We start from the raw sequence: 52,118 nt of genomic DNA on the forward strand, positions 1-52,118 counted from the left end.
AAAGGGTTCATTAAGCCTATTTTACCTTTAGATGAACTCTCTCAAAATGTGTTTTTCGCTTTGAGTATAGTGGTATATTGATAGTGTCAAAGCCCAATTAAATTGAAATTATGAGTTTAGTAAATCAACAACAGTACCTGTGGGAAGGTGGTTTTGAGAAAGCCGAATCAAAAGAAATGAGCTTTCAAATTACACTTTACTACAATGATGAATCAGAAGAAACATTTTACGAGTCTTCCTCAACTGATCTTACTGAAGATGAAAAGTATCATGAAAAATTATTAGACTTTGAAGATGTGATTGATTTCTATATTGAATTAGAAGGAGTCATCGCTTAAAAAAATTATAACATTCAGACTAATGTAAATACTTAAATTTATTTTACTGAATGCTTTATAATCCAAAAACTATTTACTCTTGAAACATTTAGCCCTTTCTGTTATTAGAAAGGGCTATTTTATTATTTGATACAGAAAAACATTAATCAGCTAATGATAATGCTTCTCCATCTACTTCAGAAGAAATAATATATTGATTGGCCTTCCATTTATACTTACTGTAATAGGCTTCTGCCAGCATTATCATTCCATACAGCATTTCATCTTTAGGATAAGCTACAGAAACCATTTTCATTAATGTTTTATTTTCTGAACTATGAGAATATTGAAAAAGTACCCATAAACCTGCTTCATCCATCATTTTCATTGTATCTTTCATTCCATACTCATTCCACAATTTATCTTGAAAAAGCTGTCCTTTTACAGATACTAACTCACCTGCTTTTACTCTTCGTTTATACAACTCCTCCTCTCCCAAAGCATAAATGTAAGCCTGCATTAATACCGCATCATTATAGTCAACACCATTATCTTCAGAGGCAGAAACCATATTTCCTCTGAAAGGAATATATTTCTCTACCCATTCCAAATGCTCCCATTCTGTAAAAACTTCAGGTTTGGACTGGGTCAATGAATCTATCATTTCCATATAATGCAATACTCTTTTTCGCTCATTTGATATAGAAAAATACTCCAAAGGGTCTAAAGTGTCCTGTAAGACATTAAAATGGTCATCTATTAAAGTTTGATCATTAATTTCAACAGAAGACAGTAATACTGTATCTAGCTCATATTTTGTCAAAGCTTTACTTAAGTCGGCATGTAATGCATTTTTAGTATCTGAAATCCTGTTTGAAAAATAGTGATTGATTTCTTCTGATTTGTAGGCCTTGAAAAAAGGATTGTGAGATGTTCTATTGACATTCTTATAATATTCTCCTCTGAAGCCAAAATGCTGCTGAAAAAGGATATTTTCATTCTCATTATTTTGATGAAGTGTAAGCCAATACTTCATAGCTGATTCAGGGAACGGTACTGTAACATAGATATCAACGTTTGCATGCTGCTTATCTACCTTAGACATTCTGTAAGCTAATGAATTAGCTAGTTCAGGTAACACATTAGCATAAAGATTTTTCAATAAAGAAACCGAATCCAACAAGTTCTGCTTTCTGATGACTATAGACTGAGTATTATAAATCGACTCTAAATCAGTATCATCAAATCCAGGAACTTTAACTGGTTTAGGTTCATGAAAGGGCACTGCATCTAAAAACACAGGCATTGTACCTTGCTTAGCTACAATTTCTTTGATGATAAATGAATTGATATTTGAAATCCTGACACACCCACCTGAAAGTGCAAAACCTAATTGATCCACACGGTTAGATCCATGGATGTACAATTGTCTCTTTCCTGAATTACTATTATCAATATAGCAAACTTCCTCTGGTGATTTTCTCAAATAATCAGGAGCAGAAAGATCCACATATTCTGATCCAAAATTCTGTCCTATCAACCCAAATTGATTACTGCATATATAGGCTTTCTCAATTTTAGTGCTTTTTCTATAAATGTACATTGCCTCCCCATCATAGGTTTGACGATGCAGTTTGTAAAAAATATGTTTTGGATCAGTAGTAATCGTTTTTGATTGCCACCCTTTTTGATGATAATCTTTATACACTAAAAAATAACCCAAAGGAGTTTGTCCCGAGTCATTTTCAAAACCTACTCCTTTCCAAGCGGAAGAAATATCAATCTCCACCAATTCTCCATTAGCCATATTAATAATATATCCCTTTTGTCCTCCCACATTTTTCTTGGCGATATTTCCAACAAAAGCATACCCTGTTTGAATTCCTTTTGTATCTCTCAGGTATAAAAACGCTTTTTGTAGTTTATGATGTACTAGGGAAAAATACTTTGGGTCTGTCTTTTTTGACAAAACTCTCATACCACACTTTGCATCAGCATTGAGCATTTCCTTCTGATGCTCTGTTAGTTCTGGATATTGTTCTAATAATTGATTCAGGAAATGCTGTGTAAGCTCTGCCAAACTCTCCGGCATCAAAGCTTTTGCTTCTTCTAATTGCTGTATGGCAGGAATAGTATATACTTCTTCTTTGATATTTGCAGGTGCACTTCCTCTAGCATTGACATAAACAGCTTTTCCTGTCAGTGCTTGCCAATTAAAATCTTCAGATGAAAATACAGCCAACTCATCTTGTTTTTTGTAAGGTTGCTGGGTTACACATGAAAAGAACAGTGCCAGGCCAACTGCAATAGTCAATATATATTTTAATGATTTCATTTGGTAATTGGGTTTTAATAAAGAGAGAAGTGAGGTATAATTTCTATAAAAAATTCCAAGATGGAATCACTCTCCGCATCTTGGAATTTATCTTTTTTTTAATCTACCCAGTGTAATACATTTCGAATCACACTCCAGTGTTTATCTGTACTTGTTGGGTCTTCACCCAATATCCAATAATCGTAAAAACGCTGGATGGTGCCATCTTTCTTATTGACTTCAATCCAGTCAGAAACAAAATTGGCCATATTTTCATCATTATTTCCTACCGGGTAAGCAAGCGGAAGTGTAATACTGTAAGGCAACGGATTTGCAATTTGGAACTCCGGATGGAGAAGCGTTAAAGCTGCTCCTCTCTCTGCACTTGTCAGTAAGCCACTTAAAGGAATACTGTCTGGTTTAGTATCAAAAAACTCATCAACAGAATCCAGTCGCACAGCTTGAGCATTAGGGAAATATTTCAAAAATTTATCGGCAACATCGCGTCTTTCAAAATAGCCAATATTGAAAGAATCTAAAGCTGCTGTTTTTTCAAAAGTCTTAAATTGATCTGCCTGATCTCCTACCACCAATGCCATTGTAACATCGATATAAGGTTTAGAGAATACCAACTCTGCGGAATATTGACTCGACATAAATATATCCGACATTACAATATCAAAATTGTCATTTTTCAACTCTTCAGGCATGTTACCTACTGTAATTGGTACAAATTCGATTTCCACATCAAGCACTGAACCTAATTCATGAGCCATATCAATTCCAAACCCCACCAATTCTCCTTTTGCGTTAAAGTAGCTGAATGGAATTTCATTTTCATAAAAACCTACTCTGATAATCCCTCTTCTTTTAATCCTGTCCAAAATTCCTTCTCCTTCTATTAACGGAATTGGATTTGGAGATGCCTCGGGAAGTACTTTAAAGGGTACCAACTGATGAACCAACTGCATATTAGCAATTACTTTATCATTCTGATAAACATCTTTTAATGAATAAGCCAAGAAGTATCGTAATGGAATTAATGTTCCTATAAATAATCCAATCGAAACAGTAATCAACATGGAGATCTTACGCTTCTTAACCTTGAAAAATCCATGTGAAGTACCTAATGTTAAAATAGTGAGTGTAATCAAATGCATAGCTCCTAATACCACTCTTACTCTATCTGTAAATACTGTTGATACTACGAAAAGCTGGAACATATCTTTTGGAATTTTCAAGATATCCAGCATAAAGGGAATACCTGTCACTGGTGCCACGAAGCTACTCAACAACGTTGCCCCCACAAACATAGGGTAGTCTTTAAAGGTGATTTCATTCCCTACAAACCACGCTGCAAAGGGAACAAAAACAAATATCACTAAAGTACCAAGGTTAGGAAAAGGATAAGCTAACGGCATTAGAATGTCAGTTCCTGCATCATTTTCATCATTTCCTAAATTATACTCTTTGTATAACTCTTTTAAATCTTCGATCAATTGAGGAAGTACAACAATGATTTTTCCTGTTGCAAAAATTGTTATCAAAGTAGCTTTTGTATACTTAAAAATGTCTTTGTATTTAAAAGGTGTACAAGCCGAAATCAACATTGGCAATACCCAAAATACCATGATCATCACAGCCACAATATAGGTCAGCAAATACGCTTGCATCTTACCTAATTCATCCAGCGTCATTGTCCCTGCCGTACTTGCTGCAATGGCAAAAACCCCTGCTGGTGTCAACTTCACAACCAGTTTATTAACCTGATTCAGTGCTTTGTTAAACGCATCTAAACTATTTAGTAATAGATCCTTATCCTTCCCACTAATTTGCATTACTCCAATTCCTACTAGAATAGAAAATAATACCACTGCAGGTACTTTACTTTCTGCCAAAGAGAAAAACGGATTGGAAGGAATATATAACTTCAGAAAATCAATCTCTGGTGGAGGAGTGATAAAGCTAGTACTGAAAAAGTTTGCTGACTTCCATTCTGGAAAAGCAAAAGGCAGTATTAAAACCACACCTATTCCTAGCAATAATAAGAATGATAGACATCGAATGCCGTTTACAATAAGCTTGCGTCCTTCTTCTAAAGAAAGACGGCCAATGTTCACTATCAATGAAAAAACAATATAGGGTAGTACTGTCATTTGCAGTAACCCAATAAATGCATCACCGAAAATTCCTAGATGCTCGCAATATTCACCAAAAAATAAACCTATAGCAATTCCCAAAAATAGACCAATCAAAATCTTTGTTGATAAAGTCATGGGTTTCTTTTCTTTTGAAGTTTTGGATGGATTAGACATATAGTTTTTTGTAGTAAAAAAGTACGGTTTTGTTAAGCCTAATATAAATAAAGGTTACTCCTATTCCTAAAAATAAGAGTAACCTTCTGTTTATTTTAAGTCTTTCACTTCTGTTATATAAAATTGCAACTGAAGCTTAAACAACCTAACCTTTTTCAATTCTATCCATAATCACTGCACATGAAGCATCACCTGTGATATTCACTGCCGTTCTAAACATGTCGAAAATTCTGTCTACACCAAAGATCAATGGTAAAGCTTCCACTGGAATACCAACTGCCATTAATACCGCCACAGACAACAACGTTGGCCCTGGAACACCTGCTGTCCCAACAGCACCCAAAACGGAAGTAATAGCAATTGCTACATAATGCCCGAAATCTAGTTCCATTCCATACATCTGTGCAAAGAAAATAGCAACCATTGGGTTAAACACTGCATTCCCTGCCATGTTTACGGTAGCACCAAGAGGCAAAACAAATGAAGATACCGAACGACTTACTTTCATCTTATCACAAGCTTCATAATTTAATGGAAGTGTAGCTAAAGATGATGCAGAAGAAATTGCAAAAATCTGAGGAGTAATCATTTCTTTTATAAATTTCAATCCTGAAACTTTTCCAAAAAGATGAACAAGGCCTCCAAATACAGGGAAAGTAACAATTAATAAAGCCACCATATACAAGATAAACAGGTTGCCAATATTGAATAAAACATCATATCCAAAAGTACCTACAGCATCTGCCATTAAACTCAAAACACCAAATGGTGCCAGCCACATCACTTTGATGATCATCCAAGTTAAAACATCATTCACTCCTTCAATAAATTGACTTACAATGTTTCTTTTTTCATCTGATAATTTGCCAATACCTACCCCAAAAAACAATGAGAATAAAATGATTTGCAATACACTTCCTTCAGATAACGATAGGAAGGGGTTAGATGGTATTGCACCCAATATCGTATCCCAAAAACCGGCTACTTCCCCCTTCTCTTCAAGGCTTGCATCCATCATTCCATTTGCCAAAATGGATAAATCAAGGCCTTTGCCTGGTTCAAAAAGTACTGGTAAAAGAATACCGAAGAAAACGGCTATAAATGAAGTTATACCAAAATAGACGAAGGTTAATGTACCAATTGCACCTGCATTTTTTGATTTCCCCAATGCTTGAGCTCCCATGATAATAGAGAAGAAAACCAATGGTATCACAAGCATTGACAATAGCTTAATAAAGATTTTTCCGATAGGAGCAATAACAGATACCTCAGGTCCAAAAAGAACACCTAACAGTACCCCTAGAATCATGGAAATAAGAATAGCTATTCCAAGATCTATTTTAAAAAACTTCATGTTAATCGATTAGTATGATTTAAATAATTGTGTTTCCGAAAGTTAATAGATTGTACTTAAACTTACTTTATGATGAGTGTTATTGCATTTAAATGCATAAAAAAAACCCTATCACGTTGCCGTCATAGGGTCTAAATTTCAATAGGTCTTTCCTTACATTCGTAAACTATTGCTTAGAGAACGTGTAAGTAAACTTAGCTGGTGTTTCTTTAACTCTTGAAGTTGATTCTTCATAAACTAAAGTAACAGTACTAGTAGGATTAGCGAAATCTCCAGTTACATCAGTAAAACCTGCAACAAATGTAGCAATAGCTTGTGTACCATTCTTCATTGTTGTTGGCATTAAGCCTGTAGTTCCTTCAGGGATACCTGCAATAGTAACGTTAGTACCGCTTACTGTTGCTGTAATTCCATCCACTGACATCTCTACACCTGCATTATTTTCAAAGCCTGTTAAGTTGAAAACTACGTCAGTTGGTTCTTCTACTGGATCATCACTACTACCGCAGCTAGATACAAATGTCATTAAGCCAATTAGCGAAAGAAAAAGAATTGCATTTTTCCAAATGTTTTTCATTACAATAGATTTTTAAGTTTTAGAATGTAATAGAGACAATTGAAATAAGGAGACCGACAATAGCAAATATAATATAATATATTAATATTTATAATTTTCCATGAATATTTTATACTTACAGAATTCGTACTCATACGGTTGATTACTACATATTAAGGTGATTTTACCCTTACTACAAATAGGCAACCATTGCTGATACCACTCTATATTTTTATGATCCAAATTACTTGTAGGTTCATCTAGCATCAGTATAGAAGCTTCTGAGAAAAATGCTAAAGCAAGTTTCAACTTTTGTTTCATTCCTGAAGAAAATGCTTGAATCTGTTTGTTTCTAGCATTCTTAAAACCTAGAACCTCTATGATCTCTTCATTTGTCTTTGTGAGCGATTTTAATCTTCTATGGAAATTCAAATGTTCTTCCAAAGTATATTCCTCAACAAGTTCAGTGTAAGGCCCTGCTAATACTAATTCCTGCCAAATCTCATCTACAGGAATTTCCTTATCCTTCTTTTTGTAAGTTATCTTTCCTTTGGATGGATCATTAATACCAGACAGAATTTTCAATAAAGTGGATTTCCCACTGCCGTTGCCTCCAACAATGGCATAAGCCTGATCACTTTTCAATGTGTAATCAATCCCTTTAAAAATCCATTCTCTACTAAACTTCTTACTTAATTGCTCTACTATTATTTCCATTCTTTAATGTATTAATGCCGGCAAATATACATTAATTAAAAATAGCAATAACTATTCACCTCAACTCTGAGCCTGTATTACTCTATACTGCTCAATAATTAATAATGGCAAAATTCAAGATATTCTCCCCTACTTTAACCGTTATAAGTACCGTTTCAACCCCGTTAAAAATCAATTCTTCATGACATAATAAGTAAATAGCAACATGATAAAACAACTCATAGACATAAAAAATTGGGGATGAAAACTGTAATCGAACAAGAATTAGAAGAGCAGAATATAAAACTCTTTTTGGATGACAATTTTATTCTGGAAAATAAAACTGCCAAAATCCTATACCATGAATATGCGAAGGACATGCCTATTATTGATTACCATTGCCACATCTCTCCAAAAGATATTGCAGAGAATAGAAAGTTCAATACTATCACAGAAATATGGCTGGAAGGTGATCATTATAAATGGAGAGCAATGAGGACCAACGGTGTTGATGAAGCTTTTTGCACAGGTAATAAAACACCAGAAGAAAAATTCAAAAAATGGGCTGAAACTGTTCCTTATACTTTGAGAAATCCATTGTACCATTGGACGCACTTAGAACTGAAAAAGCCTTTTGGGATTAATAAAGTACTTTCTTCTGTTACTGCTTCGGAGATTTATCAAGAATGTAATGATAAGCTTGCACAAGAAGAATATACCGTTCAAGGTTTAATAAGAAAAGCAAATGTAGAAATCATTTGTACAACTGATGATCCTATCGATGATTTACGTTATCACCAACAGATCAAAGCATCTGGTTTTGAAGTAAAAGTTCTCCCGGCCTGGCGACCAGATAATGTAATGGCTGTAGAACAACCGAAAGAATATAATCTTTATTTAAATAAGTTAGAGGAGGTCTCTAATGTGACTATTAATTCTTATACCTCTCTTCTTACTGCTCTTCAAAAACGTCATAACTTCTTCCATCAGCACGGATGTCGCCTTTCTGATCATGGATTAAATTACATTTCATATTCTGAGTATTCAATCGAGGAGATTGAGGAAATTTTCACGCTATTAAGAGCAGGAAAAACGTTAACCCCTTTACAAGTTGAAAGCTTCAAATCAGCCATATTATATGACCTTGCATTAATGGACCATTCGAAAGGATGGGTACAGCAATATCATCTTGGGGCTTTAAGAAATAATTCTTCTAGAATGATGAGAGAACTTGGCCCAGATACAGGGTTCGATTCTATAGGTGATTTTTCACAGGCCGAAAACCTTTCCAAATTTTTAAATAAACTGGATAACACAAACAGTTTAGCCAAAACAATCATTTACAACCTCAACCCCTCAGACAATGAAGTATTCGGCACTATGATCGGTAACTTCCAAGACGGTTCAGTAGCGGGAAAACTACAATATGGATCAGGCTGGTGGTTTTTAGATCAAAAGGATGGAATGGAAAAACAAATTAATGCTCTATCTAACCTTGGGTTATTAAGCCGGTTTATTGGCATGCTGACAGATTCAAGGAGTTTTCTTTCCTATTCAAGACATGAGTATTTCAGGAGAATATTGTGCAACATGTTTGGTAAAGATATTGAAGCCGGATTACTTCCCAATGATATAGAACACGTGGGTAAGATTATACAAGATATTTGCTATAACAACGCAAAATCATATTTCAATTTCTAATAAAGGCAAACTCAAATTATACATCATGTCAGTTGTACAAACTCAACTTAAGGAAAATAAAGTCAAACCAGCAGGACGGTACAGATATTGGATATTAGCATTACTCTTCATGGCCACTACCATCAATTATATGGATAGAAGTATCATTGGCGTATTGGCTCCTACTTTAGAAAAAGTATTTGCTTGGTCAAAGTCTGATTATGCTTCCGTTAATGTTGCTTTTAAAATGGCCTATGCTGTAGGTATGATTTCAATGGGAACTATTATAGACCGATTTGGAACTCGAATAGGTTACACTATTGCTATTGGCATTTGGTCTGTTTTTGGAATGCTTCACGCTTTGTTACGCCCCAGTTTTGGATTGATTGGGTTTATGACAGCTCGTTTCGGATTGGGGTTTGGTGAGGCCGGTAATTTCCCTGCCGCCATCAAAACGGTTGCTGAATGGTTCCCTAAAAAAGACAGAGCATTTGCCACTGGAATTTTCAATGCAGGTTCCAATGTTGGTGCATTTCTAGCTCCCATTGCAGTAACGACTATACTTACTGTTGGAGGAACTCAGTCTTGGCCTTTCACTTTTCTAATCACAGGAATATTCAGTGCAATTTGGGTAGTATTATGGTTGAAAATCTATAAAAAACCAGAACAACACCCAAGTGTCAGTGAGGAAGAACTTCAATATATTCAGCAAGATGACCAAGAAAAGAACAAGAATGAGGAGGAGGTAAAAATTCCACTTAAAAAGGTTCTGTTCAAAAAACAAACTATTGCTTTTACCATTGGTAAACTAACAGACGGTGTTTGGTATTTCTTTATGTTTTGGTCGGGTATGTTTTTCACAGATAGATTTGGAATGAGTATAAAGGAATTAGGAATTGCTTATGCTGTCATGTATCTAATTGCTGATTTGGGAAGTATTGGTGGCGGGTATTTGTCCAAGTTTTTCATTAATAAAGGTTACAGTTTGAATGTATCAAGAAAACTATCATTATTGATTTGTGCATTGGCTGTATTTCCTGTTTTCATTGCTACACTGACCAACAATCCTTATATCGCCGCCTGTTTTATTGCTTTAGCCTCTGGAGGGCATCAAGCATGGTCTGCCAATATGTTTACGGTTTCTTCGGATTTACTCCCTAAAAGTGCTACAGCCTCAGTAGTAGGCTTGGGTGGCATGTTTGGAGCCTTATCAGGAATGCTTATTGATATCATTTTAGGTCAAAACCTAGATGCAACAGGACAGCAAGCTTATTTTTGGATGTTTCTTGTTGCAGGGTGTTCTTATATCAGTATTTTAATAATTATGCATTTGATTGTTCCAAAGTATAAACCTTTAGATCATCAGCTTAATGAAATTGAGTAACTGTTAGTCACATTCCTGAAATAGGTTCTCTAGCAAAACGATACAAATATAAAAAAGCCACTTTTTCATTTAAAAATGGAAAAGTGGCTTTTGATATAATATTAAGCTCAGATTAATACCCTTTGATAATTCCTCTTTCTGATTTCTTAAGGAATTCTAAAATGATATCACGTTCTTCAGATTGCTCGATTTCTTCTTCAATTTGACGGATCGCTTGTGTCATAGTAAAACCTCTAGTATAGATCATTCGATACATCTCATGTACCTCTTGTAAGGTATCTCCTTCAAATCCTCTTCTTCTCAATCCCACAGAGTTGATACCACAATAACTCAACGGCTCTCTTGCTGCTTTTACAAAAGGAGGAACATCTTTTCTTACCAAAGATCCACCACCTATAAAAGCATGCTGACCAATTTTCACAAACTGATGTACAGCCGCAGTACCAGCAATAATCACATGATCATCAATTTCTACGTGTCCTGCAATTTGAGTAGCATTAGATAAAATACAGTGATCACCCATGATCACATCATGTGCAATATGAACGTAAGCCATCAACATACAGTTACTGCCTACTACTGTTTTCATCTTATCTGTTGTTCCTCTACTTACAGTCACACACTCTCTCAATGTAGTGTTATCACCAATATAAGTAAGCGTTTCCTCGCCTTTAAACTTTAAATCTTGAGGTATACCTGAAATTACTGCACCAGGAAAAACTTTCACATTTTTTCCAATTCGAGCACCATCCATAATTACGGCATTTGGCCCAATCCATGTCCCTTCTCCAATCTCTACATTGCCTTGAATTGTTGCAAAAGGCTCCACCACTACACCATCCGCTATTTTAGCATCAGGGTGGATATTTGTCATTGGATATTTTTCAGTGTAAGGATTTTTAGTCATCTTCTATTTGTGGTAATAATATCAGCGTATTCTTACGAATATTACCTCGATTTTTTAACATTAAGACTTCTGACAAGAAAACTTTTTGTCATAGGATGCAAATATATTGAATAAAAAGATGAGTTGAAAGTAAGTGTACTCTCAACTCATTTTCTCAATATTTATGCATTATCTTTTTTCACCAAACTTGCAGTCATGATCGCTTCAGTCACTAACTTATCACCAACATAAGCTTGACCTTTCATCTTTGCAATTCCTCTACGGATTGGCATTAATAATTCACATTTGATGATTAATGTATCACCTGGCATTACCATTTTACGGAATTTACATTCTTCTACACCTACAAAATAAGTCCAGTAATTTGCTGGGTTATCCACAGTGTTAAGTACCAAAATACCTCCTGTCTGACCCATTGCTTCAATCTGTAATACACCTGGCATTACAGGGTTGCTTGGGAAGTGACCTTGGAAGAAAGGTTCATTGATTGTCACGTTCTTCACACCGATAACATAGTTGTCAGTGATCTCAGTGATTTTGTCTACCAATCTAAATGGATAACGGTGTGGCAACATCTCCTCAATTTGATTGATATCATAAATTGGAGGTACACCTGGATCATAAGTAGGAACGTTTTTACGTGCCGACTTCAACATCAAACTCTTTAATTTACGAGCGAATGCTACATTGGCCGCGTGACCAGGACGAGCTGCAAGAATTTGTCCTTTGATTGGTCTACCTACTAATGCTAAGTCACCTACCATGTCTAATAACTTATGACGTGCAGGCTCATTAGGGTGACGTAATTGAACGTTGTTCAAAATACCTTCTTCAGCTACTTCAACTGACGGCAGTTCAAATAACTCCGCTAATTCGTCTAATGTCTCTGGAGAAACCACTTGATCAACCACTACGATAGCGTTGTTGAAGTTACCTCCTTTGATAAGATTTGCTTTGCGTAAAGCTTCTACTTCGTGTAAAAAACAGAATGTTCTTGATGAAGCAATTTCAGAAGCAAAATCTTCAATATTATTAAGTGCAGCATGTTGGCTACCTAATACTGGAGAATTATAGTCTACCATTACAGTTAGTCTATAATCGTTCAAAGGTAACGCTGCGATTTCTACTTTACGATCGTCTTCTTTGTAAAATACTCCCTCAGGTACTTCAAAGAAGTTTCTCAACATAGATTGTTCCTCAACACCAACTTCCATTAATGCTTCAACAAACTTGATAGAACTCCCTTCCATGATTGGAGGTTCAGGACCATCAATTTCAATTAAAACATTATCGATCTGCAAACCTACCAATGCAGCCAATACGTGCTCAACAGTATTTACTCTTGCACCGTCTTGCTCAATCGTTGTTCCTCTTGAAACGTCTACTACGTTGTCAACGTCACAATCTACGATTGGTTTACCTTCGATATCTACTCTCTGGAATTTAAATCCATGATTTTCAGGAGCTGGATTGAAAACCATCTTACTGATTGCTCCCGTATGAATACCAACGCCTTCTACAGTCACCGGCGCTTTTATAGTATGCTGTTTTGTATACATCATAAAATAGAAGTGGCAATTAAGATTGCCTAACTACTTGGTTAATTTCTAATATAATAGCGGTTGTGCTTAAAACACAACTACAAACTTAATACTTTTTTCTCAAGATCTCTTACAATTCTTTGTAACTCAGGTAGCTTCCTGTATACAGCGAACGCTTTTAGATGATCCATTTGAGATATTGCAGGGGATCCCATGATCCTTGTCCCTGGATTTTTCACTGTTTGAGCCAATCCAGATTGTGCTGCGACCATTGTTCTGTCAGCCACTTGAATATGACCAGAAACACCTACTTGGCCACCAATCATACAATTTGCTCCAACTTCACTTGAGCCAGAAACACCCGTTTGCGAAGCAATCACAGTGTTTGAGCCAATCACAACGTTATGTGCAATTTGGATTAAGTTATCCAATTTCACGCCACTTTTCAATACTGTTGAGCCCATTGTTGCTCTATCCACAACAGTGTTCGCTCCAATATCTACGTTGTCTTCTAGAATCACATTTCCAATTTGAGGAATTGATTTATATGTTCCATCCTTTTGTGGAGCAAATCCAAATCCATCAGAACCAACAACAGCACCTGCTTGAAGAGTACAATTATTGCCTAGTTTTGTGCCGTGGCAAATCTTCACTCCAGCATAAATCACGCAATTATCACCGATTTCAACGCCCTCACCAATAAATACCTGAGGATGAATCTTCACATTTTTACCAATTTTTGCACCCTTAGAAATATAAGTAAATGCTCCAACATAAGCTGTTGCTTTATCCATTTCTACAGAGTCATCAATAAAAGCAGGCTGTTCAATTCCTACTTTTGCTAAGCTCAGCATTCTTTGGTATTCAGTAAGTAGGTCTGTAAAACCAGCATAAGCGTCTTCTACTACAATCATAGCACAAGGCACTTCTTTTTTGGGTTCAAAACCTTTACTTACGATTACAGCACTCACTTTAGTTGAATAGAGATAATCTTCATATTTCATATTGGCAAGAAATGAGATTGCATTAGCATCTCCTTCTTGAATCTTAGCAATTGCTGAAATTTTTGCATTAGGATCTCCTCCTACTACTTCGCCTTGTAGTAATGCTGCAATTTGTTGTACTGTAATCTCTAACTTCATAGTAAGGTTCCTATGTAAGTACTACAACATATAGGATAAATATTCAAAATGTTATTGGGGAACTTAATTATGTTAAAATTTCATCTGCAACTATAGATTTAACGCTCACGTTGACCTCTGCAATCCCAAAAACACATGCTTTAAAAACATCCGTTTTTTACTGTCTTAGTACTTATCTTTTTTAGATAATTTATTCATTTTTCTGTGCTAACAACGAATATTAGCCAAAAAATCACGCTAAGATACGATTTTGGGTTGGCATAGATAATATTTTGTGACAATTTTCGTCAAAACTTCAATATTAGGCAAGTCTGAAGCCTCTGAAATATCAATTAGATCACCGTTATTCATTTTTACCTTAATATTCTGTCTACCAGAAGTATACGCCGAATTACTCACTTCTCCAATAAAGGATAAATAAGTTAAATCTTCTTTAGAAAAACCTTTTGCTAATAATTGTTTCTCGACTGATTTTAACTTTTTTTGTGATATTTTTCCAGTTGACATCTCTAAATGAAACAATTTTCGATTAATCAATCCGTCAATGAGAAAGTCCAAGACCTTATCTCCTGAATTTTTCCACTGCTTTATCGCCGCCCAGATATTATAATCATCTAGTTGTAAAAAGTGTTCCAGCAATTGATCATCTTGTTTGAAATCCTTTTTTGTAAACTCGTTGGTTAGAAAAAACTTAAGGTCAGGATCACAGACCCTCACCTTCCCCTCTTGCACTAGCTTTTTGGCTCTCCTGACTATACTTTGAAGCATAATTTCAGCCGCTAAACCTGTCTTATGCAGATAAACTTGCCAATACATCATTCTTCTCGCATTCAAGAAGCGATCAATACTGTAGATTCCTTTTTCCAACACCACAATTTCATCATTGTGCACGTCCAACATTCTAATGATACGGTCTGCACCCACACTCCCTTCAACTACACCTGAAAAAAAGCAGTCCCTCTGAAGATAATCCAAGCGGTCCATATCCAATTGACTGGATACGAGCCTGTGGAAAAAGTTCCTTTTATAAGTACCTTCAAAAATAGAAAGAGCCAAATTTAATGCTCCGTCAAATTCAGCATTCAATTTATGCATTAATAGAGATGTCAATTCTTCATGATGAACATTGATCAGAATATGTTCCAAGGAATGAGAGAAAGGCCCATGTCCCAAATCATGAAGAAGAATAGCAATCATGGCCGCTTCTTTTTCTTTCTTTGATATTTTTGTTCCTTTTCTTTTCAAGGATTCCAATGCCAGTTTCATTAAGTGCATAGCTCCTAATGCATGACTAAAACGAGTGTGCTGAGCCCCAGGGTATACAACACTAGATGTCCCCATTTGCTTGATTCTTGTCAATCTTAAGAAAATAGGGTGATTCACCAATTCTAAAATCAGTTCCGAATCTATTGTCACAAATCCATAAATTGGATCGTTTATCATCTTGTATACCATATAATAAGTCTGTTTTTAAGTACCTGAAGTGCTTATCAAAAATAAGAGAAAGAAAGATGTTTTGGTATTTTTTGAGTACCATATACAAAAACAGGTTCTAATTAAACATTAAAACCTGCTTTTATCCCATTAAAAAATGAAATACGTTTTTTTAAAACCTTTTACCAATACTTAATTGGAATTCAGTTCGGCTGTAATCTACATCAATAATAGGATATATTAATACTGTATTTCCTTCATTATCTACAAAATTGTCTTCAAGTTGATAAGGGCTTTCTGTGCCTTTCCATTGACTAAATACAACAGAGAAATCTGCATAGAAATTATTATTTCTATACCCTAAACCACCTGAGTAGAATGATCTGCTTTGATCTACAAAACGGTACTCTTCTTTGGTTGGATCTTGATAATAAGCATAACCTGCTCTTAACATGAAACGCTTATTTAATCGATACTCACCACCTACTCTAATGTTTATCGTATTTCTATATTCCTCTCCGAGAATATAATTATCACCTGCAAAATTCAATTCCTCTTCAATAGGGTTCATTGTATATTCAAAATAATAGGTTGTACCCTTGCTTACTTTCATTGCTGAATACCCAATGTACTCGACATCCAATGTGATAAAACCTTTTTTACCAAAGAAACCTGAAATACCACCTGAAGCTTTCCATGGGGTATTCATATTGTAGCGAGTTCTAATCTCATCATGATTTGATGTTCTTACACCAGAATATTTTTGAGAGTCATTCGCCGCATTTGGATTATAAAGATCAACCCCTGCCGGGTTATAAATATAAGATTGCCCATCCCTGAAATGATTAGCTTGATAAGTAGAATCATTCCATGTATAATCTGCATCTCTTGTCAATGATGCACTGTAGTAATCATTTAAAGCATACCAAGTTGGTGAAGTATATGTGGCACCTAATCTGATAGCATCGATAGGTCTCCAAATTACACCTGCTTGTAAATTCAATCCCCAACCTGTAGTTCTGAATCGCTCTGTCAAACCAAGATAGGTTAATTCTGTATCTCTCAGTTCTACATAATTGCTTGTCTTCGTGTAATTCACATTCTGAACACCCACCTTAGCACCTATATAGAGTTTATCATCAAAATTACCTCCATATGCAAAAGAAGTTTCATATTGTCCCCCTCTTGTCTCTACCATTTGAGACCTTTGGGATATTCTTGAGGTTGAAAAACCATCAGCATCACGGTCTATATTATAATAATAGAAGTTTTCATTATTGTAATCAGAATCACTTGAACTTCTATTAAAGACAGGCTTGATCAGATCTAATGCATAAGCCATCCCAGCAAAAGTTGTTGGAGAAAACTGTTTTTCCTCTTCCATAAAAGCTTGAGAGTAACCATATGACGCTTCTTCAAAAGCATTCAACAGTGAAGTTGGATTACCACTGCGATCTACATAAGAAACATCGCTATTAAAATCTGCAATACGGTTAAATGAAATAGCAAATGCTCCTCCTCTCCATTTGCTTCCTCCACCTGTTGAGGATTTAGAGCTAGAAAAAACCGCTCCTAGTTCAGGTAAAAAGAACCTTGTTTGTCCAGCATCCCCTGATATTCCTGTTCCTGATGCATTTGAGTTGGTTAAACCAATTCCAGCAGAGATATGATATTCTGATTTACGCATAAACCCAAGTCCTGCAGGATTTAACATCGCATGGGAAATATCTCCACCTAATGAAACCCCTGCACCTCCTAGTGCTCTGATTCGGGCTGACCCCATAGGGTTTTGTTGTGAAAATCTCACTGCATCTCTATAATACCCAATCGGATAAAATTCCGACTGTGCACTTACTGACAAAGAAAAAAATAAGGGTAGTGCGATTAATAAAACAGGTTTGATAAGATCTTTTGTATTCATATTAGTTTGATGTATTTTCTAAAAAATTGGGGAGTCAAAAACACATTTTAAATTTAAGACTAGAAAATATTAAACATTACTATGAGCGAAATTCAGTTATAGAATTTAGTTAAATACCTAATCACAAGTTAGTTGAAAAGTTAATTTAGACACTTTTGAATAAGTACTTAATGATGAATAATTGCCCATAATTAAATCCGTTGTTGTTCTTTTATAATACGAATTTGAATGCATGCTTAATTATAGGACGAAAGTTACAAAAAAGGATGTCTCATATTGAAACATCCTTCTATATTTTTTATGATTTTGACTATCTTCTTCTTACTGATCGACCTGCTGATCCAGAACTTCTTCCTCCCATTGATGAAGGTGATGTACTTCTGAATGATGAATTGTTATTCGTAGGTCTTCTGTAAGTACTGTTATTATTGAAAGGACTGCTACTTGGTCTCGAAGATCCAAAACTTGTTGTTGGTCTTGTTTGAGACGAAGAAGGTCTTCTTGTAGTACCTACACCATTTGTTGCCATCGAAGTTCTGTATCTTTCCGGATACTTGATTCTATTGGCTGTAGCACTTGGTCTCTGTGCCACACGCTGATTTCTTTCTCTACCAGAGTTGATTGGCATATAAACTGGGTATCTACCGTAACCATAACCTGGATAACCATACATTGGATAGCCATAACCATAACCGAACATAGGGTCATACATTCCTCCATAACCATAGCCCGGATACATACCACCCATTCCATAAGGGTAACCGTACATACCTCTCATTCCATACATCGGGTAGCCATACATTGGATAACCCCATCCTGGATACATTCCCATGCCCATACCCATTCCGATACCAAGGCCTAGGCTGAAAGCTGAATTATTTCCAAAACCAATTCCTACACTTGTACCTGTACCGAAAGTACCTGCAGACATTCCTAGTGATACAGAGGGATTAGAGAAAAATCCACCGCTTTTCTTACCGCCTTGTTGTTGTTCTGCAATACTCATTCCTTGAGTTGCCTCCATGTAAGCATTTCCCACTGAAGGAATTGACGAAGGAATAACACCTTCTTCTGTTACATAGTAAGGATAACCATATCCTGTACCTACCCCATCAGGGTTTGAAAAACGACTTTGCTGCGCTTGTCTTTCTGGTGTGTTTGGAAAATCATGATTTGCAATATCCATAGGTATTATTGCAGGCTTTGCACTTAGTGCTTCTCTGTCGGCTTTTGTGAAATACATGTCATCGAACTCCTGACCGAAGGCAGAAGACACTGCAAGTAATGCACTAATAGCCGTATATATCCATTTATTCATAATAAACGTGGTTACTATTTTATAAAAACATCAATGGGAGCAAAATTCTATTATATTTGTGTTCCGATTGAACTCAAAAAAATAGGTTAGCATTAGCTTATAGACAAATATAATAATTATAAGCAATATTACACTAACTTTAACAGTTCAGACGACAATTTATATACTTGATTGTAACCACTTTCAGATAGTTTTATAGATCATGGCAAAAGGCTTACCAAAAAGAAGCGACGATTATTCAGCTTGGTATAACGAGTTGGTAAAAAAAGCAGATCTTGCTGAGAATTCAGCAGTGCGTGGATGTATGGTGATTAAACCTTACGGATATGCGATCTGGGAAAAAATGCAACAGACATTAGACAAAATGTTCAAAGATACTGGACACTCTAATGCGTATTTCCCATTGTTAATTCCTAAATCTTATTTAAGCAAAGAAGCAGACCATGTAGATGGTTTTGCGAAGGAATGTGCTGTAGTAACACACTACCGTCTTAAGAATGCAGAGGATGGTTCTGGTGTTGTTGTAGACCCCGAGGCTAAATTGGATGAAGAATTGATCGTACGTCCCACATCTGAAACAGTGATCTGGAGTACTTATAAAAACTGGATCCAATCGTACAGAGATCTTCCTTTATTGGTAAACCAATGGGCTAACGTAATGCGTTGGGAAATGCGTACGCGTTTATTCCTTCGTACTTCTGAATTCTTATGGCAAGAAGGCCACACTGCACATGCTACAGAAGCAGAAGCAGTAGCTGAAACAAAGCAAATGTTAGAAGTATACGCTGATTTCGCAGAGAATTTCATGGGAGTTCCTGTTGTAAAAGGTGTAAAAACAGCTAATGAAAGATTTGCAGGTGCTGTTGATACATTCTGTATTGAAGCAATGATGCAAGACGGTAAAGCATTACAAGCTGGTACTTCTCACTTCTTGGGTCAAAACTTCGCAAAGGCATTTGATGTGAAGTTCTCTGACAAAGACAATAAGTTAGAACACGTTTGGGGTACTTCTTGGGGTGTGAGTACACGTTTGATGGGTGCATTAATCATGGCTCACTCTGATGATGAAGGATTAGTATTACCTCCAAAATTAGCTCCTATCCAAGTAGTAATTGTTCCTATCTACAAAGGACAAGAGCAATTGGATGCTATTGCTGAAAAAGTAAAAGTGATTCAAAAAGAATTACAAGCTTTAAATATTTCAGTGAAATTTGACGACAGGGATGCATTACGTCCTGGTTTCAAATTCGCAGATTGGGAATTAAAAGGTGTTCCTGTACGTATGGCAATGGGACAACGTGACCTTGAAAATGGCACTGTTGAAATCGCTCGTCGTGATACTAAGGAGAAAAACACTTACCAGTTAGATAACGTAGTTGAAACGGTTCAAAAACTTTTAGAGGAAATTCAAGCGAATATCTACCAAAAGGCATTTGATTACCGTGAAGCTCATATCACTAAAGCGGATACTTTTGATGAATTCAAAGATCTTTTGGAGAACAAAGGTGGTTTCATTTCAGCACACTGGGATGGAACTGGCGAAACAGAAGATAAGATCAAAGAATTGACAAAAGCGACAATTCGTTGTATTCCTTTAAACAATGAGCAAGAAGAAGGTGCTTGTATTTACACTGGCAAACCTTCTACGCAAAGAGTACTTTTTGCGAAGGCTTATTAAGCACCAAAACAAAATTATTTAATACTAATTCATAGTATTGTTTTGCGATTACTGCCTTAAAAAAACGATTAATAGAACCACTATTTATACGTTTTTTTACGTTGTAAAAAAAAAAATAATTAAGAATTAAATATTAACTACTTTTGACTTAGTACTTACTTAAAATAAATAATACGCTTAAGAAGAAATTCATAAGCTAAAAATTATATTAAACGGATGGCATGTGTAACTTACATATGCTATCCGTTTTGTTTCTTTTCAGTATTTTAAAACAATAAAAAAATTATGGACCATCTTAATCCAGTAATTATACTTGGTGCTAGTGGTATGGGTAAAGCCGCACTAGACATATTCAAAAGTCAAGACATTATTGTTTACTGCTTCCTTGACGCAGATGAAGAGCTTCATGGTGCTGAAATTGGTGAAATATCTGTAATGGGCTCTCCTGAAGATGGAGGTTTCTTGAAGCATATTGGTAAAAAATGTGATGCTTTTGTTGCGATTGAAGACCATGATACGCGTCAGAAAGTAGTGAAAATGTTGAAGGAACGCCGTAAGGTAATGCCTGTAAATGCCATCCATAAAGACGCTAGTATTTCAGAATCCGCTTTCTTAGGATACGGTAACTTCATCAATGCTGGGGCTAGAATTGGTTATGATGCCAAAGTTCCTGAAAATTGCATTATTCACAGTAATGCAGTGCTTGAACACAATGTAATTCTTGATGATTTTGTTTCTATCGGATCAGGTGCTATCATCGGATCAGGAGCTAAAATTGGCAAAGGTGCATTTATTGGGTCGGGTGCTATTATTTCTTCTAATGTAATTGTTGGAGAAAATGCTAAAGTTGCTCCAGGTTCATTGGTGATGACTGAAGTTAAAGCGAATACTACAGTGTTCGGAATGCCTGCGAAGGAAATTTAATAATCGAATTAGCTGTATACTTTTGGTGAATTCATTTAAAAATAATCTAATTGGAGGGTAGACACGTAGGTCTACCCCTACAACCCTCTTCCCTCCCATGAGACTCATCTCCCATCCGGTTTTATGTAATTATTATGTCACTTATAGGTGCAATGCCAAGTGTCATTTTTGTGATATATGGGAAAAACCTTCTCCTTACATCACTTTAGAACAGGCTGAAGAGAATTTCAAGGATTTAAAAAAACTTGGTGTTCGCGTCATTGATTTTACTGGAGGTGAGCCTTTATTACATCAAGAACTACATTTGCTTCTCGCTTTAGCTAAAAAATACGGCTTTATCACCACTGTTACATCTAATGGATTACTTTATCCTAAAAGAGCGAAACAACTAAAGGGGTTAATTGATATGCTTCACTTTTCATTAGATTCATATGATGCTCAAAAACACGACAAAGGCAGAGGAGTGAAGTGTTATGATAAAGTAATGGAGTCAATAGACATTGCACTTGTTTTAGGTGAAAAACCTGATATTCTTTTTACGGTAATGGATGATAATGTTGAGGAAATTGATAAGGTTTATCGGAATATTACTTTTCAAAAAAATCTTGTATTAATACTAAATCCTCTTTTTTCTTATGGTGATATCGGTGGAGGACTTTCCACTTCAACCATGGATACACTTGAAAAATGGACGAAAAAGAAAAGAGTATTTTTGAATGATGCATTAATCAACCTCCGAAAAGATGGAGGAAATAAAATAGAAGACCCTATTTGCAAAGCGGCAAGTAGTTGCATTGTTATTTCTCCTAAAAATGAATTGATCCTTCCTTGTTATCATTTAGGCAAACAAGCTTTTCCTATTGAAAATAATTTAAAGGAATTATATCAATCCAAAAAAATTCAGGAAATTATCCAAAATGAAGGAAGACTTCCTGAATGTGAAGGCTGTGCTATAAACTGCTATATGCAACCTTCTTTTAGTGTTGAGATCAACAAATATTTTTGGCAGTCACTTCCTAGTACTTTCAAGTACAACTTATGGAAAGGTACATGGAAGCAACTCTTATAAATTACATTCTAGGGTCTTTGTTTTTACCATACATTCTAAACCCTATTCCCCACTCTACAAAGTCTGCAATAAAACCACCTGGCGTTTTTAAAGCTAAATGAGCAAACATCTTACGGGTAAAATCATAACGTCCACCTACCCTTGCATACCAGCCACCACGGCCTTCTACATTTGTAAATGGAATACCTACTTGTGTGACTAGAGTGACTCTATGAATTAATAATTCATGTGAAAAATGGATTCCTGCGTACCATAATTTACTATTAGGCACACCATTCGGATATTGAGATTGGTATTCTTCTACTAATGAACCATCATGAAAAACATCAATACCTATTCCGTACTTTCCTTTGTAACTATAATGTCTCGCTACATCAAATGCAATTGTAGCTACACCATAATACAGTTCACGGTCCTCAATATCATAAGGTGAAGTACTCCATCCTCCCGCAACAAACGTATAGTATTCCCAAAAAGGTTTGAAAGTATCAAAACTATGGTCAATATATTCTAATCTAGGATCTTTCTTCCGTTCTACAAACTGACTTCCTTTTTTCGGGATATAAGTATTGAAGTTATACTTGATACCTGCATTGAGTCCGTAGAGATTAACTCCTTTATTCGGTGTCCTTGTTCTACCATTTGAGAAGTGAGTGAATAAAAGTCCTAAAGTACCATCTATCCTCGGTGAAAGCTTGAACTCCCCTTCCACACTAACGGTAAAGTAAACGTTGAATTCACTGCCAATTGCAGTCTGATCTGGATTATCTTTGGGATCATAACCAAAGAAATCATAAGCCAGACCAACTCCTAAATCATACATTAAACTCCACTTCTTATATCTTCTGAAAGGTGCATTAAAGAAGCCGTAAACAGCAGATGGACTCCCTAAAATATTTGCTTCAGGGAAGAAAGTGGCTTGATAAAGGCCTAAACCATAATTAGGATAACCGAATAATTTATGCCATTTTTTCCTTCCGTACCCCTTCCAACCTACTCTTAGTTCTAAAGCTGAAAAGTAGTTGCGTTCCACTTCTTCCAAACCATCTACACCAGTAGAAAAGTGACCTCCAAAGTGTACTTTGGTTTGCCCGAAGATTTGTCTTGGATAAGTTTTATTGGCATCAGTTGTATCAGCCTTCAGGAAATCCCAAGTCTGAGCATTTGAGAAAAGTGACAGTAGAATAGCGCAAAGCGTTAAAAAATATCTTAGCTGCATAAGTAACAATGGGATTATTAAAAAGAAGAGATTGATAGTAAAAATAAAAAAAAAGCCAAGATTTAATAAATCTTGGCTTCAATGTTTTTCAACTTTAGCTTTTAATCTAAAATTAAGCAGCAAGTTTGTTAACGTGCTTCGCTAATTTAGATTTTTTGTTTGCTGCATTCTTGTTATGAATGATGTTACGCTTCGCTAACTTATCAATCATAGATGCAACTTTGTTATAAAGCTCAACTGCCTCACCGTGGTCTTTTGTTTCACGTAAACGCTTCACAAAAGTACGAGTAGACTTAAGTTGATATCTATTTCTCAAGCGTTTCGCTTCGTTAGAGCGAATTCTCTTTTTTGCTGACTTATGATTTGCCATTATATATATGTATTAAAATTCTTAGATAAAGCTTGGAATACCATCCTCACGAACTTCTCCCAAACGGAATGCAAAAATATTGTATTTATAATTAATAAACAAGTAACTTACCCGTTAACAACGATAAATATCAACTATCTATCAGTCTATTACCTCAAAATTCGTATATTTTTGCAATACTTTAGGAATCATTATACCTTTTTCGGTTTGATTATTTTCAAGAATTGCCGCTAAAACTCGCGGTAAAGCCAATGCTGATCCATTCAATGTATGCAATAAAGACGTCTTTTTATTGTTGTCTCTATATCTCAATTTCAGACGATTAGCTTGATAATTACCAAAGTTACTAATTGAACTTACTTCTAACCAACGACCTTGGGCTGCAGACCACACTTCTAAATCATAGCATAAATTGGCATTCACACCCAAGTCTCCACTACATAATAACAATCGACGGTAAGGAAGTTCTAATTTTTCTAAAAGCATCTCTACATGTTTTGTCATTCTTTCATGTGCTTCTTCAGAATCTTCAGGTTTTTGGATTTCTACAATCTCCACTTTATCGAATTGGTGAAGTCTGTTTAACCCTCTCACGTGAGCACCCCAAGAACCTGCTTCTCTTCTGAAACAAGGCGTATGCCCTGCCATTTTCTTTGGAAGGTCGTTTTCTTGTAACAGTTCTCCTCTGAACATATTAGTGATCGGCACCTCAGCTGTTGGGATTAAGTAAAGGTCATCTGCACCCATATAGTACATTTGTCCTTCTTTGTCTGGCAACTGACCTGTACCATATCCTGAAGCTTCATTGATAAGAATAGGAGGCTGTACTTCCATATAACCTGCATCTGTAGCTTCATCTAAGAAGAAACTGATCAAAGCTCTCTGAATACGAGCACCTTTTCCTTTATAGAATGGAAAACCTGCTCCAGTTACTTTATTTCCTAATTCAAAATCAACGATATCATATTGCTCAATCAAATCCCAGTGAGGTTTAGCATTTTCTGGCAAAGTTGGTTTTTCACCACGCTCATACATTACCTCATTATCTTCGTCTGTTTTTCCAACAGGAACATGTTTTCTAGGGATGTTTGGTATTTGATAAAGTAATTTTTGTAATTCTCCTTCAAGTTCAGACACTCTTGAACTCAAATCTTTTGCTTTTTGTTTATTTGTTGCAGCAGATGCCTTCGCAGCTTCGGCCTCTTCTTTTTGGCCGGACTTCATAAGCATACCAATTTGCTTCGCGCTTTTGTTTGCTTCTGCTTGTGCATCATCTCTATCTTTCTGAGTTTGACGTCTTTCCTCATCAAGCTCTAGAACTTTATTTATTGTAGTTTCAGGCTCATCGAAAAATCTTTTCTTTAATCCTTCGATTACTTCAGCCTTATTTTCAGATATATATGAAACTAATAACATTTTGGTCTGTATTATTTGAATTTTGACTGCAAATATAGTTAACTTTTAGATGGAGAACTTACTTAAGCAGTGTGAAAAAAGAGAAATTACCCTAAAAACTATCCATGGATCCACACTTACTGGAATATACTTCAATCATTGCCTACATTATCACAGGAATTGTTGCCGGTATAGTCAATACACTTGCTGGCGGAGGGTCTTTATTCACCTTGTCTTTACTAATGTTTCTAGGTATGCCTGTGGGTATGGCAAATGGAACAAACAGACTAGGTATTTTATTCCAAAACTTCACTGGGGCCTATACTTTCCATCAAAATAAACTCTTAGACATTCCTTCTTCTCTTAAATATTTAATTCCGTCACTAATAGGTGCAATTGTAGGTGCTTTTACGGTTTCTGACATTGATGAGAAAACTCTGAAATACATCATTGGAACATTGATGGCTTTTATGCTGATACCTATACTAAGAGATAATAAACCGAATAGCCCCGTTCAGATCAAAGTAGGTCAAAAACCAAAATTCCAATACTGGAGAGATAATATCATTTTCTTTGCCATTGGATTTTACGGCGGTTTTGTTCAGGCAGGAATTGGAATAATGATTCTAGTAGGAGTTTCAAATTTGGGAAAAATGACGTTAATTAGAGCCAACGCAGTCAAAATGCTTATCATCGCCACCTACACTCTTCCTGTGTTTATAGTTTTTCTTTTAAAAGGACAAGTAGTATGGGTTGCTGCCATCTTATTGGCTATTGGTCAAGTGATAGGCACATGGTTTGCAGGTAAATTTGCATCAGGATCAGAAAAAGCCAATACTTTTATCAAGTGGCTTTTAATATGTATGGTTGTGGTCTCTATTTTTAAAATGTTTTGTCTAACAACATGGCTCATCAATTGTTTTCAATAAATAAACTCTCACTACTCTTATTTTCCTTTTTAGTGATCTTCTTTACTGACAGTGCAAATGCACAAAAAAAACAGGAAGAGGTGAATACGTATGAGGAATATCAAAATAAGCAGAAGAAGGTGACCAATACACCGATGGACAAACAAAAAACGAAACGTAATCTCAAACAAGCTCGAAAAGTCGATTCAGACATCAGGCTATCAGAGGATGCTAGAAAGAACGTTTCAAAGGATATGAAAAAATTCAAGCCTTATTCTGAACAAATCTCCACCAAGCAGAAGAAAAAAAATAACAAAAAACAACTTGGCAACCCTGTATTAGTAGAGGTGGACAAGAACAAGGGCAAAAAAATGAATAAGACTGTTGCTCAACATCAAGGCTATGTGGTGGTTGAAAAAAACAAAGGAAAGAGAATAAGCAAAGAAGCTTCCAACTTCAAAGGGGGTTATGTGATTGTAGAAAAAAATAAAGGAAGAAGAGTTGGTAAAAAAGCCGCACAATACAGAGGTTATGTGGTTGTCGACCGATCAAGAAACAGAAGAATATCTAGACAGGCAGCAAACTTCAAACCGAATTATATTAAGATAAAGCAACAGCTTACCCTTACAAAAATGTATTATGGCAAAGGGCACGGCAAAAACTCTTACAAATATGTACAGAAGAAACGCTTTGCTCCTCACTTTAAAGATATACCACAGCGAACTACTAAGGGGAAATCAAACAGCATGAAAGAGAAGCCTATTAAATATACCTATTCTAAGGATGAGGCTGAAATATGGAATTAATTTTAAAGTTGGGGTAAATTGGATTTAGGCTTGACATCAGGTACTATTGACCTTTATAAGATTGGTTTTATACCAAAGGCTTCTTAAGAGCAATGCTTAAGTGTTTAGCCATACTAAAATGAAAGGCACCACAAAGAAAAGCAGGAATAAGTACACAAAACCAAAGATTCTTTCCTTCGCTGCAAAAAATCCAAGCTTACTTGCATACCAAACTGGTATTCTTTTCAAAGTAGGTACTGTTGTAAAAATCACTACGCCCAATACATTGAACAATACATGAGTTAGGGCAATCTCTACACCGAATTCTGTACCCGTTGCCAAGGCAGCAAATAAAGCCGTTATTGTAGTACCTACATTGGCTCCCATGATAAACATGTATGCTCTAGGAAGCGTAATTCTCTTACTTGCCGTCAAAGGTACAATCAACGATGATGTAATAGAACTTGACTGAACAATGGCCGTCAATGAGATTCCTGAAAATAAACTTACGGCATCATTCTTAAACAAAGCATTAACCGATTTCACCTGAGAAGTATTTATGAACACCTCCTTGGTCATACCTCCAATTAATTTCAAAGAGACAATCAACATCAGTACTGATATTCCTAAAATCACCCAAGGGTAATCTGTCAATGAATCAAATAACAAGTGGCTGATTTGATCAATTCCTATATTCAAACCCTCAAAACGACTATTTGTATTCGCTAAAGAAAGGTCTTGCTTAAAGAAATTACTTGCTATGGACTGGGACAAATTGGATAAAAAACCTGTACTCAATTCCAAAGGCAAGAAAATCAAGGCTGCAAAAATATTAAAAAAGTCATGAAGCGCCGCCCCAGAGAGTGCCCTCATGAAAATACTTTTATCGTCTATATAACTCAATGCCACAATAGTACTTGTAACGGTTGTACCAATGTTAGCACCCATCACTATAAAAACTGCATCATCTAACGACAATTTTCCCAATCCAACAGCTCCCACAACTATTGCTGTGACCGCTGAACTACTTTGAAAAACCGCCGCACCTAAAAGGCCAATAAAAAAATAAATAAATGGATTATGCTCTACTGCTACTAATTCTTCCGCCAACCCTGTTCCTAAAAGAGTAAAAGCAAATTTCATTGTTCCAAATGAAATGAACATTAAGTAGAATGCACAAATCACAAATATTGTTTTCTTTGCTATAACTCTATAATCAACATTCTCCAAGTTTATATTATTTATTGCTTGTTTCAAGTATAAAAACTAGTCTATTTTGTAAGTTTGTAAAATTAATAAAACAAGTGTTGTAATTACTCTCTGTAATATTAATAAAAAATGAATTAATATTTATTTTGAGTTTTTAGATAATCATCAATTTTCTTACCATTTAAACCATTTTTCTTGTGTTTTTATATCTAATCCCAAGTTTGCTTGCCGCTGACCGATACGACGTTTTACCCCCTGAAACCAAAGAGGCTATTAAAAATACCAAATATTATCTTGTTGAAGATTTAAGAACAGCACGTCGATTTATTGGCGGATGGAAAATTGATGGTATTACAGTTCAGGATTTAAATTTCCAGATACTGGATAAGAAAACGAAGCCAGAACAAGTTAAAAACCTCTTTAATAATGTTCCGAAAGGAGAAAGTATTGGAGTAATTTCTGAAGCAGGCTGTCCAGGAGTTGCAGACCCTGGTGCATTAGCTGTTCAATATGCTCATAAAAACAAAATCAAAGTAAAACCATTAGTGGGACCTTCTTCTATATTATTAGCTTTGATGGCTTCTGGACTAAGCGGGCAAAAATTTGCATTCCATGGTTACATGCCAATTCAAAAAGCTGAAAAAATCAAAGCCCTGAAGCGTCTAGAAACAGAATCCACAAAATTCTATCAAGCTCAAATCTTTATGGAAACACCATTTAGAAATACAGCAATGATAGAAGACTTGTGCGACAACCTCAATCCTAATACGAGATTATGTATTGCTTCCAACGTACAGGCAGAAGATGAGTTCATCAAAACATTCACTCTGAAAGAGTGGAAATCTAAGAAAGTGGATATTCATAAAAAACCTACCATTTTTATACTACAGGCTTAATCTTATCGCAAAAGAGTCTGTTTCTAGCAACAGAGCCTCTAAGGATTAGTCACTGTGTTATCAGAATAGAATATTTTCTATCTTTTTAATGAAAATATTTCAAGCTTCTAATTGAATTTAGAAGCTTTTTTTATGGATAATAGTTTATCATTAATAAATCACTAAATAACACTTTAAATAAGCTAGATGAATTATGATTTTATTAAATATAAAGCTAAATTATTACCAATATCATAAATAATAAATTATTTTATTGAAAAGTTTGTATTTGAAATTAATATTATCTTACTTTGTATCAACGAAAAGGGAAAAAGATTAAACGAATCGCAATAACCCTTCAAAAAATTTGAAATACACTGTAAGGTGATGAAACTGGCAGACATGCCCTCCTGTCTCGGGGGTGGAGATTCGCGATAAACACTTGGTAATGGGTTGACCACTAAACGTGCGATGCATACACGATTTGTCAAGAGGCTAAGTACTCCGTGAAGGTTCGAATCCTTCCCTTACAGCAACTCTCAACATAACGACGTTGAGCATAACTTTTGAAATACACTGTAAGGTGATGAAACTGGCAGACATGCCCTCCTGTCTCGGGGGTGGAGGTTCACGATAAACACTTGGTAATGGGTTGACCACTACACGTGCGATGCACACACGATTTGTCAAGAGGCTAAGTACTTCGTGAAGGTTCGAATCCTTCCCTTACAGCTTTAATTAAGCTTCCTAGATTCTTTTAGGAGGCTTTTTTTATTCGCTACCGTTTTCACAAAAGACAAAACTACATTGCTTGCTTCTACAAAAAAACCAATATTGATATTCTCAAAAGTGTCAGTTGGCCTATGATAATGTTGGTGTTCTTCTACTCCAAAATAGATAAAAGGTACTCCTTTTTTATGGAATTCTCCATGGTCAGACAAAAACACCCAATTATTCAATCCATCATCTCTTTTTCTATCATGTCCATATTTTATAGAAAGGTCACAATATTCTAAAGTCTCATTGATATCTTTTTTGAATTCTGGATGAAAGTTAGTACCAGTAACAAACAACTTATCTTCACTGCTTATGGAAATCATATCCATATTAATAAAAAGATGAATTGATTCATTGGGTAGTAAATTACTATTGACAAAATAATTAGAGCCAGCACACCTCATTTCTTCTGCGTCAAAAGAAATAAACACGATCGGTAATGAAGCTGGTTGAAGTTTCAGTTCTTTTGCAATTTCTATCAATGCCGCTACACCTGAAGCATTATCGTCTGCTCCATTATAAATATCTCCAGCATAGACACCTAGGTGATCATAATGGGCACCAACTACAATACATCCTTGACTTGGATTTTTGATTTCAGTACCTTCCAGATAACCAATTACATTATGTGCTGTAGGATTAACATTAAAAAGTCTGTTGTGAAATTTAAAGGTTTGTACATAAGTAGAATCCAATGGTTTTAAACCTATTTCTTCGAATTTTTCGACAATAAAGTCCCTAGCCATTCGCCCTCCTTTAGTATCTGTTTTTCTACCCTCAAATGCATCTGAAGATAAAATTCTAGTAGTCGTTAATAAGGAGACCGAATTGATTCTTGATTCCTGTGCAATACAAATCGAAGTCACTACAAGTAAGGTAAAAGAAAGAAATGCTCTAAAGATGGACATAAAAAATCATTTATCGGAATGATAAATATGGAAGAATATTTTCTATATCTTTTAATGTTATCATCTTTATTTTCAATAAATCCTCAATATTTTCATATTTCCCATGTTGATCCCTGTATTTTGTGATCCATCTAGCCTGCTTATGACTTAGGTAAGGATGAGTTGCAAGCTGTTCAAAAGAAGCTTCATTAATATGAATTTTTTTGATTCCTCCATCATCAACATATATTTGTGAAGACAGAGAAACAAACAATAACGAGTCTATTCCATATACTTCCTTTAATTGTTCCTTTTTATAAAAGCTACCGCCTAACCGTGTCCTATAGTCTTTAATTTTTTGAGCTCTAGCATCACCAATTCCTTTCAATTGCTTTAACTCCTCAAGGTCAGCCGTATTTAAATTGATATAAAGTTTTTCCTCTACAATCTCTTCTTCTTTTTCAGCTTCAATATGTATGTACTCTTTTAAAGATAAATACAATGCAGAATCTACACCATACAGTTTATAAATGTCTTCTACTTTATAAAAGTGACCTCCTTTTGATCTATAATTGATTAAACTTTTTATAAAATAAGAGGAAAGGTGCATTTGCTTCAGTGTCAACTCGTCAACAGTGTTGGGATCAAACTTCTTTAACTTTAAATCATTCTTCTTTTTCTTCCTCATTTTTGAATAGGAAGTTGTTGTAGCAGTAGAAAGGTATTTTGGCTTGTGTACTTTTCTTCTTGGGAAAATAAAATAAGGTAAAAGAGTATCTACCTTATCTTTATCAATATCATAGATAGCATAAAGGTCTGCTTCAGAATAAAAGTACCCACCTTTCAATCTAAAGTTTACAATTCGATTGGCTATTTCTTCAGAAAAATCAAGTTTCATCCAATCTTTTACTTTCAAGTGATTGGGATTTACCTTCTCTTCAAGAGAAATACTGTTTTTATCTTTCTGTAAAAAATGTACCTCAATCTTCTTTTGAATCATTTCATCCTCTTCATCAAAAAAGAAATTATAAATCTGATGAGAATAAAGAACACAAAAGATAAAAGGGATAAGTATGAGAAAGCTGGCTATTTCCCTTCTATTTGAAGAAAAACGATGTGCTAATTCTTTCAACCATTGGTTTTTCATTATGAGCGTTAGTTTTTGTTGAATCATAAAAATAAGCATGTCTTAAATATTTAGACATGCTTATTTAATCTATTATTTCGTATCGAATTCGTACAATCGATACTTTTCGATAATATCTATCAATTTGGAAGGATACTTTGGATCAGTGGCGTACCCTGCCTTTTTCAGTCCTTTAGCCCAACCTTTGTAATCTGTAATTTTCAAATTGAAAAGTGGTGCATACCAAGACCTTGTTCTCAGAAAATCACCATGATCTTCATATGAATCTAATACAGAACCATACACTCTAAAGCACTCATTGGGCCTGTCATCATCATAACGGTATGATTCTCCATTCCAGTTTCCACCACACTTAATACCAAAGTGATTATTTGTTGCTCTTGAAAGTTTACTATTGCCTACACCTGACTCTAATAAGCCTTGTGACAAGGTAATACTTGCCGGCACTTTCTTCTTATGCATGGATTCTATAGCGTAAGGGCTGAACATATCGATATACTCCTGAACCGTCAATTTTTTGCCTGGAGGAATTTTATCTTCAACACCTTTCTTTGCTTTTGCAGTTTCATTTTTGGTATCAGGAACGTAATTATTATTGGCATTGCCCCCATTTTCAGCCAATAGTTTTTTGTTTCTCTTTTCCACTCGATTAGAGTAAGTGTATTGACTTAAACTTGCACATGAAGTGAAAAACAAGAAAACAACGGCACAAGCTGGGATAAAAAATTTAGATGTTCTCATTCAAAAAATTAAATAAAAAAAGCTCAAGTCTAAAATTAAACTTGAGCTTCAATGTATTAATATTTATCTATTAAAGCAATTGCTTCAATAAACTTGTTAACGAACACTTCTCGTCTAAGAATTGCTTTAATTCGCTAATTGGAAGACGGAACTGATCCATTGAGTCTCTTTCACGAACTGTTACTGTATTGTCCTCCAATGTTTGGTGGTCTACAGTGATACAGTAAGGAGTACCAATTAAGTCTTGACGAGTGTAACGCTTACCAATCGCGTCTTTCTCTTCGTAAGAAACATTATGATCGAATTTGATTTCGTTCATTGCTTCTCTTGCTTTCTCTGGTAAACCATCTTTCTTCGTCAATGGGAATACAGCCGCTTTGATTGGCGCTAAAGCAGGGTGAAGTTTCAAGAATGTTCTTGCTTTACCTTCTACCTCTTCTTCAGTGTAAGCACCTGTCAAGATAGACAAGAACATACGGTCTAAACCAACTGAAGTTTCCACTACGTAAGGAACAACATTTTTCCCTAACTCATGATCGAAGTACTGTAATTTTTTGCTCGATAACTCTTGGTGAGCATTCAAGTCAAAATCAGTACGAGAGTGAATACCTTCCAATTCTTTTTGACCGAATGGGAATTTGAATTCAATATCAACAGCCGCGTTAGCGTAGTGTGCTGTTTTTAAGTGATCATGGAATACATAATTGTCAGGATTACCTACAACTGTATGGAATTTCATACGTTGTTCTTTCCAGTATTCATACCATTTCATTTCTGTACCTGGCTGAATAAAGAATTGCATCTCCATTTGCTCAAATTCACGCATTCTGAAGATAAACTGACGTGCAACGATTTCATTACGGAATGCTTTACCGATTTGAGCGATACCGAATGGAGGACGTTGTCTTGAAGTGTTCATTACATTCAAGAAGTTCACAAAAATACCTTGAGCCGTTTCAGGACGAAGGTAGATTTTGTTAGAGTCACCAGCTACAGCACCAAGTTCAGTAGCGAACATAAGGTTAAACTGACGAACATCCGTCCAGTTGCAAGTACCAGAGATAGGACAAACGATATTATTCTCTTCAATGATCGCTTTTAATCCTTCCATATCTTCGTCCTCTAAAGCAGTTTTGAACTTCGCTTCGATTTCGTCGATCTTCTTCTGGTTTCTAAGAACGTTTGGATTCGTTGCCAAGAATTGCTCCTTGTCAAACGCGTCACCAAATTTCTTTTGAGCTTTTGTTACTTCTTTTTCGATTTTAGCCTCATACTTAGCCATTAAATCTTCAATAAGAACGTCTGCTCTATATCTCTTTTTAGAGTCTTTGTTATCAACCAATGGATCATTGAACGCATCAACGTGGCCAGAAGCTTTCCAGACTTTAGGGTCCATGAAAATAGAAGCATCAATACCCACGATGTTCTCGTGCATTTGTACCATAGATGCCCACCAATACTTCTTAATGTTGTTTCTTAACTCAACACCATTCGATCCGTAATCATATACTGCTTGAAGTCCACCATAAATTTCCGATGAAGGAAATACAAAGCCGTACTCTTTTGCGTGAGAGACAACTTTTTGGAACATATTTTCTTTGTCTTGCTTTGCCATTTTCAATGATCTGTTCAAAAATTCAGCCCCAAAATTAGCAAATCAGAACCATTAAACCATTCATTCTTCAATATATCATCCTAATTTTTCTGAAATCCATAAAAAAAGAGTTTGAATTTATTGTTCATGAACAAATAAATATGCAAACCCTTTCTTTATGAGCTTATTTTAGGCGTTAAAAGTCATTTACAACTAAGCCATTGTACTCACTTTTTGTTCTTTATTTTTCTTCTTATTCTGATAATCGAAGTAGACGAATCCAGCTGTTACCAGTAATCCTGTAATTACTCCAACCGCCACAGAAAAAGTATAATCCAAACCAAAACCTTCAGGGGCTACCAATATATAAGTGACAACCACTGATGTCATAAAGAATGCTGGTGCGATAACATACCAATAGATCTTCTTTTGATCCATCAAATACTTTACAATTGTCCACAAAACAATCGTAGCCAATACTTGATTAGACCACCCAAAATACCTCCAAATCACACCAAAATTGATCTGCGTTAAAGCTACCCCAGCAATAAAAATTGGGATAGTGACCATTAATCGTTTTACTAATTTATCTTGATTAAATTTAAATGAATCTGCAATCGTTAAACGAACGCTTCGGAAGGCTGTATCACCAGAAGTAATTGGTGCAGCTACTACACCCAATACTGCCATAAATCCACCTACTTTACCCAGCATTGTTGATGAAATTGTATTCACCACCCAAGCGGCATTATGACCTTCTATTGCCATTGTATCACCCAATTCTCTTACTCCTCCAAAAAATGCCATTGCTACTGCAGCCCAAATCAACGCCACAATTCCTTCTGTAATCATTGTTCCGAAAAAGATTACTTTGCCATCCTTTTCATTAGAAATACAACGGGCCATTAATGGTGATTGAGTAGAATGAAAGCCTGAAATTGCTCCGCAGGCAATAGTGATAAATAATAATGGAAAGATGGGGTACTTATCAGGGTCAGCCTGCATATTCTGTAAGTTGGCCACTGACAATTCTGGAATTGTATAATCTTCTATCATTAATGCTCCAAACAATCCCACTGCCATCACTAAAAGTGATAGTCCAAACAATGGATAGATCTTACCAATCAATTTATCAATAGGAATCATCGTTGCCAACAAATAATACAAGAAGATTACTGTAATCAAAATAGTCACATCAACTCCCGTCAGCCCATTTAAAATAGTGGCTGGTCCTTTCACAAAAACAACTCCCACTAAAAGTAATAAAATCACAGAAAAAACTCTCATAAACTGCTTCACTCCATTCCCTAAGTATTTTCCCACAATTTCCGGAATACTTGCTCCACCATGACGGATTGCCAACATTCCTGAAAAATAATCGTGCACTGCACCTGCAAAAATACATCCGAAGACAATCCACAAAAAGGCTACGGGTCCCCAAAGTGCTCCAGCAATTGCTCCAAAAATTGGCCCCAAGCCCGCAATATTCAAGAATTGAATCAAAAAGATCTTACCTAACTTCATGGGTACATAGTCCACTCCATCTTGCTTTGTAATAGCGGGTGTTTCTAATGAAGGATCAGCGCCAAATTGTTTTTCGACATATTTTCCGTAAACAAAATAGGCTACGATTAAAGTAATAACACTTAGTAGGAAGGAAATCATTTCATCTAGTTTTTAGAAGATTAAAAAGTTGATATGCAATTTATTCTCTAGAAGGCACATTTGCACTTTTTATTTTAAATAAGTACTCGAATTGAGAGGTTAATGTACTAATAGATACATCAATAGGTACGATAACTTCATTCACAATTACTACAAAAAAGAAAAACTTTGAAATGACCATGATGAGATCACTTCAAAGTTTTTATATCTACAAATCAATTCTTTTGACTTAAGTACTAAGACTTACGCACCCAAAATATGGATTCCAAAGAATTTAGATAAAATCGTAATTACTGTAATAGAACCTAAAATAAATGGTGCTAAATATTTTAATGCGAAAATGGTATACTTTCCAATTAATGAATCACCAAATCCTGGGTTGCCAATCTCTACCTCTTTCTTGAAGTTGTCTCCTCTCCATACCCAAGCGGTATAAACGGAAATCAAGAATCCACCTAATGGTAGGAAGGTATCCGATGCCATATCTTCAATGAAGTCCATAAAAGATACTGGGTTTTCTGAGCTTGAGTATTGCACAAACTCTGTAAAGAAAGGAACTGTACCATTACCTAGCATAGATGGGATACCTAAAAGGAAAATACCTAAACCTACAATCCAAACTGTTCTTTCTCTTCTTACCTCGTATTCATCCACTACATAAGCTACTGGCACCTCTAATAATGAAACGGTTGAAGTTAAAGCGGCAAAGGATAATAACACAAAGAAGAAACCTCCAATCACTCTACCCAATACTGGACCAATAGATTCAAACGCACCTGGCAATACCGTAAAGATAAGACCGGCTCCTCCACCTTGTCCTTGTAACCCTTGAGAGAATACAAAAGCAAACATCATCAAGCCTGCAATAAAAGCAATACCTACGTCTGTCAATAAGATCATAGTAGTAGAAGTTACAATATTGTCCTTTTTACCTACATAACTACCGTAAGTAATCAAGGCGCCCATACCCAATGATAATGAGAAAAAGGCTTGCCCCATTGCACCATAAGCTGTTTCGAAAGTAATGGCATTAAAGTCCGGCACGAGATAATAAATCACACCGTCTACTGCTCCTTCTTGCGTCAATGAATACGCCATTAATGATAAGATAAGGATCAATAAAGAAGGCATTAAAATCTTTGATGCTTTTTCAATACCACCTGATACACCTTTGGCTACAATATAAATTGTTACCACCATGAAAATAGAAGAGAACACTAAGTTCAATTGCCAGTTTCCGATAAAGGCTCCAAAGTTCTGGCCTAGTTCAAAGTTTCCGGCAAACATCTCGATAGCAAAACCTAATGCCCAACCGGCTACTACATTATAAAATGAAAGGATTAATATCCCTGTAAGTACACCTAATTTGCCCAATGCTGACCATGCTCTATGACCATTTTCAGTAAAGGCTCCTACTGCATTTTTATTGGTTTTTCGTCCGATTGCCACCTCTGCCATCATTACTGGAAAGCAAAGCATAAAGCAAAACGCTAAATACATTACAACGAAAGCTCCTCCGCCTCCATCGCTTACTTCAAATGGAAATTTCCATATATTACCTAGTCCTACAGCTGACCCCGCTGCGGCTAGTACAAATCCAATCTTATTAGAAAATCCTCCTCGGCTACTGTCTTTTATCCCCGCCATATAATTTTAAAAGTTGAGTCTGATAATTTTAGTTTACAATGAGCTCATTGTAGTATCCTCGTACAAATAGTGTTGAAGACGTAGTAAATCAAACCGCAATATATGCACTTATATGTTTATGGGCCAATAAATTAGTGTATCACAATTAAAATATTATCACTTGTTATGTTGAATATCCTTAAAAGTTTGCGACACTGTATTTTCACGAAATATTCTTCTTAACTGAATAAAAAAAGAGGAATACATCGCTCTGACCTATTCCTCCTTTCTAATCTATATAATAATAGAATTACCCAATAAGGTGTATTCCAAAAAATTTCGATAAAATGGTTACAATCGTAATTGAACCTAAAATTAATGGAGCTAAAAACTTCAATGCAAAAATGGTGTATTTCCCCATTAGGGAATTTCCAAACTCAGGATTTCCTTTCTCTACTTCCTCTTTAAATTTATCTCCTCTCCAAACATAAGCCGTATACACTGCCACTAAGAAACCACCTAAAGGCAAGAACGTATCTGAAGCTAAATCTTCAATAAAGTCCATAAAGTTTACTGCTTTCTCAGCACCATGATAGTGTACAAAGTTGGTAAAGAAATCAACCGTTCCATTACCAAGCATGGATGGAATACCAAACAAGAAAATCACAAATCCTACAATCCATACCGCTCTATTTCTTCTTACTTCAAACTCATCCACCACATAAGATACAGGTACTTCTAAAAGTGATACCGTTGAAGTTAAAGCAGCAAATGATAACAATACAAAGAAGAAACCTCCAATGATTCTACCCAATATTGGCCCAATCGACTCAAATGCACCTGGTAAAACCGTAAAGATCAAGCCGGCACCTCCACCTTGTCCTTGAAGACCTTGAGAGAAAATAAATGAGAACATCATCAAACCTGCAATAAAGGCAATACCCACATCCGCTAATAAAATCATAGATGTAGCCGACACCATATTATCTCTTTTTCCAACGTAACTACCATAAGTGATCAAAGCACCCATACCTAATGACAATGAGAAAAAGGCTTGCCCCATTGCTCCGTAGGCTGTTTCAAAAGTGATTTCACTAAAATCTGGAATCAGATAAAACTTCACTCCTTCCATAGCGCCTTCTTGCGTTAACGAATACGTCATCAAGGCTAAGATTAAGAACAATAAAGAAGGCATTAATATTTTTGATGCTTTTTCAATACCACCTGATACACCTTTGGCTACAATAAAAATCGTTACAAACATAAAGGCTGTAGAGGTAGCCATATTGATATGCCAATTTCCAACAAATTCACCAAAATGTTGTCCTACAGAAAAGTTACCTGAGAACATTTCCCAAGCATAGCCCAATGCCCATCCAGCAACAACATTATAAAAAGACAAAATCAAAGATCCACTTAATACGGCCAAGATTCCTATTGGAGCCCATTTCTTATGCCCGTTTTCAGCAAACGCACCTACTGCGTTTTTATTCGTCTTACGGCCCAATGCAATCTCTGCCATCATCACAGGAAAACACAGCATAAAACAAAATGCAAGGTACATCACCACAAAGGCACCTCCACCTCCATCACTTACTTCAAAAGGGAATTTCCATATATTTCCAAGCCCAACTGCTGAACCTGCTGCCGCTAAAACGAAACCTAGTTTGTTTGAAAAGCCTCCTCTACTGCTTTCTTGGATATTAGCCATAATCGTTTAAATAATAGAATACGAATAGTGTAAATCAATCAATGAAATTGTTTAGTCTATAACTTTCTTGCAAGGATACATTGTTATGTCCTAATTATTCATTTTTATATGGATTTATTTAATACTTATCTGATGATGAATAAATTATTTCAAAAAAGTCAAAATAATATTTTTGAAAAGAGCTATTATTTAGAATTAAATTTCAGACAGTAGTGTACTATTCTTTAAGATGTAATAATTGTTTGAGAGTGTATTAATTGAAGTTGGAAAGATATGATTTTCAGATTGAATTACCTTAATAGTACACAAGAAAATCAGTATCAAGACTGAATAATGAGATAAAGTAATAGATAATTTCGTAGCCACGTAGCCCTGCTACGTATGAATGCTTGAGGTTAATAGAGTATTTAATTTCGGGTGATTCATCAATAAACCTTTGCTTCAAGATAAGCGTAGCAGGGCTACGCTACTACATACAAGAAAGTAATAATTACCCATCGATATACAATTTGCACGTAGTAAATTTCGTACCAACGGAATACCAAAACCCTTATAAAAATAAAGACCCAAGCAATCCTAATTGGATTACTTGGGTCCACCTGTCGGCTTAGATAAGGTTATCTAGGTGTTACGCTTTTGGAGCGTTTCCGCCACCTTTGTTTCCACCACCTTTTCTACCACCACGTCCGCCTCTACGACGATCGTTTCCGCCACGCTTTCTATCGTTACCACCTCTACGGTTGTCACGACGTCCAGTTTCAGCAGAAGGAGAAAGATCTCTCTTACCTAAAACTTCACCTTTGAATACCCAAACTTTGATACCAATGATACCATATACTGTAAGAGCTTCAGATAAAGCGTAATCGATATCCGCACGTAATGTATGCAATGGAATACGACCTTCTTTATAAAGTTCAGTACGAGCCATTTCAGCACCACCCAAACGACCAGAAAGCTTTACTTTGATACCTTGCGCACCGTGACGAACAGCGTTAGCAATTGCTTGCTTCATCGCACGACGGTAAGATACACGGCTTTTCAATTGTTGAGCGATTGACTCACCGATTAATTTTGCATCAGTCTCAGGACGCTTAACTTCAGAGATGTTGATTTGAACATCTTTACCAGTTAAACGCTTCAACTCTTCTTTGATTTTGTCTACCTCAGCACCTGCTTTACCGATTACTACACCTGGACGAGCCGTGTGAATAGTTAACGTAACGCGCTTGATAGTACGCTCGATAACTACACGTGAGATACCCGCACGAGGGTTCGGTAAACGAACTGCGATATATTTTCTGATCTTGTCGTCCTCTACTAATTTGTCAGAGAAATCTTTTCCACCATACCAGCTAGATTCCCATCCTCTGATATAGCCTAAACGAAGACCAATTGGATTTATCTTTTGTCCCATGGGAAAAACTTATTTTAGTTATCTGACTCGTTTGATTCTGTTGTATCCTCAGCGACTACGTCGATAAGGCTTGTGCTACGAGCGTCTACTACCACTGTTACGTGGTTAGAACGCTTACGGATTCTGTGAGCACGTCCTTGTGGAGCTGGACGGAAACGCTTTAATTGGCGTCCACCAGTTACAAAGATTGATTTCACATATAAATCTGCATCTTCAACAGACTCGTCAGGGTTTTTGTTTTCCCAGTTTGCCACTGCAGAAAGAATTAACTTTTCTACTAGAGGAGCACCAGCTTTTTGCGCATAACGGAGTGTATTCAGTGCATCAATAACTTGCACACCTCTTACTGCGTCCGCTACAAGCATCATCTTGCGTGGAGCGATAGGGCAATTATTAAGTTTTGCTACTGCTTCCATTATTTTCTGCCTTTATCTTTTTTATTGATATGACCCTTGTAAGTACGTGTTGGAGCGAATTCACCTAATTTATGACCTACCATGTTTTCAGTTACATAAACAGGGATGAATTTGTTACCATTGTGTACAGCAAATGTATGACCGATGAAATCTGGAGAAATCATTGATCTACGCGACCAAGTTTTGATTACTGCTTTTTTACCAGACTCATTAGTCGCCTCGATTTTCTTTACTAAACGAAAATCAATATAAGGTCCTTTCTTTAGCGATCTTGCCATGACTTAAATTACTTTTTCCTTCTTGAAACGATCAGCTTGCTAGAATACTTCTTAGCGTTACGTGTCTTTTGACCTTTAGCGTAAACACCAGTACGTGAGCGAGGGTGTCCTCCTGAAGATTTACCTTCACCACCACCCATAGGGTGATCAACTGGGTTCATTGCAACACCTCTAACACGTGGTCTACGACCTAACCAACGCTTTCTACCTGCTTTACCTAAACGAACGTTCATGTGATCGCCGTTAGAAACAGTTCCGATTGTAGCATAGCACTCAATAAGTACTAATCTAGTCTCGCCTGAAGGTAATTTAAGTGTAGCATATCTACCAGTACGTCCTAATAATTGTGCGTAAGCACCAGCAGAACGTACCATTGCAGCACCTTTACCTGGCTTCAACTCCACGTTGTGGATGATTGAACCTACAGGAATCTCAGACAATGGAAGTGCATTACCTAAATCAGGAGCTACACCTGAACCAGACAAGATAGTCTGTCCAACTTGTAATCCTTCTGGAGCAACGATATACGTTTTAGCACCATCTACATAGTAGATTAAGGCAATACGAGCAGTACGGTTTGGATCGTACTCGATAGATTTCACGATACCTGGAACACCATGCTTGTTACGTTTGAAGTCGATCGAACGTAATCTACGCTTGTGACCACCACCAACGTTACGAACAGTCATTTTACCTGAGTTGTTACGACCACCTGTACGGTGCTTACCAACTGTCAGTGACTTTTCTGGTGTACTTTTCGTGATTTCCTCGAAAGTAGGAGCGACTCTGAATCGCTGTCCCGGAGTGATGGGCTTTAACTTTTTAACAGCCATTTTACAAACTTTCGTAATTTGCTTTTACAGTCTCTAGATAGGTTTTCCTAGATACTATAGACAACAAATTTGGTTAAACTTAATAAATATCCGGAGCCCGAATGAGCTCCGAACAATATTTTTAATTTTTTTATTCAGATCTTAAAGACCTTCGTAGATGTCGATAATCTCACCCTCAGCTACTTGTACCATCGCTTTTTTGTACGATGAAGTATGACCGCTAATTACAGCTGCTTTTGTGTAACGAGTTTTAGATTTACCTGGTAGAATTGCAGTACGAACTGCTTCTACGTTAACACCATACTTCGCCTCAACAGCTTGTTTGATCTGAACCTTATTAGCACCTTTTGCCACTTTGAAAGTGTAAACACCGTTCTCGTGAGCTAAAGCTGCCTTTTCTGTCAAGATAGGTTTTACCAATACTTGCATCTTAATAGGGGCTTAGAGGTTTGATAATTTTTCAACTGCGTCGTCAGCAAGAATTAACTGGTCTGCGTGCAAGATGTCGTAAGTGTTTAATGAATCAACAACTACTACATTTGCTTTAGGCAAGTTTCTTGAAGACTTGTAAACGTTATCGTTTTGAGACGCTACAACGTAAAGAGTTTTTACGTCAGAGAATTTCAAGTTAGCTAAAACTTCTTTGTAAGCTTTAGTTTGAGGAGCATCAAATGATAATGCTTCTAAAACAGTTACATTAGCTTCTTTAGCTTTGTAAGATAACGCTGAACGACGTGCCAATTGCTTAACTTTTTTGTTAAGAGATTGACGGTAGTCTCTTGGGCGTGGTCCGAAGATACGTCCACCACCTCTGAAAACAGGTGACTTGATAGAACCCGAACGAGCTGTACCAGTACCTTTTTGTTTTTTAAGCTTACGAGTAGATCCTACGATCTCCGCACGCTCTTTTGCTTTATGCGTACCTTGACGTTGAGCCGCCAAATACGCTTTTACGTCAAGATAGATAGCGTGATCATTTGGCTCGATACCAAATACCGCTTCTGGTAAAGTTACCTTACCAGTCTCAACGCCTTTTGAGTTCAATACTGCGATTTCCATCTACTGATTACTTTTCAAGGATTACGTAAGAATTTTTAGCACCTGGAATTGCACCTGAAAGAAGGATTAAACCATCTTCTGGGTACATTTTCATAACACGTAAGTTCATCACTTTAACGCGCTTACCACCAGTACGTCCAGCCATACGAAGACCTTTGAATACACGTGATGGAGTAGCACATGCACCAATCGCACCTGGTGCTCTCAAACGGTTATGCTGACCGTGAGTAGCTTGTCCAACACCACCGAAGTTGTGTCTTTTAACTACACCTTGGAAACCTTTACCTTTTGATGTACCAACTACGTCAACGAATTCACCTTCTGAGAAGATTTCTTCCATTTTAAGCTCGTCTCCTAATTGACGCTCCATAACTGGGTTACGGAATTCAATTACTTTACGCTTTGGCGTTGTACTCGCTTTTGAGAAGTGACCTTTCATAGCAGCGGACGTGCGCTTCTCCTTTTTCTCGTCGAAGCCTACTTGAATAGCTGTATAGCCATCAGTTTCTACCGTCTTAACCTGAGTCACAACGTTAGGACCAGTTTGAATCAACGTACAAGCGATGTTCTTGCCGTTTTCATCAAAAATACTAGTCATACCGACTTTTTTTGCAATAAGTCCTGGCATTGTATTTTACTTAATTAAATTAATAAATAACCTGATTGTCAGCTCATAAACATCCAACTCATTTAATCCGAAACACTGCTTGAACTCCCCGTCTGGTCCTTCTTTTAGTGCCTCAAATTAGAGCTGTTACGACATAGTACAGCTTCCAAACGGCTTGCAAAGGTAAGAAGAATTTATAACAACACAAATTTTTATTCATATATCGCTAAAAAACAGTGAGATAGGAAGCTTTTATTAACAGATGCATTAACTTACCGTATATTTTTTCCTTTTAAAGGCTAGATTGATACTTTTTTGGACGATTTACTATGGCAAAAAACAACAACAGACGAGATTTCATTAAAAATATGACCGCACTCAGTGGAGCTGCACTTTCTACTTCCCTTATTTCTTCTTGTGCGACTTCTTCTAAGGATCAAAAAATTAAAGAGAAAAAATCCGATAAGGTCTATAATTGGAGATGTGTAACCGTTTGGCCTCCTAACTTTCCTATTCTTGGTGAAAGTGTGGTCAATCTTGCGAATGAATTAAGAGACCTTTCCAACGGAAGACTTAATATAAAGGTATACGGCGGAGGTGAGTTGGTACCTGCTTTGGAATCTTTTGATGCTGTACAGCTCGGTGGTGCACAAATGATGCATGGCGCCGCTTATTATTGGGCTGGTAAAATTCCAGCATCTATCTTCTTTACGGCCGTTCCTTTTGGAATGAGTACAAGAGAACATAATGCGTGGTTATTATATGGTGGTGGAAACGAACTTTGGAAGGAACTCTATAATAGTATAGGTTTGGAACCTTTCCCTTGTGGCAACACAGGCACACAAATGGGCGGTTGGTTCAATAAGAAACTAGAAACTGCTGAAGACTTGGAAGGTATTAAAATGAGAATTCCTGGTTTAGGAGGAAAAGTATTCACAAAAGCGGGTGGCACTTCTGTCACTGTTCCCGGAGGGGAAATCTATACCAACTTAGAAAGAGGAGTAATTGACGCTACAGAATGGATCGGTCCTTATCATGATTATTTGATGGGCTTCCATAAAATAGCAAAGTATTATTACTACCCCGGCTGGCATGAACCATCAGCGACATTAGAATTAGTCTGTAATAAAAAGGCATATGATGAACTGCCGGAAGACCTTCAAGAATTAATCCGATCGGTTTCTCTAAAGCACAATGGCATCATGATGTCAGAGTTTGAAAAGTACAATGCAGAATACCTAGAGAAAATCAGAGCTGAAAATAAAAATGAAATTCTCCCCTTCCCTGATGATGTCATGAAGTCTCTAAAAAAATATGCAGATGAATCCATGGAAGAATTAATTCAAAGTGATGAATTTGCTCAAAAAGTGGCACAAAGCTTCTTCGACTTCAAGAAAAAAATTAAACAATGGTCAATAATTTCAACAGATGCCATGCAACCCTATCTTTAAATGAGAATTTCTTTTACCTTTGCAGCATATAAAACATTGATTCTCATAGATGAACACAAAGTTAATTTCAAAAGTTAAAGGTCAGATCCAGAAAACGGGTAAACCTTTTGTTTTTACTGCTCCAGAAGACAACGACGAAAGTCAAGTGCAGTTCCAGTTTTTAGGTTCTAAAGACGGAAAAGAAGTAGTGTATGATGCATTCTTATACACACTTGAGATGGAGTATTTTGCAAAAATACACGAAGAGGCTACTCAATTAGTGATTGACGAAAATCCTAAGTTCAAAGGTGCTGATTTTGATGTTATGGATGGACCGCACATCGAAGCATTGGAAGAAATTTCTGCTGAATTAGCAAAATCAGATGAGTATGATGTAGCTGAGTTTATTGAAGAAAGACCTGAAGATGCAGACGAGGATGGTATTCCTTTAGATGTATGTTTAAATGTGACTTCAATAACAGAGGAAGCAATCGTGAAATTCGTTACTGAATTTAATGAAGGAACATTGAAATTAGACGACACAGTCTATTCATTTGACATGTGGAATGAAAATTAATCCTCATTCTGAAATAAGATATAGAAAAAGGGAATGTAGTACTTAAACTGCATTCCCTTCTTTATTGAAAAAAGATTCTTTTAGTCTCTTAAACGTCCGCTGATTGAATCTTTTACTTTTTTCTCGTCTTTTTGGATAAAACGGTTGGCCAAAGAATTGAATAAGATGGCAAAAACAGGTAAGAAGAAACCTATTTTATATTGTCCTTGAACACCACCCATCAAATCAGTGCCTTGCATATATCCATAGTAAAGGTTCAAACCAATTACTGCAAATATTAAAAGGCTATTCACCAAGTTCAGTTTCATTTGATTCATTCTGTTTTTGAATGAAAACATTGAAGCCAAAGCAACAACACCAGCCAAACCTGCTACTACAGCAATTGCAAGTGTATTTACCGTTTCAATTACAGTTCCGTTTTCAGTCACCGTTAATTGCATGGCAGTAAGTACAGCTTGTTTCGATTCTGTGGCAGATACCCAAATTTGTGATGAAACAATAGCACCCATTGCTACCGCCACCAACAAAAGAAAAATTGATTGTATTCTTTGAATCATGTTTGTTTGATTTGTCTTCCTTATACAGGAATCTTGTCTACTCTATTTTGATGACGTCCTCCCTCAAATTCAGTCGAAATGAAAGTATCAACAATCTCAATCGCTCTTACCAAAGAGATAAAACGAGCTGGGATTGATACTACATTAGAATTGTTGTGCTGACGAGTCAACTGAGCTAAAACGGGTTCCCAGCATAAACCTGCACGAATACCTTTGTGCTTGTTTGCTACGATAGAAACACCAATACCACTTCCACAAATAGTGATACCAAACTCATACTCTCCATTTTCTACAGCTTCCGCCAATGGATGTACATAATCAGGGTAATCACAAGAAGCCGTTGAGAAAGGACCAAAGTCTTTTACTTCATGTCCGTTTGCTTCTAAATGCTTAATGATCTCTGCTTTATATTCAAAGCCAGCGTGGTCGCCACCAATTGCCAATTTCATTTTTTGACTATTTATTATTTTAAAAATCAATGGAAAGACAAGCAATTAAACTATTGCTTCAGTCATCTTGGGTGCAAATTTAACTAATTAATTTTCCTTGTGAATCAGTTGAAGTAAGAATTGCATCATTTTTATTCAGTTTTTATAATCAAGTGTTAAATTTTGAACATAATTGTTTTAAAAGTCGGTTTATAAAGTTTAATTTTGGCACTTACAATTTTAATATTCTAACAATGGTCACACTTGCCGAAGTAATTGCAGAGCTTATCAACGAATCACCTTTTATTCAAGAAGGAATAGCCGAAGGTATTATCAATTATAGTGCGCTCGCTCGAAAGTTCCACTCAGAAGTTGAAAGCAGATTTGGCAAAGAGGTACAACAAGGTGCAATTGTGATGGCATTGAAAAGAATGGCCCATAAAATTAATGCCACTGAGCTGGAAGATCAAGCCAAAGAATATATCCGTCATATGGGTGATATTTTGGTCCGTTCAGATTTGGTCGATTTCGCCTATAAAAATTCCCCTACTTTAATACGTGCTCAGAAAGAATTGCTGGAAATGGTACAAAACAGCAGTAATGAACTCTTTCATGCTTCTTCAAAAGGAATGCACGAAACCAATATTATTACCAGTAGATCTTTCGCTCCAAAAGTAAAAGAACTTTTCTTTGGTGAAGATATGCTTTCTGAAATTACAGATTTGGCTGCTGTAACGATGCGTATGCCTATTACTTATGATAAAGATGCTCCTGGAGTATTTTACTTTATATTAAAGATTTTGGCTTGGAATAAAATCAATGTGGTGGAATTCATCTCAACAAAGCATGAGTTTTCTATTATTATTGAAAAAGAAGAAATCAATCATACCTTTAAGCTTTTACATGATATGAAAAACAGTTAACAATATTTACAGCTCCGTTGTTTTCATTAATTTTCATATATAAATACCAATAATTTTTTCTCATTCTGTAAATTTGCATGCAGAATTATAAGTTCTATTTTTTGACAAACGCAATTACTTTTCACAATTAATTCCCCGATATTAATTCTATTGTAACTTATTTATAATCAGCTATTTTTAATTCATCTAAGTAAGTACTCTAATTTATTCATTCATATTTTCCAAAATAAGAGTAGGGGAAAGTAATCTTTTGCGTGTCTTAATTATAGAGACGGTAATTAAATGTCTCTAAGTTTTATTAAAACTGTATACAAACTTATTTACGATCTAACATCTAGTCATGAAAAAAATCAAATTTTTCCCTTTTTATCTGTTATCTATCGTACCTATACAACTACTGTTTATTTTATCTGACATCACTTACATCATTATTTATAAGTGCATAAAATATAGAAGAGCGGTAGTATCTGAAAATCTTAAAAAAGCATTTCCTGAAAAATCTGACAAAGAACTAAGAGAAATTGAAAAGAAATTCTATCATCACTTCTGTGATATTGCTTTTGAAAGTATAAAGACTTTAACCATGGGTAAAAAAGGCATTCAAAAGAGGTTCCAATTGCAAAACACAGAACTAATCAAGGATCTTTTTGAGCAGAACAAAAGTATTTTACTTTATGCCGCACATTTAGGGAATTGGGAATGGCAAGCATTTTTCCCACAGTACCTTTCAGACCATCAAATTACAGCTTTTTATCAGCCACTCTCTAATAAATATTTTGATGAACTGATGCAAATTATCAGAGGAAGATTGGGTGTATTATGTATTCCTTCTCAAAAGGGATATAAAACATTGATGAAACTGAAAGCCGAAAATAAATTAACTTTCAATCTTTTGATCGGTGATCAATGTCCTGCATGGAACTCTGGCAAGTACTGGACAGACTTCTTACATCAAAAAACAGCATTTCTTGTGGGTGCAGACGCTATTTCAAAGAAAAGTGATTGTGCTGTTGTTTATCCAAAATGTACTAAGATCAAAAGAGGAGTTTATAAAACAGAGTTCATTTTATTAGATTCATCTCCCAAACAATCTGAGAAGTTTTCAATTGTTGAAAAATATTCAAAAGCATTGGAGCAAAATATCAAATTACAGCCTGATCTATGGTTGTGGAGTCATAAACGTTGGAAATTAACCGCATAAACCGGAATTAGTCTCCAATTGTTGAACAACTATTATCTAACAACAACAAAATGTTGATAACTTTCCGAAAGTACACTCGTTAATATTGAGTATTCTATAAGTTATCAACATTTTGTCATTTTATTCACTTACTATTTTTTAAAACTCTCCAGCATTTCAAATTTCGCACTTGAAAGTTTTTTAGAAACAAGATCAATGTTCTTTGGTATAAAAAACAATCCCACTACAGAAAGTACAGACATTACTATTAAACCAGCAAAACCCAAGTCAAAAAGATCAAATGCTCCTAATATCACAAAAAGCATTATGATAAAAGTGAAGCTTACTCCAAATTGATACATGTTCATATTAGTATCTTTTCCAAAGAAAGAAGATTGATCCAAATCCAAGGCTTTACGATTGTATGTCGAAGCATACATCATCATAGGGATTACAACACCGATAGAGTACAACATAAATGTTATGATATAATATATATACTCTACATTTATAAACAGGGTCCAACAAGAAATGAAAGCACTTACAAAAACCAACAGTATTAAAATATAGTACTTGGACTTTACATAAAGTTTAGTGGGAATATTTGCCGTCATTAAGAAAGGATAGAATTTACTCTCCATTGAAAAAAACATTCCCGCATATGTACTTGTGCATACCAAAGTCGCCATAAATATGGCAAATGATCGAAGAATTGTTGAAGATATTTCCCCATTCATTAATACTGTGGCTGCATAAAAATTTCCGAATAATATTTGAAAAGGAAGAAGATATCGAAACTTTTTACTTCTTAAAATCAACCTTGTTTCATACAACATCAGATTGCCCAAAACTGATTCTTTATTGAATAATTTAGCAAGGTCAATTCCTATTTCTGAAGCATCATTTAATACTTCTAAGCTTAAATATTTTTTCAGTGTTAAACTTAACGCATAGAAAAGAAGAAGGTAAAGTATAAAAACGCCCAACATCAACATTGGAGATTTTACAAGCAATGAAACATACTCCGTATAGTAATTCACAATTCCTGTATACCCTTTCCACTCTAGAAAAATTGTTCCACCTATACTGAATACTATCACTGCCCAAGAAGTAATTTTCTTACCAACAGTCTTTCCTATATGAAAAGAAAGCGTACTGTTAAAAAGGCAATGAATGAATAGTAAAACGAAGAAATTGAAACACACCACCCCTCCATTTTCTGGACTTATAACTTTAATATAAGAAAAAGAGAAAAGAAGAAATGGTAAAAAATTAAAGAGACTGAAAAACGCTTTGTACTGTAAAAAATAAAGTATTGTTTTCTTTGATATTGGAAGTGTCAAGTAAGGCTTAATATTCACACCTCCTTGACTTTCAAGAAATGCTCTTAGGAAAAGGTCTATCATAAAATAATAGCACATCCATGATAATAATGTTTCACTTGAGGTTAATCCATTATCTATTCCATTAAGCACACTAGGCATCAAAAAGCCCGCTATCAGAAAATAAACCAACATCATAAATGCTCCTAATCCCATAAAAACTGATGCGAGTGCCACCTCTGAATCCTGAAGCTTATAAATTTTTATGGTAAAATAATGTTTAAATAAAGCTGCTAATTTCATGATTTCACTAGTTAGTTTGTTCTTGAATTTTCGCACCAAAGTATCTTTCTAATTCCGCTAAGGTATTCTCCGTATTTGCCACATCTTTAATGATCACGCCTTCTTCCAACATTATAATTCTAGAGCTAATACCCGTTACATGTTGCAAATCATGGCTAGAAACAATAACAGTCACTCCTTGTTCTGCTAGTTTTTGAATTTTAATTCTTAGCCATTGTTGAGAAGTGGGATCGAGGTTGGCAAATGGCTCATCCAAAATCAATAAATCCAGACTGCCAATCATAGCCCCTAAAATTCCAGTTTTATTTTTATTCCCTTTCGATAAATCCTTAATCATTTTTTTACCTGAAAGAAAATCATCTCCATAGAATTGTTTATTCTCTTCTAAGAACTCCTCTAAATCACCCTTTTTCCATCCATGCAGTTTGCTTATAAACTCAAGGTATTCATAAGAAGTCATAAAAGGAATTAGGAATGTATCGTCCAAAAAAGAGCCTATGTATTGCTTCCAATCTTCATGAACTGCTACATTTTTATCTTTCAAGAATACACCTCCTTCAGTGGGTTGGATTAAATCTAAAACCAAACTTAAAAATGTTGTTTTACCAGCACCATTGTTCCCTACTAACCCTATAATTTCTTGTTTTTTAATCGTTACATCTGCGATATCTAATGCAACCTTTTCCTTGTATTTTTTTTGAAGTTTGTCTACTTGTATCATCTTATAATAATTCATTTTAAGTAATATATTCTAGTATTATATATTCATGTGGGTTTCAATAACTAATAGTAATTCATCCAAAACCTGCCACTCTAAACGAATAAGAGGAAAGCCAATAACAGGATCATATCAAACGAACAATAGCTTTTCAACTACAGAAGTAACTCTTAAATGAGACGTAGAAGCCTATCAATAGATTTAGAAATAGTATAGAAATAATGATCTTGAAGTCTGAAAGATTACCTTACTCTACTCAAAAGAGGTATTATAGTTAGCTTAAGTACTATTAATTTTATGCTTACATCAGAGAGCAATTTCAGAGCAAGCGACTATAAACTGTTAGCTTACCTTGGTATAGTAACTATATAAATATTAGATATGTACTATATTTCTGTAAAGGTCAAAGGCATAGATTATAGCAACATTACTCTTTAGTCTATATTATTTACTGTATCAGAAAATTCTGAAAAGTAATATTAAAAGCAATACAATATACATAAAAATGTATAGACACAAAAAAAGGTTAGTCAACATCTTGTGTTAACTAACCTTCTGTATTTAATGAATGTGGCGCCGACTTACTCTCCCGGGGGTTAACCCAGTACCATCAG

46 protein-coding genes are annotated in these 52,118 nt (G+C 35.7%); 13 read left to right on the plus strand and 33 right to left on the minus strand.

Annotated elements, in window-relative coordinates; genetic code table 11:
* Positions 1-110: 110 nt before the first annotated feature.
* Entirely contained in the window at positions 111-338 is a 228-nt protein-coding gene (locus tag AVL50_RS00655) for a hypothetical protein (RefSeq protein WP_062614549.1), read from the plus strand.
* A gap of 142 nt (positions 339-480) precedes the next feature.
* Here AVL50_RS00655 and AVL50_RS00660 read toward each other — a convergent pair whose 3' ends face one another.
* The 5 genes from AVL50_RS00660 to AVL50_RS00680 form a co-directional block, all read right to left on the minus strand.
* Positions 481-2,652: a L,D-transpeptidase family protein gene (locus tag AVL50_RS00660; protein WP_062614550.1), complete on the minus strand. Its 2,172-nt coding sequence runs from the start codon at positions 2,650-2,652 to the stop codon at positions 481-483.
* Positions 2,653-2,750: 98 nt separating this feature from the next.
* Complete coding sequence (locus AVL50_RS00665; RefSeq protein ID WP_062614551.1) at positions 2,751-4,946, minus strand: cation:dicarboxylate symporter family transporter; 2,196 nt, start codon at positions 4,944-4,946, stop codon at positions 2,751-2,753.
* A 145-nt stretch (positions 4,947-5,091) separates the two neighbouring features.
* Complete coding sequence (locus tag AVL50_RS00670; RefSeq protein ID WP_062614552.1) at positions 5,092-6,300, minus strand: dicarboxylate/amino acid:cation symporter; 1,209 nt, start codon at positions 6,298-6,300, stop codon at positions 5,092-5,094.
* 166 nt (positions 6,301-6,466) lie between these two features.
* Positions 6,467-6,877 carry a hypothetical protein gene (locus tag AVL50_RS00675; protein ID WP_062614553.1) on the minus strand — a complete coding sequence of 137 codons (411 nt, stop codon included), beginning with the start codon at positions 6,875-6,877 and terminating at the stop codon, positions 6,467-6,469.
* Between the two features lie 81 nt (positions 6,878-6,958).
* On the minus strand, positions 6,959-7,573 hold the full coding sequence (locus AVL50_RS00680) for an ABC transporter ATP-binding protein (protein WP_062614554.1): 615 nt from the start codon (positions 7,571-7,573) through the stop codon (positions 6,959-6,961).
* A 240-nt stretch (positions 7,574-7,813) separates the two neighbouring features.
* On the opposite strand from AVL50_RS00680, the gene uxaC reads away from it, so the two are divergent.
* A complete protein-coding gene (gene uxaC, locus AVL50_RS00685; protein WP_216638998.1) occupies positions 7,814-9,253 on the plus strand; it encodes a glucuronate isomerase in 1,440 nt (479 codons plus the stop codon).
* Between the two features lie 25 nt (positions 9,254-9,278).
* Entirely contained in the window at positions 9,279-10,616 is a 1,338-nt protein-coding gene (locus AVL50_RS00690; protein WP_062614555.1) for an MFS transporter, read from the plus strand.
* Positions 10,617-10,728: 112 nt separating this feature from the next.
* On the opposite strand, the gene lpxA is transcribed toward AVL50_RS00690, so the two are convergent.
* The 6 genes from lpxA to AVL50_RS00720 form a co-directional block, all read right to left on the minus strand.
* Entirely contained in the window at positions 10,729-11,523 is a 795-nt protein-coding gene (gene lpxA, locus AVL50_RS00695; protein WP_062614556.1) for an acyl-ACP--UDP-N-acetylglucosamine O-acyltransferase, read from the minus strand.
* A gap of 161 nt (positions 11,524-11,684) precedes the next feature.
* The gene (locus AVL50_RS00700) at positions 11,685-13,082 is read right to left on the minus strand and encodes a bifunctional UDP-3-O-[3-hydroxymyristoyl] N-acetylglucosamine deacetylase/3-hydroxyacyl-ACP dehydratase (protein ID WP_062614557.1); all 1,398 of its coding nucleotides are present in this window, start codon (positions 13,080-13,082) and stop codon (positions 11,685-11,687) included.
* An 80-nt stretch (positions 13,083-13,162) separates the two neighbouring features.
* Entirely contained in the window at positions 13,163-14,206 is a 1,044-nt protein-coding gene (lpxD, locus tag AVL50_RS00705; protein WP_062614558.1) for a UDP-3-O-(3-hydroxymyristoyl)glucosamine N-acyltransferase, read from the minus strand.
* Between the two features lie 237 nt (positions 14,207-14,443).
* The gene (locus AVL50_RS00710; protein WP_253764239.1) at positions 14,444-15,649 is read right to left on the minus strand and encodes an HD domain-containing protein; all 1,206 of its coding nucleotides are present in this window, start codon (positions 15,647-15,649) and stop codon (positions 14,444-14,446) included.
* A 163-nt stretch (positions 15,650-15,812) separates the two neighbouring features.
* Positions 15,813-17,561, minus strand: a complete 1,749-nt coding sequence (locus tag AVL50_RS00715) for an OmpP1/FadL family transporter (RefSeq protein WP_062614560.1) — start codon at positions 17,559-17,561, stop codon at positions 15,813-15,815.
* A 310-nt stretch (positions 17,562-17,871) separates the two neighbouring features.
* Positions 17,872-18,879: a hypothetical protein gene (locus tag AVL50_RS00720; protein ID WP_062614561.1), complete on the minus strand. Its 1,008-nt coding sequence runs from the start codon at positions 18,877-18,879 to the stop codon at positions 17,872-17,874.
* A gap of 202 nt (positions 18,880-19,081) precedes the next feature.
* Between AVL50_RS00720 and proS the strand changes: the two genes are divergently transcribed.
* The 3 genes from proS to AVL50_RS00735 all read left to right on the plus strand — a co-directional run bounded on the left by proS (position 19,082) and on the right by AVL50_RS00735 (position 22,550).
* A complete protein-coding gene (proS, locus tag AVL50_RS00725; protein WP_062614562.1) occupies positions 19,082-20,557 on the plus strand; it encodes a proline--tRNA ligase in 1,476 nt (491 codons plus the stop codon).
* Between the two features lie 285 nt (positions 20,558-20,842).
* Positions 20,843-21,481, plus strand: a complete 639-nt coding sequence (locus tag AVL50_RS00730; protein WP_062614563.1) for a NeuD/PglB/VioB family sugar acetyltransferase — start codon at positions 20,843-20,845, stop codon at positions 21,479-21,481.
* Between the two features lie 97 nt (positions 21,482-21,578).
* The gene (locus tag AVL50_RS00735; RefSeq protein WP_062614564.1) at positions 21,579-22,550 is read left to right on the plus strand and encodes a radical SAM protein; all 972 of its coding nucleotides are present in this window, start codon (positions 21,579-21,581) and stop codon (positions 22,548-22,550) included.
* Between the two features lies 1 nt (position 22,551).
* Here the strand turns inward: AVL50_RS00735 and AVL50_RS00740 are convergent, their stop codons facing one another.
* From AVL50_RS00740 to serS, 3 genes are all read right to left on the minus strand, one after another.
* Positions 22,552-23,769 carry an acyloxyacyl hydrolase gene (locus AVL50_RS00740; RefSeq protein ID WP_062614565.1) on the minus strand — a complete coding sequence of 406 codons (1,218 nt, stop codon included), beginning with the start codon at positions 23,767-23,769 and terminating at the stop codon, positions 22,552-22,554.
* Positions 23,770-23,881: 112 nt separating this feature from the next.
* Entirely contained in the window at positions 23,882-24,139 is a 258-nt protein-coding gene (gene rpsT, locus AVL50_RS00745) for a 30S ribosomal protein S20 (RefSeq protein ID WP_062614566.1), read from the minus strand.
* Positions 24,140-24,280: 141 nt separating this feature from the next.
* Positions 24,281-25,555 (minus strand): serine--tRNA ligase, encoded by a 1,275-nt coding sequence (serS, locus tag AVL50_RS00750; RefSeq protein ID WP_062614567.1) that lies wholly within the window; start codon positions 25,553-25,555, stop codon positions 24,281-24,283.
* A gap of 104 nt (positions 25,556-25,659) precedes the next feature.
* On the opposite strand from serS, the gene AVL50_RS00755 reads away from it, so the two are divergent.
* Together AVL50_RS00755 and AVL50_RS00760 are read left to right on the plus strand one after the other, a co-directional pair.
* Positions 25,660-26,463, plus strand: coding sequence for a sulfite exporter TauE/SafE family protein (locus AVL50_RS00755; RefSeq protein WP_062614568.1), 804 nt, complete (start codon positions 25,660-25,662; stop codon positions 26,461-26,463).
* The gene (locus AVL50_RS00760; RefSeq protein ID WP_062614569.1) at positions 26,439-27,248 is read left to right on the plus strand and encodes a hypothetical protein; all 810 of its coding nucleotides are present in this window, start codon (positions 26,439-26,441) and stop codon (positions 27,246-27,248) included. Before AVL50_RS00755 ends, AVL50_RS00760 begins: the two co-directional genes overlap by 25 nt.
* Positions 27,249-27,344: 96 nt before the next feature.
* Here AVL50_RS00760 and AVL50_RS00765 read toward each other — a convergent pair whose 3' ends face one another.
* Entirely contained in the window at positions 27,345-28,484 is a 1,140-nt protein-coding gene (locus AVL50_RS00765; protein ID WP_157491079.1) for a Na/Pi symporter, read from the minus strand.
* A 149-nt stretch (positions 28,485-28,633) separates the two neighbouring features.
* On the opposite strand from AVL50_RS00765, the gene AVL50_RS00770 reads away from it, so the two are divergent.
* Positions 28,634-29,332 carry an SAM-dependent methyltransferase gene (locus tag AVL50_RS00770; protein ID WP_062614571.1) on the plus strand — a complete coding sequence of 233 codons (699 nt, stop codon included), beginning with the start codon at positions 28,634-28,636 and terminating at the stop codon, positions 29,330-29,332.
* Positions 29,333-30,045: 713 nt separating this feature from the next.
* Here the strand turns inward: AVL50_RS00770 and AVL50_RS00775 are convergent.
* The 14 genes from AVL50_RS00775 to rplC form a co-directional block, all read right to left on the minus strand.
* Positions 30,046-30,996 carry a M28 family peptidase gene (locus tag AVL50_RS00775; RefSeq protein ID WP_062614572.1) on the minus strand — a complete coding sequence of 317 codons (951 nt, stop codon included), beginning with the start codon at positions 30,994-30,996 and terminating at the stop codon, positions 30,046-30,048.
* Positions 30,997-31,006: 10 nt separating this feature from the next.
* Positions 31,007-32,122: a helix-hairpin-helix domain-containing protein gene (locus AVL50_RS00780; RefSeq protein WP_062614573.1), complete on the minus strand. Its 1,116-nt coding sequence runs from the start codon at positions 32,120-32,122 to the stop codon at positions 31,007-31,009.
* A gap of 72 nt (positions 32,123-32,194) precedes the next feature.
* Positions 32,195-32,863, minus strand: a complete 669-nt coding sequence (locus tag AVL50_RS00785; RefSeq protein WP_062614574.1) for a glycoside hydrolase family 73 protein — start codon at positions 32,861-32,863, stop codon at positions 32,195-32,197.
* Between the two features lie 70 nt (positions 32,864-32,933).
* Positions 32,934-34,478: a glycine--tRNA ligase gene (locus tag AVL50_RS00790; RefSeq protein WP_062614575.1), complete on the minus strand. Its 1,545-nt coding sequence runs from the start codon at positions 34,476-34,478 to the stop codon at positions 32,934-32,936.
* A 192-nt stretch (positions 34,479-34,670) separates the two neighbouring features.
* On the minus strand, positions 34,671-36,122 hold the full coding sequence (locus AVL50_RS00795) for a carbon starvation protein A (RefSeq protein WP_062614576.1): 1,452 nt from the start codon (positions 36,120-36,122) through the stop codon (positions 34,671-34,673).
* Positions 36,123-36,365: 243 nt separating this feature from the next.
* The gene (locus AVL50_RS00800; protein ID WP_062614577.1) at positions 36,366-37,769 is read right to left on the minus strand and encodes a sodium-dependent transporter; all 1,404 of its coding nucleotides are present in this window, start codon (positions 37,767-37,769) and stop codon (positions 36,366-36,368) included.
* Positions 37,770-38,058: 289 nt separating this feature from the next.
* Positions 38,059-39,459 (minus strand): sodium-dependent transporter, encoded by a 1,401-nt coding sequence (locus AVL50_RS00805; protein ID WP_062614578.1) that lies wholly within the window; start codon positions 39,457-39,459, stop codon positions 38,059-38,061.
* A gap of 628 nt (positions 39,460-40,087) precedes the next feature.
* On the minus strand, positions 40,088-40,873 hold the full coding sequence (gene rpsC, locus AVL50_RS00810) for a 30S ribosomal protein S3 (RefSeq protein ID WP_062614579.1): 786 nt from the start codon (positions 40,871-40,873) through the stop codon (positions 40,088-40,090).
* 14 nt (positions 40,874-40,887) lie between these two features.
* Positions 40,888-41,289, minus strand: a complete 402-nt coding sequence (gene rplV, locus AVL50_RS00815; RefSeq protein WP_044209116.1) for a 50S ribosomal protein L22 — start codon at positions 41,287-41,289, stop codon at positions 40,888-40,890.
* On the minus strand, positions 41,289-41,567 hold the full coding sequence (rpsS, locus tag AVL50_RS00820) for a 30S ribosomal protein S19 (protein ID WP_044209118.1): 279 nt from the start codon (positions 41,565-41,567) through the stop codon (positions 41,289-41,291). The genes rplV and rpsS overlap by 1 nt, the downstream gene beginning before the upstream one ends.
* 8 nt (positions 41,568-41,575) lie before the next feature.
* Positions 41,576-42,400 carry a 50S ribosomal protein L2 gene (gene rplB / locus AVL50_RS00825; protein WP_062614580.1) on the minus strand — a complete coding sequence of 275 codons (825 nt, stop codon included), beginning with the start codon at positions 42,398-42,400 and terminating at the stop codon, positions 41,576-41,578.
* A 141-nt stretch (positions 42,401-42,541) separates the two neighbouring features.
* Positions 42,542-42,829, minus strand: coding sequence for a 50S ribosomal protein L23 (gene rplW, locus AVL50_RS00830; protein ID WP_044209122.1), 288 nt, complete (start codon positions 42,827-42,829; stop codon positions 42,542-42,544).
* Between the two features lie 12 nt (positions 42,830-42,841).
* The gene (rplD, locus tag AVL50_RS00835) at positions 42,842-43,459 is read right to left on the minus strand and encodes a 50S ribosomal protein L4 (protein WP_062614581.1); all 618 of its coding nucleotides are present in this window, start codon (positions 43,457-43,459) and stop codon (positions 42,842-42,844) included.
* A 7-nt stretch (positions 43,460-43,466) separates the two neighbouring features.
* A complete protein-coding gene (gene rplC / locus AVL50_RS00840) occupies positions 43,467-44,087 on the minus strand; it encodes a 50S ribosomal protein L3 (RefSeq protein WP_044209126.1) in 621 nt (206 codons plus the stop codon).
* 308 nt (positions 44,088-44,395) lie between these two features.
* Between rplC and AVL50_RS00845 the strand changes: the two genes are divergently transcribed.
* Together AVL50_RS00845 and AVL50_RS00850 are read left to right on the plus strand one after the other, a co-directional pair.
* The gene (locus AVL50_RS00845; protein WP_062614582.1) at positions 44,396-45,517 is read left to right on the plus strand and encodes a TRAP transporter substrate-binding protein; all 1,122 of its coding nucleotides are present in this window, start codon (positions 44,396-44,398) and stop codon (positions 45,515-45,517) included.
* 49 nt (positions 45,518-45,566) lie between these two features.
* Positions 45,567-46,073 carry a hypothetical protein gene (locus AVL50_RS00850; RefSeq protein WP_062614583.1) on the plus strand — a complete coding sequence of 169 codons (507 nt, stop codon included), beginning with the start codon at positions 45,567-45,569 and terminating at the stop codon, positions 46,071-46,073.
* Positions 46,074-46,153: 80 nt separating this feature from the next.
* Here AVL50_RS00850 and AVL50_RS00855 read toward each other — a convergent pair whose 3' ends face one another.
* Positions 46,154-46,630: a DUF4293 domain-containing protein gene (locus AVL50_RS00855; RefSeq protein WP_063850498.1), complete on the minus strand. Its 477-nt coding sequence runs from the start codon at positions 46,628-46,630 to the stop codon at positions 46,154-46,156.
* A gap of 20 nt (positions 46,631-46,650) precedes the next feature.
* Positions 46,651-47,079: a ribose 5-phosphate isomerase B gene (rpiB, locus tag AVL50_RS00860; protein WP_044213144.1), complete on the minus strand. Its 429-nt coding sequence runs from the start codon at positions 47,077-47,079 to the stop codon at positions 46,651-46,653.
* Positions 47,080-47,312: 233 nt separating this feature from the next.
* On the opposite strand from rpiB, the gene AVL50_RS00865 reads away from it, so the two are divergent.
* Both AVL50_RS00865 and AVL50_RS00870 read left to right on the plus strand, forming a co-directional pair.
* Complete coding sequence (locus tag AVL50_RS00865; RefSeq protein ID WP_062614585.1) at positions 47,313-47,981, plus strand: hypothetical protein; 669 nt, start codon at positions 47,313-47,315, stop codon at positions 47,979-47,981.
* Positions 47,982-48,321: 340 nt separating this feature from the next.
* Entirely contained in the window at positions 48,322-49,182 is an 861-nt protein-coding gene (locus AVL50_RS00870) for a lysophospholipid acyltransferase family protein (RefSeq protein WP_062614586.1), read from the plus strand.
* Positions 49,183-49,313: 131 nt separating this feature from the next.
* On the opposite strand, the gene AVL50_RS00875 is transcribed toward AVL50_RS00870, so the two are convergent.
* Positions 49,314-50,786, minus strand: coding sequence for a DUF5687 family protein (locus tag AVL50_RS00875; RefSeq protein ID WP_157491080.1), 1,473 nt, complete (start codon positions 50,784-50,786; stop codon positions 49,314-49,316).
* Positions 50,787-50,793: 7 nt separating this feature from the next.
* Positions 50,794-51,522, minus strand: coding sequence for an ABC transporter ATP-binding protein (locus AVL50_RS00880; RefSeq protein WP_216638999.1), 729 nt, complete (start codon positions 51,520-51,522; stop codon positions 50,794-50,796).
* Positions 51,523-52,118: the final 596 nt, after the last annotated feature.

It is taken from the genome of Flammeovirga sp. SJP92 (genome assembly GCF_001583495.1).
GTDB lineage: Bacteria > Bacteroidota > Bacteroidia > Cytophagales > Flammeovirgaceae > Flammeovirga.

Bases quoted from the DNA above. Each gene is read 5' to 3' on its own strand.
- AVL50_RS00755 (WP_062614568.1), top strand. From the start codon at position 25,660: ATGGATCCACACTTACTGGAATATACTTCAATCATTGCCTACATTATC.
- AVL50_RS00845 (WP_062614582.1), top strand. From the start codon at position 44,396: ATGGCAAAAAACAACAACAGACGAGATTTCATTAAAAATATGACCGCA.
- AVL50_RS00790 (WP_062614575.1), bottom strand. From the start codon at position 34,478: ATGGCAAAGCAAGACAAAGAAAATATGTTCCAAAAAGTTGTCTCTCAC.
- AVL50_RS00760 (WP_062614569.1), top strand. From the start codon at position 26,439: ATGGCTCATCAATTGTTTTCAATAAATAAACTCTCACTACTCTTATTT.
- lpxD (WP_062614558.1), bottom strand. From the start codon at position 14,206: ATGAAGTTAGAGATTACAGTACAACAAATTGCAGCATTACTACAAGGC.
- rplC (WP_044209126.1), bottom strand. From the start codon at position 44,087: ATGCCAGGACTTATTGCAAAAAAAGTCGGTATGACTAGTATTTTTGAT.
- AVL50_RS00875 (WP_157491080.1), bottom strand. From the start codon at position 50,786: ATGAAATTAGCAGCTTTATTTAAACATTATTTTACCATAAAAATTTAT.
- AVL50_RS00720 (WP_062614561.1), bottom strand. From the start codon at position 18,879: ATGAATAAATGGATATATACGGCTATTAGTGCATTACTTGCAGTGTCT.
- rpsC (WP_062614579.1), bottom strand. From the start codon at position 40,873: ATGGGACAAAAGATAAATCCAATTGGTCTTCGTTTAGGCTATATCAGA.
- AVL50_RS00880 (WP_216638999.1), bottom strand. From the start codon at position 51,522: ATGAATTATTATAAGATGATACAAGTAGACAAACTTCAAAAAAAATAC.
- AVL50_RS00780 (WP_062614573.1), bottom strand. From the start codon at position 32,122: ATGAAAAACCAATGGTTGAAAGAATTAGCACATCGTTTTTCTTCAAAT.
- AVL50_RS00730 (WP_062614563.1), top strand. From the start codon at position 20,843: ATGGACCATCTTAATCCAGTAATTATACTTGGTGCTAGTGGTATGGGT.
- AVL50_RS00690 (WP_062614555.1), top strand. From the start codon at position 9,279: ATGTCAGTTGTACAAACTCAACTTAAGGAAAATAAAGTCAAACCAGCA.
- AVL50_RS00800 (WP_062614577.1), bottom strand. From the start codon at position 37,769: ATGGCGGGGATAAAAGACAGTAGCCGAGGAGGATTTTCTAATAAGATT.
- rplD (WP_062614581.1), bottom strand. From the start codon at position 43,459: ATGGAAATCGCAGTATTGAACTCAAAAGGCGTTGAGACTGGTAAGGTA.
- AVL50_RS00700 (WP_062614557.1), bottom strand. From the start codon at position 13,082: ATGTATACAAAACAGCATACTATAAAAGCGCCGGTGACTGTAGAAGGC.
- serS (WP_062614567.1), bottom strand. From the start codon at position 25,555: ATGTTATTAGTTTCATATATATCTGAAAATAAGGCTGAAGTAATCGAA.
- AVL50_RS00785 (WP_062614574.1), bottom strand. From the start codon at position 32,863: ATGAGAACATCTAAATTTTTTATCCCAGCTTGTGCCGTTGTTTTCTTG.
- AVL50_RS00680 (WP_062614554.1), bottom strand. From the start codon at position 7,573: ATGGAAATAATAGTAGAGCAATTAAGTAAGAAGTTTAGTAGAGAATGG.
- rpsS (WP_044209118.1), bottom strand. From the start codon at position 41,567: ATGGCAAGATCGCTAAAGAAAGGACCTTATATTGATTTTCGTTTAGTA.
- AVL50_RS00870 (WP_062614586.1), top strand. From the start codon at position 48,322: ATGAAAAAAATCAAATTTTTCCCTTTTTATCTGTTATCTATCGTACCT.
- AVL50_RS00715 (WP_062614560.1), bottom strand. From the start codon at position 17,561: ATGAATACAAAAGATCTTATCAAACCTGTTTTATTAATCGCACTACCC.
- rplV (WP_044209116.1), bottom strand. From the start codon at position 41,289: ATGGAAGCAGTAGCAAAACTTAATAATTGCCCTATCGCTCCACGCAAG.
- AVL50_RS00805 (WP_062614578.1), bottom strand. From the start codon at position 39,459: ATGGCTAATATCCAAGAAAGCAGTAGAGGAGGCTTTTCAAACAAACTA.
- AVL50_RS00655 (WP_062614549.1), top strand. From the start codon at position 111: ATGAGTTTAGTAAATCAACAACAGTACCTGTGGGAAGGTGGTTTTGAG.
- AVL50_RS00710 (WP_253764239.1), bottom strand. From the start codon at position 15,649: ATGATAAACGATCCAATTTATGGATTTGTGACAATAGATTCGGAACTG.
- uxaC (WP_216638998.1), top strand. From the start codon at position 7,814: ATGAAAACTGTAATCGAACAAGAATTAGAAGAGCAGAATATAAAACTC.
- rplB (WP_062614580.1), bottom strand. From the start codon at position 42,400: ATGGCTGTTAAAAAGTTAAAGCCCATCACTCCGGGACAGCGATTCAGA.
- rpiB (WP_044213144.1), bottom strand. From the start codon at position 47,079: ATGAAATTGGCAATTGGTGGCGACCACGCTGGCTTTGAATATAAAGCA.
- AVL50_RS00740 (WP_062614565.1), bottom strand. From the start codon at position 23,769: ATGCAGCTAAGATATTTTTTAACGCTTTGCGCTATTCTACTGTCACTT.
- proS (WP_062614562.1), top strand. From the start codon at position 19,082: ATGGCAAAAGGCTTACCAAAAAGAAGCGACGATTATTCAGCTTGGTAT.
- AVL50_RS00735 (WP_062614564.1), top strand. From the start codon at position 21,579: ATGAGACTCATCTCCCATCCGGTTTTATGTAATTATTATGTCACTTAT.
- rpsT (WP_062614566.1), bottom strand. From the start codon at position 24,139: ATGGCAAATCATAAGTCAGCAAAAAAGAGAATTCGCTCTAACGAAGCG.
- AVL50_RS00850 (WP_062614583.1), top strand. From the start codon at position 45,567: ATGAACACAAAGTTAATTTCAAAAGTTAAAGGTCAGATCCAGAAAACG.
- AVL50_RS00670 (WP_062614552.1), bottom strand. From the start codon at position 6,300: ATGAAGTTTTTTAAAATAGATCTTGGAATAGCTATTCTTATTTCCATG.
- AVL50_RS00660 (WP_062614550.1), bottom strand. From the start codon at position 2,652: ATGAAATCATTAAAATATATATTGACTATTGCAGTTGGCCTGGCACTG.
- AVL50_RS00795 (WP_062614576.1), bottom strand. From the start codon at position 36,122: ATGATTTCCTTCCTACTAAGTGTTATTACTTTAATCGTAGCCTATTTT.
- AVL50_RS00775 (WP_062614572.1), bottom strand. From the start codon at position 30,996: ATGTCCATCTTTAGAGCATTTCTTTCTTTTACCTTACTTGTAGTGACT.
- AVL50_RS00675 (WP_062614553.1), bottom strand. From the start codon at position 6,877: ATGAAAAACATTTGGAAAAATGCAATTCTTTTTCTTTCGCTAATTGGC.
- lpxA (WP_062614556.1), bottom strand. From the start codon at position 11,523: ATGACTAAAAATCCTTACACTGAAAAATATCCAATGACAAATATCCAC.
- AVL50_RS00665 (WP_062614551.1), bottom strand. From the start codon at position 4,946: ATGTCTAATCCATCCAAAACTTCAAAAGAAAAGAAACCCATGACTTTA.
- AVL50_RS00865 (WP_062614585.1), top strand. From the start codon at position 47,313: ATGGTCACACTTGCCGAAGTAATTGCAGAGCTTATCAACGAATCACCT.
- rplW (WP_044209122.1), bottom strand. From the start codon at position 42,829: ATGCAAGTATTGGTAAAACCTATCTTGACAGAAAAGGCAGCTTTAGCT.
- AVL50_RS00855 (WP_063850498.1), bottom strand. From the start codon at position 46,630: ATGATTCAAAGAATACAATCAATTTTTCTTTTGTTGGTGGCGGTAGCA.